The 55,466-nt window shown below is 64.3% G+C and carries 58 protein-coding genes, 1 rRNA gene and 1 riboswitch (1 of these 60 running past the window's edge); of the genes, 30 read left to right on the top strand and 29 right to left on the bottom strand.

Annotated elements, in window-relative coordinates:
- Positions 1-94: the 3' portion of a CAP domain-containing protein gene (locus B5G43_RS18105; RefSeq protein WP_343214404.1), read on the top strand. 860 nt of this gene lie to the left of the window's left edge; 94 of the gene's 954 nt are visible here — the last part of the coding sequence; its start codon lies beyond the left edge, outside the window; it ends in the stop codon at positions 92-94.
- Between the two features lie 39 nt (positions 95-133).
- On the opposite strand, the gene B5G43_RS07500 is transcribed toward B5G43_RS18105, so the two are convergent.
- A complete protein-coding gene (locus tag B5G43_RS07500; RefSeq protein ID WP_087259873.1) occupies positions 134-727 on the bottom strand; it encodes a TetR/AcrR family transcriptional regulator in 594 nt (197 codons plus the stop codon).
- Positions 728-835: 108 nt separating this feature from the next.
- On the opposite strand from B5G43_RS07500, the gene B5G43_RS07495 reads away from it, so the two are divergent.
- A complete protein-coding gene (locus B5G43_RS07495; protein WP_242960495.1) occupies positions 836-1,735 on the top strand; it encodes a DegV family protein in 900 nt (299 codons plus the stop codon).
- Between the two features lie 48 nt (positions 1,736-1,783).
- Here B5G43_RS07495 and B5G43_RS07490 read toward each other — a convergent pair whose 3' ends face one another.
- The 6 genes from B5G43_RS07490 to B5G43_RS07465 all read right to left on the bottom strand — a co-directional run bounded on the left by B5G43_RS07490 (position 1,784) and on the right by B5G43_RS07465 (position 7,489).
- On the bottom strand, positions 1,784-2,812 hold the full coding sequence (locus B5G43_RS07490) for a glycosyltransferase family 2 protein (protein ID WP_087259872.1): 1,029 nt from the start codon (positions 2,810-2,812) through the stop codon (positions 1,784-1,786).
- A gap of 5 nt (positions 2,813-2,817) precedes the next feature.
- Positions 2,818-3,984: a UDP-galactopyranose mutase gene (gene glf / locus B5G43_RS07485; protein ID WP_087259870.1), complete on the bottom strand. Its 1,167-nt coding sequence runs from the start codon at positions 3,982-3,984 to the stop codon at positions 2,818-2,820.
- Positions 3,985-4,161: 177 nt separating this feature from the next.
- A complete protein-coding gene (locus tag B5G43_RS07480) occupies positions 4,162-5,610 on the bottom strand; it encodes a nicotinate phosphoribosyltransferase (protein WP_206405010.1) in 1,449 nt (482 codons plus the stop codon).
- Positions 5,611-5,640: 30 nt separating this feature from the next.
- On the bottom strand, positions 5,641-6,168 hold the full coding sequence (locus B5G43_RS07475; protein ID WP_087259868.1) for an isochorismatase family cysteine hydrolase: 528 nt from the start codon (positions 6,166-6,168) through the stop codon (positions 5,641-5,643).
- Positions 6,169-6,175: 7 nt separating this feature from the next.
- Positions 6,176-6,685 (bottom strand): GNAT family N-acetyltransferase, encoded by a 510-nt coding sequence (locus B5G43_RS07470; protein WP_087259866.1) that lies wholly within the window; start codon positions 6,683-6,685, stop codon positions 6,176-6,178.
- 15 nt (positions 6,686-6,700) lie between these two features.
- A complete protein-coding gene (locus B5G43_RS07465; RefSeq protein ID WP_087259864.1) occupies positions 6,701-7,489 on the bottom strand; it encodes a TIGR04255 family protein in 789 nt (262 codons plus the stop codon).
- A gap of 181 nt (positions 7,490-7,670) precedes the next feature.
- Here B5G43_RS07465 and dpsA point away from each other — a divergent pair, with 181 nt between their 5' ends.
- From dpsA to B5G43_RS07415, 10 genes are all read left to right on the top strand, one after another.
- Complete coding sequence (gene dpsA, locus B5G43_RS07460; RefSeq protein WP_087259862.1) at positions 7,671-8,546, top strand: dipicolinate synthase subunit DpsA; 876 nt, start codon at positions 7,671-7,673, stop codon at positions 8,544-8,546.
- A gap of 2 nt (positions 8,547-8,548) precedes the next feature.
- The gene (locus tag B5G43_RS07455; RefSeq protein WP_087259860.1) at positions 8,549-9,127 is read left to right on the top strand and encodes a dipicolinate synthase subunit B; all 579 of its coding nucleotides are present in this window, start codon (positions 8,549-8,551) and stop codon (positions 9,125-9,127) included.
- Between the two features lie 87 nt (positions 9,128-9,214).
- A complete protein-coding gene (locus tag B5G43_RS07450) occupies positions 9,215-10,168 on the top strand; it encodes an ABC transporter permease (protein ID WP_087259858.1) in 954 nt (317 codons plus the stop codon).
- Entirely contained in the window at positions 10,152-11,171 is a 1,020-nt protein-coding gene (locus B5G43_RS07445) for an ABC transporter permease (RefSeq protein WP_087259856.1), read from the top strand. Before B5G43_RS07450 ends, B5G43_RS07445 begins: the two co-directional genes overlap by 17 nt.
- A gap of 12 nt (positions 11,172-11,183) precedes the next feature.
- Positions 11,184-12,206: an ABC transporter ATP-binding protein gene (locus B5G43_RS07440; protein WP_087259854.1), complete on the top strand. Its 1,023-nt coding sequence runs from the start codon at positions 11,184-11,186 to the stop codon at positions 12,204-12,206.
- Positions 12,199-13,221 carry an oligopeptide/dipeptide ABC transporter ATP-binding protein gene (locus tag B5G43_RS07435; RefSeq protein ID WP_087259852.1) on the top strand — a complete coding sequence of 341 codons (1,023 nt, stop codon included), beginning with the start codon at positions 12,199-12,201 and terminating at the stop codon, positions 13,219-13,221. Before B5G43_RS07440 ends, B5G43_RS07435 begins: the two co-directional genes overlap by 8 nt.
- A 183-nt stretch (positions 13,222-13,404) precedes the next feature.
- Entirely contained in the window at positions 13,405-15,177 is a 1,773-nt protein-coding gene (locus B5G43_RS07430) for a peptide ABC transporter substrate-binding protein (RefSeq protein WP_087259850.1), read from the top strand.
- Positions 15,178-15,385: 208 nt separating this feature from the next.
- Complete coding sequence (locus B5G43_RS07425) at positions 15,386-16,240, top strand: ABC transporter substrate-binding protein (protein WP_087259848.1); 855 nt, start codon at positions 15,386-15,388, stop codon at positions 16,238-16,240.
- Between the two features lie 148 nt (positions 16,241-16,388).
- Positions 16,389-17,105: an amino acid ABC transporter permease gene (locus B5G43_RS07420; protein ID WP_343214407.1), complete on the top strand. Its 717-nt coding sequence runs from the start codon at positions 16,389-16,391 to the stop codon at positions 17,103-17,105.
- On the top strand, positions 17,092-17,814 hold the full coding sequence (locus B5G43_RS07415; protein ID WP_087259845.1) for an amino acid ABC transporter ATP-binding protein: 723 nt from the start codon (positions 17,092-17,094) through the stop codon (positions 17,812-17,814). Before B5G43_RS07420 ends, B5G43_RS07415 begins: the two co-directional genes overlap by 14 nt.
- 43 nt (positions 17,815-17,857) lie before the next feature.
- Here the strand turns inward: B5G43_RS07415 and B5G43_RS07410 are convergent, their stop codons facing one another.
- From B5G43_RS07410 to B5G43_RS07400, 3 genes are all read right to left on the bottom strand, one after another.
- Positions 17,858-18,394, bottom strand: a complete 537-nt coding sequence (locus B5G43_RS07410; RefSeq protein WP_087259843.1) for an RNA 2'-phosphotransferase — start codon at positions 18,392-18,394, stop codon at positions 17,858-17,860.
- A 71-nt stretch (positions 18,395-18,465) separates the two neighbouring features.
- Positions 18,466-20,142 carry a DAK2 domain-containing protein gene (locus B5G43_RS07405; RefSeq protein WP_087259842.1) on the bottom strand — a complete coding sequence of 559 codons (1,677 nt, stop codon included), beginning with the start codon at positions 20,140-20,142 and terminating at the stop codon, positions 18,466-18,468.
- Positions 20,143-20,172: 30 nt separating this feature from the next.
- Positions 20,173-20,523, bottom strand: a complete 351-nt coding sequence (locus B5G43_RS07400; protein ID WP_087259840.1) for an Asp23/Gls24 family envelope stress response protein — start codon at positions 20,521-20,523, stop codon at positions 20,173-20,175.
- A gap of 187 nt (positions 20,524-20,710) precedes the next feature.
- On the opposite strand from B5G43_RS07400, the gene B5G43_RS07395 reads away from it, so the two are divergent.
- Entirely contained in the window at positions 20,711-20,896 is a 186-nt protein-coding gene (locus B5G43_RS07395) for a hypothetical protein (RefSeq protein ID WP_087259838.1), read from the top strand.
- A gap of 67 nt (positions 20,897-20,963) precedes the next feature.
- Positions 20,964-21,467: a GreA/GreB family elongation factor gene (locus tag B5G43_RS07390; RefSeq protein WP_087259836.1), complete on the top strand. Its 504-nt coding sequence runs from the start codon at positions 20,964-20,966 to the stop codon at positions 21,465-21,467.
- A 46-nt stretch (positions 21,468-21,513) separates the two neighbouring features.
- On the opposite strand, the gene B5G43_RS07385 is transcribed toward B5G43_RS07390, so the two are convergent.
- The 3 genes from B5G43_RS07385 to B5G43_RS07375 all read right to left on the bottom strand — a co-directional run bounded on the left by B5G43_RS07385 (position 21,514) and on the right by B5G43_RS07375 (position 24,828).
- Positions 21,514-22,773: a hemolysin family protein gene (locus B5G43_RS07385; protein WP_087259834.1), complete on the bottom strand. Its 1,260-nt coding sequence runs from the start codon at positions 22,771-22,773 to the stop codon at positions 21,514-21,516.
- Between the two features lie 229 nt (positions 22,774-23,002).
- Positions 23,003-24,355 (bottom strand): DUF4179 domain-containing protein, encoded by a 1,353-nt coding sequence (locus tag B5G43_RS07380; protein WP_087259832.1) that lies wholly within the window; start codon positions 24,353-24,355, stop codon positions 23,003-23,005.
- 2 nt (positions 24,356-24,357) lie between these two features.
- Positions 24,358-24,828, bottom strand: a complete 471-nt coding sequence (locus B5G43_RS07375; RefSeq protein ID WP_087259831.1) for a sigma-70 family RNA polymerase sigma factor — start codon at positions 24,826-24,828, stop codon at positions 24,358-24,360.
- A 130-nt stretch (positions 24,829-24,958) separates the two neighbouring features.
- On the opposite strand from B5G43_RS07375, the gene mutY reads away from it, so the two are divergent.
- The 4 genes from mutY to B5G43_RS07355 all read left to right on the top strand — a co-directional run bounded on the left by mutY (position 24,959) and on the right by B5G43_RS07355 (position 28,933).
- The gene (gene mutY, locus B5G43_RS07370; RefSeq protein WP_087259830.1) at positions 24,959-26,020 is read left to right on the top strand and encodes an A/G-specific adenine glycosylase; all 1,062 of its coding nucleotides are present in this window, start codon (positions 24,959-24,961) and stop codon (positions 26,018-26,020) included.
- Positions 26,011-27,375, top strand: a complete 1,365-nt coding sequence (locus B5G43_RS07365) for an aldehyde dehydrogenase (protein WP_087259829.1) — start codon at positions 26,011-26,013, stop codon at positions 27,373-27,375. The genes mutY and B5G43_RS07365 overlap by 10 nt, the downstream gene beginning before the upstream one ends.
- Positions 27,376-27,394: 19 nt before the next feature.
- The gene (locus B5G43_RS07360) at positions 27,395-27,964 is read left to right on the top strand and encodes a thymidine kinase (RefSeq protein WP_087259828.1); all 570 of its coding nucleotides are present in this window, start codon (positions 27,395-27,397) and stop codon (positions 27,962-27,964) included.
- 93 nt (positions 27,965-28,057) lie between these two features.
- Entirely contained in the window at positions 28,058-28,933 is an 876-nt protein-coding gene (locus B5G43_RS07355) for a 4Fe-4S cluster-binding domain-containing protein (protein ID WP_087259827.1), read from the top strand.
- A 463-nt stretch (positions 28,934-29,396) separates the two neighbouring features.
- Here B5G43_RS07355 and B5G43_RS07350 read toward each other — a convergent pair whose 3' ends face one another.
- From B5G43_RS07350 to yedF, 12 genes are all read right to left on the bottom strand, one after another.
- Positions 29,397-30,416: an ABC transporter substrate-binding protein gene (locus B5G43_RS07350; RefSeq protein WP_087259826.1), complete on the bottom strand. Its 1,020-nt coding sequence runs from the start codon at positions 30,414-30,416 to the stop codon at positions 29,397-29,399.
- Positions 30,417-30,438: 22 nt separating this feature from the next.
- Positions 30,439-31,194 (bottom strand): ABC transporter permease, encoded by a 756-nt coding sequence (locus B5G43_RS07345; RefSeq protein ID WP_087259825.1) that lies wholly within the window; start codon positions 31,192-31,194, stop codon positions 30,439-30,441.
- Positions 31,191-31,967 (bottom strand): ABC transporter ATP-binding protein, encoded by a 777-nt coding sequence (locus B5G43_RS07340; RefSeq protein WP_087259824.1) that lies wholly within the window; start codon positions 31,965-31,967, stop codon positions 31,191-31,193. Before B5G43_RS07340 ends, B5G43_RS07345 begins: the two co-directional genes overlap by 4 nt.
- The gene (gene tenA / locus B5G43_RS07335) at positions 31,949-32,608 is read right to left on the bottom strand and encodes a thiaminase II (RefSeq protein ID WP_087259823.1); all 660 of its coding nucleotides are present in this window, start codon (positions 32,606-32,608) and stop codon (positions 31,949-31,951) included. The genes B5G43_RS07340 and tenA overlap by 19 nt, the downstream gene beginning before the upstream one ends.
- Positions 32,605-33,243, bottom strand: coding sequence for an HAD family phosphatase (locus tag B5G43_RS07330; protein ID WP_087259822.1), 639 nt, complete (start codon positions 33,241-33,243; stop codon positions 32,605-32,607). The genes tenA and B5G43_RS07330 overlap by 4 nt, the downstream gene beginning before the upstream one ends.
- Positions 33,236-33,895: a thiamine phosphate synthase gene (gene thiE / locus B5G43_RS07325; RefSeq protein WP_087259821.1), complete on the bottom strand. Its 660-nt coding sequence runs from the start codon at positions 33,893-33,895 to the stop codon at positions 33,236-33,238. The genes B5G43_RS07330 and thiE overlap by 8 nt, the downstream gene beginning before the upstream one ends.
- Positions 33,876-34,712 carry a hydroxyethylthiazole kinase gene (thiM, locus tag B5G43_RS07320; RefSeq protein ID WP_087259820.1) on the bottom strand — a complete coding sequence of 279 codons (837 nt, stop codon included), beginning with the start codon at positions 34,710-34,712 and terminating at the stop codon, positions 33,876-33,878. The genes thiE and thiM overlap by 20 nt, the downstream gene beginning before the upstream one ends.
- Before the next feature lie 7 nt (positions 34,713-34,719).
- Complete coding sequence (thiW, locus tag B5G43_RS07315; protein ID WP_087259819.1) at positions 34,720-35,256, bottom strand: energy coupling factor transporter S component ThiW; 537 nt, start codon at positions 35,254-35,256, stop codon at positions 34,720-34,722.
- A 29-nt stretch (positions 35,257-35,285) separates the two neighbouring features.
- Positions 35,286-35,582, bottom strand: coding sequence for a thiamine-binding protein (locus tag B5G43_RS07310; protein ID WP_087259818.1), 297 nt, complete (start codon positions 35,580-35,582; stop codon positions 35,286-35,288).
- On the bottom strand, positions 35,579-36,379 hold the full coding sequence (thiD, locus tag B5G43_RS07305) for a bifunctional hydroxymethylpyrimidine kinase/phosphomethylpyrimidine kinase (protein ID WP_087259817.1): 801 nt from the start codon (positions 36,377-36,379) through the stop codon (positions 35,579-35,581). Before thiD ends, B5G43_RS07310 begins: the two co-directional genes overlap by 4 nt.
- Positions 36,380-36,481: 102 nt before the next feature.
- A riboswitch (TPP riboswitch) is annotated at positions 36,482-36,589 on the bottom strand.
- Positions 36,590-37,023: 434 nt separating this feature from the next.
- Entirely contained in the window at positions 37,024-37,284 is a 261-nt protein-coding gene (locus B5G43_RS07300; protein ID WP_087259816.1) for a DUF3343 domain-containing protein, read from the bottom strand.
- 4 nt (positions 37,285-37,288) lie between these two features.
- The gene (gene yedF / locus B5G43_RS07295; RefSeq protein ID WP_087259815.1) at positions 37,289-37,882 is read right to left on the bottom strand and encodes a sulfurtransferase-like selenium metabolism protein YedF; all 594 of its coding nucleotides are present in this window, start codon (positions 37,880-37,882) and stop codon (positions 37,289-37,291) included.
- A gap of 469 nt (positions 37,883-38,351) precedes the next feature.
- Here yedF and rny point away from each other — a divergent pair, with 469 nt between their 5' ends.
- The 11 genes from rny to B5G43_RS07240 all read left to right on the top strand — a co-directional run bounded on the left by rny (position 38,352) and on the right by B5G43_RS07240 (position 49,693).
- Positions 38,352-39,896, top strand: a complete 1,545-nt coding sequence (gene rny / locus B5G43_RS07290; protein ID WP_087259814.1) for a ribonuclease Y — start codon at positions 38,352-38,354, stop codon at positions 39,894-39,896.
- Between the two features lie 83 nt (positions 39,897-39,979).
- Positions 39,980-40,531: a signal peptidase I gene (lepB, locus tag B5G43_RS07285; protein WP_087259813.1), complete on the top strand. Its 552-nt coding sequence runs from the start codon at positions 39,980-39,982 to the stop codon at positions 40,529-40,531.
- A 42-nt stretch (positions 40,532-40,573) separates the two neighbouring features.
- Positions 40,574-43,210 (top strand): response regulator, encoded by a 2,637-nt coding sequence (locus B5G43_RS07280; RefSeq protein ID WP_242960497.1) that lies wholly within the window; start codon positions 40,574-40,576, stop codon positions 43,208-43,210.
- 99 nt (positions 43,211-43,309) lie between these two features.
- A complete protein-coding gene (locus B5G43_RS07275; RefSeq protein WP_087259812.1) occupies positions 43,310-43,702 on the top strand; it encodes a zinc ribbon domain-containing protein in 393 nt (130 codons plus the stop codon).
- 76 nt (positions 43,703-43,778) lie between these two features.
- Entirely contained in the window at positions 43,779-44,603 is an 825-nt protein-coding gene (locus tag B5G43_RS07270; RefSeq protein WP_087259811.1) for a purine-nucleoside phosphorylase, read from the top strand.
- A 12-nt stretch (positions 44,604-44,615) separates the two neighbouring features.
- The gene (locus tag B5G43_RS07265) at positions 44,616-45,917 is read left to right on the top strand and encodes an amidohydrolase (protein WP_087259810.1); all 1,302 of its coding nucleotides are present in this window, start codon (positions 44,616-44,618) and stop codon (positions 45,915-45,917) included.
- A gap of 12 nt (positions 45,918-45,929) precedes the next feature.
- Positions 45,930-47,729 (top strand): oligosaccharide flippase family protein, encoded by a 1,800-nt coding sequence (locus B5G43_RS07260; RefSeq protein WP_087259809.1) that lies wholly within the window; start codon positions 45,930-45,932, stop codon positions 47,727-47,729.
- A 38-nt stretch (positions 47,730-47,767) separates the two neighbouring features.
- Positions 47,768-48,556, top strand: a complete 789-nt coding sequence (mazG, locus tag B5G43_RS07255) for a nucleoside triphosphate pyrophosphohydrolase (RefSeq protein ID WP_087259808.1) — start codon at positions 47,768-47,770, stop codon at positions 48,554-48,556.
- A gap of 48 nt (positions 48,557-48,604) precedes the next feature.
- Positions 48,605-48,883: an HU family DNA-binding protein gene (locus B5G43_RS07250; RefSeq protein ID WP_087259807.1), complete on the top strand. Its 279-nt coding sequence runs from the start codon at positions 48,605-48,607 to the stop codon at positions 48,881-48,883.
- Between the two features lie 68 nt (positions 48,884-48,951).
- Positions 48,952-49,194: an RNA-binding S4 domain-containing protein gene (locus B5G43_RS07245; RefSeq protein WP_087259806.1), complete on the top strand. Its 243-nt coding sequence runs from the start codon at positions 48,952-48,954 to the stop codon at positions 49,192-49,194.
- Between the two features lie 55 nt (positions 49,195-49,249).
- Complete coding sequence (locus B5G43_RS07240; RefSeq protein ID WP_087260009.1) at positions 49,250-49,693, top strand: SpoVA/SpoVAEb family sporulation membrane protein; 444 nt, start codon at positions 49,250-49,252, stop codon at positions 49,691-49,693.
- 649 nt (positions 49,694-50,342) lie between these two features.
- Here the strand turns inward: B5G43_RS07240 and B5G43_RS07235 are convergent.
- The 4 genes from B5G43_RS07235 to metA form a co-directional block, all read right to left on the bottom strand.
- Positions 50,343-51,206, bottom strand: a complete 864-nt coding sequence (locus B5G43_RS07235) for a M56 family metallopeptidase (protein WP_087259805.1) — start codon at positions 51,204-51,206, stop codon at positions 50,343-50,345.
- An 18-nt stretch (positions 51,207-51,224) separates the two neighbouring features.
- Entirely contained in the window at positions 51,225-53,132 is a 1,908-nt protein-coding gene (locus B5G43_RS07230) for a hypothetical protein (RefSeq protein ID WP_087259804.1), read from the bottom strand.
- Positions 53,129-53,515 carry a BlaI/MecI/CopY family transcriptional regulator gene (locus B5G43_RS07225; protein ID WP_087259803.1) on the bottom strand — a complete coding sequence of 129 codons (387 nt, stop codon included), beginning with the start codon at positions 53,513-53,515 and terminating at the stop codon, positions 53,129-53,131. Before B5G43_RS07225 ends, B5G43_RS07230 begins: the two co-directional genes overlap by 4 nt.
- A 126-nt stretch (positions 53,516-53,641) precedes the next feature.
- Positions 53,642-54,559, bottom strand: a complete 918-nt coding sequence (gene metA / locus B5G43_RS07220; RefSeq protein WP_087259802.1) for a homoserine O-succinyltransferase — start codon at positions 54,557-54,559, stop codon at positions 53,642-53,644.
- Positions 54,560-55,260: 701 nt separating this feature from the next.
- Here metA and B5G43_RS07215 point away from each other — a divergent pair.
- Positions 55,261-55,466 (top strand): 16S ribosomal RNA (locus B5G43_RS07215); the annotation flags it as partial.

The raw sequence follows: 55,466 nt of genomic DNA, 5'->3' as shown, positions 1-55,466 counted from the left end.
GGGCCACCGGGCCAACATCCTGAACGGGAACTTCACCCACATCGGCGTCGGCTATCAGGACGGCGCCTGGGTCCAGCTCTTCATCGGAAAATAAGCGCAGCGAGCCCGCACCAAAAGGTGCGGGCTCGTTTGTTTATGCCTTTTGAAAAATGTGGGAGAATAGAATGTAATCCTGCTCCAGCTTGGAGAGAAGTGGATAGCTCCCCTGGTGGACGATCCAGTCAATGACCACGCCGCGGAAGTGGCGGAAGAGGAAGTCAGCCATCCACTCCGGGGAGTACCCGGCGGGGAGCCGCCCCTGGTCCTCACACTGGCGGAGGCACTCCACCATGGAGCGGTAGGTGAAGCGGTGGGGGTCGATGGAGTGGGAGGGGGGCGTGCCCAGCCGCTGCTGGTAGTAGCGGGTCACCAGCTCCCAGCCCAGGGACTCCATGAAGTTGGCATAAGTGGTCAGCAGGAGCCAGAGGCGCTCCAGCGGCGGGTCGCTCTCGTGGCCGGCCAGGGCCTCCTCCATGTACCGGTCCAGGGGGGCGAAGCCCCGCAGCAGCATCTCGTCCTTGGACTTGAAGTGATGGTAGAACGCGCCGGTGGTGATCCCGGCTTTCTGGCAGATGTCCCGTACCGAGACCTTGTCAAAGGCTTTCTGCCGGGAGAGGTCCATGGCCGCCTGTAAAATGGCCTGCTCGGTCTGGCGGGCCTGCTCCTTCCGGCGCTGCTGGTATTCCACGTGCGGCGCCTCCTTTCTCTTGACATGGGGGGCTCAGGATGAGTATAATAGTCACATAACGTTGTTATGCGAAGGTATGGCCAACGGCCAATCAAATGATAGAATGGGATGATGAACTTGTCAAGCCAGTGGAGCGCCAACGGGGGGAACCCGGAGAAGATCGCCCTTCTGACCGATTCCTGCGCAGACCTGAGCGGGGTGCTGCGGGCGGACAAGCCGATTTTCGTGCTGCCGCTGAAGATCCGCTGCAAGGACGGGGAGTACTCCGACGGAGTGGACCTGTTTGCCAGCGACGTGTACGCCCGGCTGGCGGCGGGAGAGCTGCCCAAGACCTCCCTCCCCGACGGCGGCACGGTGAAGGACACCCTGGAGCGCATCGCCGCGGCGGGCTATGAGAAGGTCATCGCCATCCACCTGTCCTCCGGCCTCTCGGGGACGTACAACATGGTGCGCCTCCAGGCCGAGACCCGGGAGGACCTGGAGATCGCCGCCTTTGACTCCCTCAGCGGGAGCCTGGGTATGGGCATGATGATCCTCCAGGTGTGGGAGGACATCCAGGCAGGCATGAGCTTTGCCGAGCTCCGGGACCGCCGGGTGCCCCAGCTCATTGAAAATACCTTCCCCTTCTTCTCGGTGGACACCCTGGAGTACCTCCAGAAGGGCGGGCGCATCGGCAAGATCACCGCTCTGGCGGGGACGGTGCTGAACATCAAGCCTCTGTGCGGCTTTGCTGCCGACGGCCAGCTCTCCAGCGTGGCCAAGGTGCGGGGCCGCAAGGCGGTGCAGGGCAAGCTCCTGGAGCTGCTGGAGAGCCATCTGGAGCCCGGAAAGCGGTACAATCTGGCGGTGGCCAACGGCGGCGCCCCCGTCGAGATGAACGAGCTGGCGGGCAAGCTGCGGGAGCGCTTCCCCCAGTACGAGCACCTTTGGCCCGGCGAGATGGACGCCACCCTCAGCGTCTACATCGGCTCGGGTGTGCTGGGAGCCGCCATTCAGATCCTGGATTGAACAAAAACGCGGGTGCGTCCCAAGGGCGCGCCCGCGTTTTTTGCTTGCTCAGTTGAACTTGTAGATCTTCCGGGCCAGCCGGTAGAGGCCCACCGACAGCTTCCGGCCCTGATAGCCGGGGATGTTGGAGACCGCCGACACGGCGCGGTACTTCATCTTGTGATAGATGTGCCGGTCCACCGTGCGCAGGTACTCCCACAGCTGGGTGCGCTTGCCCAGCGCCTCGGGGGAGCCGTCGATGATGAGGAAGATGGAGGAAATGGTCATCATCATGGCCAGATAGTTGAACATGTACCGGCTCAGCTTGGGCATGGCGGCGTGGACGCGGTTCAGGTCGTGGGCGTCGATCATCAGTCGGGTGACCCGCAGCTGCTGATCCACCCGGGTGACCATGACCTTCTCGTTGACGCTCTGGTCGGCGCGGCCGATGAAGTAGCGGTACAGGTCCACATCCATGTAGTACATGGTCTTGACGTAAGGCAGGGGCTGATAGACAAAGATGTTGTCCACATAGAAGGTGTGCTTGGGCAGCTCCAGATTGCACTTGCGCAGCAGCTCCGTGCGGTAGATCACCGAGTGCATCAGCAGGTACTGGGAGGGGCGGAAGCGGCCGATCTGGGACCAGTTGAAGATACGGTCCTGGGGGAACACGTTGGTGTAGCGCATGACCTTCTGGGTCTGGTCCTCCACGTGCTCGTAGACGTAGTTGGCGATCATCATGTCCACCGGGCGCTTCATCTTGGCAAACTGGCGCAGCTTGTCCAGCACCTTTTTCAGCGCGTCCGCGTCCAGCCAGTCGTCGGAGTCCACCACCTTGTAGTAGAGGCCCGAGGCGTTGCGGATGCCCTGGTTGACGCCCTCGCCGTGGCCGCCGTTGGGCTGGTGGATGGCCCGGACGATGCCGGGGTACTGCTCGGCATAGCGGTCGCAGATGGCGGGGGTGTCGTCCTTGGTGGAGCCGTCGTCCACCAGAATGATCTCGATGTCCTTTCCGCCGGTGAGAAGGGTCTCCACACAGTGGTCCATGTAGGCCGCGGAATTGTAGCAGGGGACGGCGAAGGTGATCAGCTTCTCCACAGGGGTCACTCCTTCCGTTGCAGGAGGTCATCGCACAGCGACAGGGCGCGGGCCACGATGGCGTCCATGTTGTAGTATTTGTACTCGGCCAGACGGCCCAGCAGGTAGAACTGCCCCAGGTTGGAGCACAGCGTGCGGTACTGGGCGTAGAGGGCGTTGTTGGCGGGGTTGATGATAGCGTAGTAGGGAGTCTCACCCTCGGCGCCGGTGTAGGCGTGGGAGATCTCCTTGGCGATGGTGGTGCGGTCGGGGAGCTCCTGGCCGGTGAGGTACTTGAACTCGGTGATGCGGGTCCAGGGCTCGCTCACCGTGTAGTTCACAGTGCCGTGGGACTGATACCACTCCACCGGATGGGTCTCAAAGCGGAACTCCAGGGTGCGGTAGGGCAGGCGGCCGTAGCGGCAGCCAAAGAGCTCGTCCACCGCGCCGGTGTAGATGACGATGCCGGGGAAGGGCACGCCGTCCAGCTCCACGCCGCCCTCGTGCAGGGTCAGGCGGGTGCGGGCGTCCACGCCCAGCTCCACGGTGATGTTGGGGTGGTCCAGGAGGTTGCGGAACAGGGCGGTGTACCCGTCCAGGGGCATGCCCTGCCAGGGGTCCTGGAAGTAGCGGTCATCCCGGGAGAGGAACACCGGCACCCGGGCGGTGGTGTTGGGGTCGATCTCCTCCGGGGACTGGTCCCACTGCTTCATGGTGTAGTGGAGGAACACGTTTTCGTACACATAGTCGGCCAGCGCGGAAATTTCCGGGTCCTCGTTCTTGCGCAGGTCCAGAATGGTGACCTTCTCCTCCGCGCCGTACTGGGCGATGAGCTTCTCCTCCAGACGCTGGGCCTTCTCCTTGCCGAAGGCCAGCTCCAGGCTGGTCAGGTTGAAGGGGACGGGCATCTCCACACCGTGGACGTTGGCCACCACCCGGTGCTGGTAGTCGCGCCAGCGGGTGAAGCGGGAGAGATAGTCGTACACCCGGCGGTCCCGGGTGTGGAAGATATGGGGCCCGTACTGGTGGATGACCACGCCGGCCTCGTCGGGCAGGTCGTAGGCGTTGCCGGCGATGTGGTTCCGGCGCTCCAGCACCAGGACACGCTTTCCACCGCGCTCCGCCAGTTCCCGGGCGGCCACCGCGCCGGCAAAGCCCGCGCCGATGACCAGACAATCATAGCTTTGAGTCATGTTTGACACCTCTGCATTGGTTCGTTCACACACGGTTAGTCTCATTTTATCACAGCATTGCCGTAAAAGGAACGGCAAAAAGCATTAAAATTTCTTTAACTAGTACCGGAGCTGCCGGTAGAAGCGGAGAAAAAAGACCCGCCGCGGCACAAAAACCGCGGCGGGCGTGGAGGCGGATCAGCGGCCGCCCCGCTGTTTGAGCAGGTCCTGTTTGATGTCCCACAGGGTCTGGCTCAGGTCCACATAGTAGGTGTGGGGGTTCTCGAAGCGCTTGACCTCGTCCCACAGCAGCTCCACCTGGGAGGCGCAGTAGGAGCGCATCTCGGTGATGGAGGGGGAGGTATACACCTGCTTGCCGTTCTGGAAGATGGGCACCAGCAGCTCCTTGGCGGTGAAGTCGGTGACGGTGCTGCGCTTCCAGGTGGCGTCGGGGTCGAAGAGCTCCAGCGGGGCGCTCTCGTCCACGCTCTCGTTCCAGAGGGTGATGAGGTCGGCAAAGGCCTTTCCGGACTCGTTGTCGAAGAGGCGGTAGACCTTCTTGAAGTGGGGGTTGGTGATCTTGTCGGGGTTGGCGCTGATCTTGATCTTGGGGATGATGTTGCCATCCTTGTCCTCGATGGCGGCCAGCTTGTACACGCCGCCGAACACCGGCTCGCTCTTGGAGGTGATGAGCCGCTCGCCCACGCCGAAGGAGTCGATGGCCGCTCCCTGGAGGAGGAGGTCCCGGATGATATACTCGTCCAGGGCGTTGGAGGCCACGATCTTGCACTGGGTGAGGCCCGCCGCGTCCAGCATGGCCCGGGCCTTTTTGGACAGGTAGGTGAGGTCGCCGGAGTCCAGGCGGATGGCGCAGTTGGTGATGCCCTGGGGCAGGAGGACTTCTTTAAAGGCCTTGATGGCGTTGGGCACGCCGGACTTCAGCACATTGTAGGTGTCCACCAGCAGGGTGGCCGAGTGGGGGTAGAGCTCACAGTAGGTCTTGAAGGCGGTGTACTCGTCGGGGAACATCTGCACCCAGGAGTGGGCCATGGTGCCGCCGGCGGGGGAGCCGTAGAGCTCATCGGCCAGGGTGCAGGCGGTGCCGGCGCACCCGGCGATATAGGACGCCCGGGCGCCCAGCAGGGCGCCGTCGGACCCCTGGGCCCGGCGGGAGCCGAACTCGCTGACCGGACGGCCGGAGGCAGCCCGGACGATGCGGTTGGACTTGGTGGCGATGAGGGACTGGTGATTCAGGCACAGCAGGAGATAGGTCTCGATGAACTGGGCCTGGATGGCGGGGGCCCGGACGGTGAGGATGGGCTCCCGGGGGAAGATGGGGGTGCCCTCCGGCACGGCCCAGATGTCCCCGGTGAAGCGGAAGGTGCGCAGATACTCCAGGAACGCCTCGGAGAAGCCGCCCTTCCCGCGCAGGTATTCAATGTCCTCCTCGTCAAAGCGCAGGTCGTTGATATAGTCGATGATCTGCTCCAGGCCCGCGGCGATGGCGAAGCCGCCTCCGTCGGGCACATTGCGGAAGAACACGTCAAAGTAGCAGATCTGATCGGCCATGCCGGTCTGGAAGTAGCCGTTGGCCATGGTCAGCTCATAGAAGTCGCAGAGCATGGTGTAGTTCATATGCTGTTTCATACGGAAAACCTCGATTTCCTTTCCGCCGCCTCAGCGGTGGAGCACGGTGATTTGAAGGCCCTCCAGCACGTCCAGGGCCTTTTCGTGGAGGACGGGGTCATAGCTGGCGGTGAGGGCGGCGTCCACCACGATCTCCGTCTCGGGGAGGGCGGCCTTCACCATCACGGCGTTGGACAGGACGCAGATGTGGGACACCAGGCCGCACAGCTCCACCTGCTGGTAGGCGCGGCCCTTCAGCCACTCGGCCAGCTCCAGGGAGGGGAAGGTGGGCTTGCGGAAGCGCAGGTCGTCGGGGGAGGCAACCTTGCCGGTCTCCCCGTAGAGCTCCCACCCGGCGCTGCCCGCGATGCAGTGGGCCACGGGGAGCTTGCGCCCCTCCTGGGTGGCGGCGTAGTTGGCGCCGTGGGTGTCGTAGGTGAACACCACGTCGTTCCCGGCGGCGCGGTACTCGGCGATCTTGGCCGCGATGGGCCCGTCCAGACGCTCCGCCCCGGCAAAGCCCAGGGCGCCGTCCACAAAGTCCACCTGATAATCCACAACGATCAGTAATTTTTTCATGAAAAAATCACTCCATGAGCAGCTTTTCAAAGCAGGGATAGCGGAGCGGACGGCCGTGGAGGGAGATGTCCCCCCGCTGGACGTAGCCCCGCTTGCGGAAGAGGGCCTGCATCCGGTCATTTTTGGCGTAGGTGTCCACATGGAGGGCCTTCACGCCCCGGCTGCGGGCCAGGCCCTCGGCGTGGGCGATGAGGGCGGTGGCCACGCCCTGCCGCTGGACGGCCGGGTCCACCGCCAGACGGTGGACCGACAGCACAGGCCCGGTGTAGGCCCAGGCCACCTCGGCGTACTCGGGGGACTCGTCCCCGTTGATGCAGGCGCAGCCCAGTACCCGGCCCTCTTCATTGACCGCCACATAGAACTCCCCGGCTTCCAGGTCCCGCTCATAGTGGGCCCGGGTGGGGTAGTCCGCCCCCCACTGGGGGTTGCCGATGGCGTTCATGTGGGACACCGCCCGCTCCACCAGGGCCCACAGGGGCTCCAGATCGGCGGGGACGGCGGCGCGGACCGTGGTCATGCCAACCCCTCCTTCTCAGTCCAGAGGCAGGGGGCCCATGGCCTGGCGCAGCTCGTCGGTGATGGCGGCCTGGAAGAGACCGTCGGCGTACTGGTGGAGCCGGTCCAGCTTGGCGGGGATCTGCTCGGCGGTGATCTTGCCGGAGGAGGACAGGTCCTGATCCAGGATGAACTTGGGCTCCGGGTCCTTCTTGCCGGCGGCGCTCAGCAGGCCGGGGCCGGCGTGGACCTTCAGGCGGCAGTCACCGGCCAGCTTGCTCTCGATATCGATGCTGCACTTGCCCACTTCGGTCTCGTCCACGTCGGGCTCACCCAGGATACCAAGGTAGGGGGTCTGGATGAGGTCGTCCCACAGCAGGTCGGTGAGACCCAGGCGCTGGCGGGAGACGGCGTTGATATACCGCAGGCCGATGCGGTCGAAGAAGTCGGGCTTATAGAGGTCGATGAAGGAGGCCAGAGGCTTGTCCAGCCGGCGGGCGAACTCCTCCCACTGGGGATAGGCCACGGTGGACAGGGAGATGAAGTTCTGGGTCAGGTTCAGCTTCCAGCGCCCGTCCTCCGAGATGAAGTGGTAGTTGGTGATGGGGGGCTGGGGCTGCACGGTGGGCTTGGGGCCGGGCACCACCTTGGGAGGCAGCTGCTCCTGCTTGGCGGCGTAGCGGGGGAAGTCGTGGCGGATCAGCTCCTGGAACTGGGCCGGCTCCTGGGTCCCGATGGACAGGATGGTGGGGAAACGAAGCTGGCAGATGACCTCCACCAGAGGAGCGCGGGCATAGCGACAGCGGTCGAATTGTGCAAAGAGCATTGGTTTTACCTTCCTTCTGCAATAAAGTGCATATATTCTTACCTATTATAATGCCCCGCGCCCAAACTCACAAGAGGAAAGGGGCAGAAATCAGGTAAACGGTCCGGTTTTGGGACCCATTGTCACCCCCGTGCCCCGGCGGAATAGGATGGTACAGCCGGCGAGAACGGAGGAGTGCGCCATGAGACATGAGCTGGATTTTTGGGTCGTGGGGGGCGATCAGCGGCAGGCCTGCCTGGCCGGGCTGCTGGCCGCCGACGGCCACACGGTACATACCTATGCCCTGGAGGGGGCGGGGGACCTGACAGGGGAGGCCCTGGCGGCAGAGGGTCTGAGCGGCCTGGATCTGGCCGACTGCATCGTGCTGCCCCTCCCCATGCAGGGCGAGGGGGGGACGGTGAACGCCCCCATGGCTAAGCGCCCGGTGGCGCTGGAGGAGGTGCTGGCCGCCGCCCGGCCGGGCCAGATCCTGTGCGCCGGGCGGGTGGAGGAGGCGGCCCGGGCGGCCATCCAGCGCCGGGAGCTGGTGCTGCGGGACTACTTCGCCCGGGAGGAGCTGGCGGTGGCCAACGCGGTGCCCACCGCTGAGGGGGCCATCCAGATCGCGCTGGAGGAGCTGCCCATCACCCTTCACGGCTGCCGCGCCCTGGTCCTGGGCTACGGACGGCTGGGGCGGGCGCTGGCGCCCCGCCTTTCCGCCCTGGGGGCCCGGGTCAGCGTGGCCGCCCGGAAGTGGTCGGACCTGGCCTGGATCGAGGAGCGGGGCTTTCACGCCGAGCACAGCGGCGAGCTGCGGGGCTGGCTGTGTGCCTTTGACCTCATCGTCAACACGGTCCCCAGCCGCCTGCTGGGGGCGGAGGCCCTCGCCGAGCTCAAACCCGGGTGTCTGGTCATCGACCTGGCCTCCAAGCCCGGCGGGGTGGACCTGGCGGCGGCCCGCCGTCTGGGCGTGCAGGCGGTGTGGGCCCTGTCCCTGCCCGGCAAGGTGGCCCCGGTGACCGCCGGAAAGAGCATCCGGAGCACCATCTACAATATCCTCAATGAATTGGGAGTGTGAGCATGGAACAACAGCGCGTTGGATTTGCATTCTGCGGGTCCTTCTGCACCCACGCCAGAGCCGTGGAGGCCCTGGAGCAGGTGAAGGCCCGGTATGAGACGGTGGTGCCCATCGTCTCCGAGCGGTGCGCGGCCACCGACACCCGCTTCGGCACCGCCCACGACCTGATGCGGGAGGTGGAGCGTATCTGTGACCGCCGGGTCATCGACACGGTGGAGAAGGCGGAGCCCATCGGCCCCAAGAAGCTGCTGGATGTGCTGGTCATCTGCCCCTGTACGGGCAACACCCTGGCCAAACTGGCGGCGGGGGCCACCGACTCCTCGGTGACCATGGCCGCCAAGGCCCACCTGCGCAACGGCCGCCCGGTGGTCATCGCTCTAGCCACCAACGACGGCCTCTCCGCCTCGGCCAAGAACATCGGGGCCCTGCTGGATAAGCGCAACATCTATTTTGTCCCCTTCGGCCAGGACGACCCGGTGGGGAAGCCCACCTCCCTGGTGGCCGACTTCTCCAAAGTTCCCGAGGCCGTGGCGGCCGCCCTGGCCGGGCAGCAGCTCCAGCCGGTGCTGGTGGGCCGTTAGGGCGAATTTCTTGCCAATCCGGAGGGAACATGGTAGGATAGGGGCGACTACATACACCGCCCCTGGGCGGAGGGGGAGGGGAATGCCATGGTCCGATACATCGCCCAGCGCCTGGGGACGGCGGTCCTCGCCCTGCTGGCGGTGGCCTGTCTGGCCGTGGTCCTCACCCGCTCCGCGCCGGGGGACCCCTGGCTGGATGTGAAGCACAACTCCGGGCAGCGGGAGGCGGTGCTGGACGCCCGCTACGGGCTGGACCGGCCCCTCCCGGCCCAGGTGGGGAGCTATCTGTGGGACCTTCTGCACCTGGACCTGGGGGTGTCCCTCAAGCTGCGGCAGGGTACGGCGGTGAATACCCTCATCGCCGAGTCCTTCCCCGTCTCCGCCCGGCTGGGGCTTTTCGCCCTGGGCTGGGCGGTGCTGGCGGGGGTGCCCCTGGGGTGCCTGGCCGCCTGCCGCCGGGGGCGGGCCTTCGATAAAGGGTTCCGGGCGGTGTGCGCCCTGGGCGGGTGCCTGCCCAGCTTCGCCGTGGCTGCCCTGCTGCTGTGCGCCCTGTGCGGGGGCATACTGAAGGTGTTCCCCGCCGCCTTCGACGGCAGCGCCAAAAGCTATGTGCTGCCCTGCTTTGCCCTGGGGCTCTACCCCATGTGTACCCTGGCCCGGCAGACCCGGGCCGCAGTGCTGGAGAACCTCCAGACCGATTTTCTCCGCTCGGCCCGGGCCCGGGGGCTCTCCCGCCGCCGTCTGGTGTTCGGACATGCCCTGCGCTGCGCCCTGCCGCCGCTGCTGGCGCTGCTGGCACCCATGCTGGCCTTCGCCCTGTGCGGGAGCTTTGTGGTGGAGCAGGTCTTTTCCATCCCCGGGCTGGGCTCAGTGCTGGTGCGGGCGGTGGAGAGCCGGGACTACCCGGTCATCACCGGCGTCACCGTCTTTCTGGCGGCGCTGGTCATCGGGTGCAACCTGGCGGGGGACCTGCTCAGCCGCGCTGCCGACCCACGGGTCCGGCTGGGAGAGGAGGGACAGGCCCATGGCGGAGCCCTTTGATTTCACCCCCGTGCCGCCGGAGGGGCGGGGCGCGGCCCAGACCCTTCGGACCGCCCCGGACGGGCCCTGGCGGCGGCTGCGGCGGGACAAGTCCGCCCGGTTGGCCCTGGGGCTGCTGGCGGCCCTCTTCCTCTTTGCCTTTCTGGGGCCCCTGGTGGTGCCCTACGGATATGATGCGTTCCTCCGGGGGGCGGAAAACCTGCCGCCCCTGGGCTTTGGGGCGGAGGAGGAGGCCCTCCGGGCGGCGGGGGAGTTCGTCTTTCCCCACCTGCTGGGCACCGACCGCTTCGGCCGGGACGCCCTGGCCCGGCTGATGGCGGGCACCCGGGTGTCCCTGTGCGTGGCTCTGGCCGCGGGGGCGCTGGTGCTGACGGTGGGCACAACCTACGGCGCGGTGTCGGGCTGGCGGGGCGGCAAGACCGACCTGGTATTGCAGCGCGTGGCCGAGGTGGTGGCCTCGGTGCCGGAGGTGCTGGTCATCCTGCTGGCCTCCACCGCCCTGGGGGACCTCTTTCAGAGCTTCGCCCAGGCACATCCGGAGTCGGAGCTGGCCCGGGCCCTCCTGCGGGTGGGGCCCAACCTGTGCGCCATGCTCCTCACCTTTGCCGGGCTCTACTGGGTGAGTTTGAGCCGGGTGGTGCGGGGCGAAGTGCTGCGGCTCAAGGAGACGGAGTACGTCACCGCCGCCCGGGCCCTGGGCGCCTCGGGGCGGCGCATCGTGCTGCGCCATCTGCTGCCCAACTGCGCCGGACAGATCGCCGTCACGGTCTGCCTTCAGATCCCCACGGCCATCTTCCTGGAGTCCTTCCTGTCTTTTCTGGGGGTGGGCGTCACTGCCCCCATGACCAGCCTGGGCGCCCTCATCCAGGAGGCGCTGGGCGCACTTTATACCTACCCCTACCGCCTGATCTTTCCCACGGCGGTGCTGGGGCTTCTGATTTTGTCTTTCCAGGTGCTGGGGGACCGGCTGCGGGATGCGCTGGACCCCAGGACCGCTATTTGAGAGGAGGCCGCTATGGCGGAACATCAACGAGCACTGCTGGAGGTGCGGGACCTCCGGGTGTCCTTCTTCACCCCCGTCGGACAGGTCCGGGCGGTAAACGGCATCTCCTACACCGTGGAGCGGGGCGGGGTCATGGGTATCGTGGGCGAGTCCGGCTCCGGCAAGAGCGTGGAGGCCTACTCCGTGCTGGGCTTGCTGCCCCCCACCGGGCGGGTGGTGGGCGGATCCATCTCCTTCGAGGGGCGGGACGTGCTCTCCCTCAGCGAGGGGGAGCTGACCCGCTTCCGGGGCAATGAGGTGGCCATGATCTTCCAGAACCCCATGACCTGCCTCAATCCGGTGTACACCGTGGGCTTCCAGCTCACCGAGGCCCTGCGGGCCCACGACCGGACCGTGAAGCGGGATGAGGCCAACGCCCGGGCGGTGGAGATGCTGGAGCTGGTGGGCATCAACAACCCCCAGAAGCGCATGAAGCAGTACCCCCACCAGCTCTCCGGCGGCCAGCGCCAGCGGGTGATGATCGCCATGGCCCTCATCTGCAAGCCCAAGCTCCTCATCGCGGACGAGCCCACCACCGCCCTGGACGTGACCATCCAGGCCCAGATCCTGGACCTGATGAAGGAGATCCAGCAAAAGACCGGCATGGGCATCCTCTTCATCACCCACAATTTGGGAGTGGTGGCCGAGATCTGCGACAATGTGTCAGTGATGTACGCCGGGCGCATTGTGGAGCAGGGGGGCGTGGAGGACATTTTCTATCGCCCCGGCCACCCCTATACCCTGGGGCTGCTGCGGTCCATGCCCCGGGTGGATGTAGGGAGCCGGGAGCGGCTCATCCCCATCCCGGGAACGCCGGTGGACATGCTGGACCCGCCGCCGGGGTGCCCCTTCGCCCCCCGGTGTGAGAGCTGCATGCAGGTGTGTCTGGAGAAGGCGCCCCCCGACGTGACGCTGGGGGAGGGCCACCGGGCGGCCTGCTGGCTGCGGGTACGGGAACAGCTGCAAGCGCGGCGGGAAGGAGCCTACCATGAGTGAAGCCAATGTACTGCTGGAGGTGCAGAACCTGCGGAAATACTTCCCCGTCAAGGGAGTGAAGGGCCCCGGCGTCCAGGCGGTGCAGGATGTGTCCTTCTCCATCCGCCGGGGGGAGACCCTGGGTCTGGTGGGGGAGAGCGGCTGTGGCAAGACCACCCTGGGCCGGACGGTGCTGCAGCTCTATGAGCCCACCGGCGGGCGTATCATTTATAATGGGACCACCCTCTTCGCCCGGGACCTGGGGGAGGACGGAAAGCCCCTGGGAAAGACCACCGCGGTGGACATGCTCCCCTACCGGCGGAAGATGCAGATCATCTTCCAGGACCCCGCCGCCTCCCTGGACCCCCGGATGACGGTGGGGGAGATCATCGGCGAGGCCATCGACATCCACCATCTGGCCCGCACCCGGGCCCAGCGGACCGAGCGCATCGAGGCCCTCCTGGAGCAGGTGGGCCTGCGGCCGGAACACGCGGGTCGCTACCCCCACGAGTTCTCCGGCGGCCAGCAGCAGCGGGTGGTCATCGCCCGGGCTCTGGCGGTGGACCCGGAGTTCATCGTCTGCGACGAGCCCATCTCCGCCCTGGACGTGTCCATCCAGTCCCAGGTGGTGAATATGCTGGAGGATATGCAGAAGGAGCTGGGGCTCACCTACCTCTTTATCGCCCACGATCTGAGCGTGGTGCGGCACATCTCCAACCGCATCGGAGTCATGTACCTGGGCTCCCTGGTGGAGCTGGCGGGGAGCGACGAGCTGAGCGTCCACCCCCTTCACCCCTACACCCAGACCTTGCTCTCCGCCGTGCCGGTGCCCGATCCCCGGGCCAGCCGCAGCCGGAAGCGCATCCTCCTCCAGGGGGAGATCCCGTCCCCCATGCGCCCGCCCACGGGCTGCCCCTTCCACCCCCGGTGCCCCTACGCCACCGAGGAATGCGCCCGCAAGCGCCCTCCGCTGCGGGAGGTGTCCCCCGGACACTGGACGGCCTGCCATCAGGTGTGTGGCGCGGACCAGAACTGAATCGACGGAAAGCGGATAAAGGCGATCTTTATCCGCTTTTTTCATAAATATACGAAAATCTTAATTTTTATGTTGTGCTCGGGAAAACATGTGATATAATGAGAATTACATTTTGAGGAGAAATCATTTCGGGCACAAAAAATTTGTAACAGAGATGGGAAAAGTTACAGTGGAGGGATTGCGATGAAGAAGATCCGAGCGGCCGCCGGGCTGCTTGCGGCGGCACTCCTGGCCGGACTGCTGGGGGGCTGCGGCGGCCCTGAGGCGGAAGAGAGCGCCCAACCCGGCGGGACGGAGGCCTTTGACCTGGCGGTGAGCTTTACCTCGGAGCCCCAGACCATCGACCCCACCCTCAACTCCGCCCTGGACGGCGGTATCCTGCTCCATCACCTCTTTGAGGGGCTGATGAAGTGGGAGGACAGCGGCGAGGTCCAGGAGGAGGGCGCGCCCATCACCGGTGCCCGCCTCACCACCGGCCAGGCCGCGGACTATGAAAAGACGGTCAACGCCGACGGCACGGTGCGCTATACCTTCACCCTGCGGGAGGACGCCCGCTGGTGGGATGGCCAGGCCGTGACGGCGGAGGACTTCGCCTATTCCTGGAAGCGGCTGTGCGACCCGGAGACGGCGGCGGGGTACATCGGCCTTCTGGCCATGGTGACCAATTACGACGCCGTGGTCTACGGGCGGGACCCGGAGAGCGGCGCCGTTCTCACCGCCGCCCAGGCCGAGGACTACGCCGCCCAAGGGGTGGAGGTCCCCCGGGACAGCCTGGACACCCTTGGTATCACCGCGGCGGATGCGGATACCTTCGTGGTGGACCTGAGCTACGACTGCCCCTACTTCCTGGAGCTGTGCGCCTTCCCCAACCTAATGCCCCTGCGCGCCGATGTGGTGGAGGGGAACGACCAGTGGACCCAGAGCCCCGAGACCTATCTGTGCAACGGGCCCTACAAGCTCCAGAGCTGGACCCACTCCTCCTCCATTGTCCTGGAGCAGAACCCGGAGTACTATGACCGGGACGCCCTGGGTCCCGACACCATTACCTTCCGGCTCATGGGCGACGTGAACGCCCGGTATACCGCCTATCAGGCCGGGGACCTGGACTTCATCAATCAAGTCCCCACTGACCGGGTCTCCACCCTGCTGGAGAGTGGGGAGCTCCACCTGCTGGACTACCTGGGCACCTCCTATGTAACCTATCAGAACACCCGCGCCCCCTTTGACGACTGGCGGGTGCGCAAGGCCTTCACCCTGGCCATCGACTCGGCCTACCTCACCGAGCAGGTGGTCCAGGGCGGACAGGTCCCCGCCGACGGCTTCGTGCCCAACGGGGTCTCCGACGCCGGGGAGGGCTCCGACTTCCGCACCGAAGGCGGCTCCTACTGGACCGCCCCCACCACCGAGGCCCTCTATCAGGAGAACCTGGCCGAGGCCAACCGCCTGCTGGATGAGGCGGGCTACACCGACCGGAGCACCTTCCCGGCGGTGGAATACCTCTACAACAGCGACGAGAGCAACGAGAATGTGGCGGTGGCCCTCCAGTCCATGTGGCAGGAGGGGCTGGGCGTCCAGGTCACCCTGAAGAGCCAGGAGTGGGGCGCCTTCCTCCAGAGCTACCTCCAGGGGGACTACCAGCTCTCCCGCATGGGCTGGACCTCCGACTACACCGACCCCATGTCCTTCCTGGGCATGTGGGTCACCGGAAGCGGCACCAACACCGCCTTCTACTCCAGCGCCGACTACGACGACGCCATCCTCCGGGCCAGCCAGACCAGCGATCCTGAGGCACGGATGGAGGCCCTCCACGAGGCCGAGGACCTCCTCATCGGCCGGGACTGGGCGGTGGGACCCATCTACTTCTACACCGAACAGTACCTGCTCTCCGACGACATCCAGGGGGTGTATTACTCCCCGCTGGGCTATTACTTCTTCCAGTACGCGCAGCGCAAGTAAACACATATTCATACGCCGGGGGAACAGCCCATTTTGGGGTTGTCCCCCGGTTCCTTTTCGGAATGCGTGGCAGTTTAGCGGAATCATGGGAAAAATAGAGGGAAGTTTGTGCAGTTTGACGGATGGATATGGATTGCATAGGAACGGGAACGGGTGTATAATCATACGCGACAACCGGGGAGACATCCCCACTGAGGAGAGAATGAATATGAAATGGAATAAGATCCTTGCTCTGAGCATGGCGGCCGCCCTGTCCCTGGGCCTGCTGGCCGGCTGCGGCGGCGGCACCGCCTCCCAGCCCTCCACCCAGCCCTCCGAGGCTCAGGAGAGCACCACCCCCGACGACAGCAACACCGAGGCTACCCTGACCACCGTGGAAGAGGGTAAGCTCATCATGAGCACCAATGCTCAGTTCCCGCCCTACGAGATGGTGGCCGATGACGGCTCCTTCGAGGGCATCGACGTGGAGGTGGCCCAGGCCATCGCCGACAAGCTGGGCCTGGAGCTGGAGATCGACGACATGGACTTTGACGCCGCCCTCCTGGCCGCCCAGAACGGCAAGAGCGACATGGTCATGGCCGGCGTCACCGTCAACGAGGAGCGCCTGCAGGTCATGGACTTCTCCGACAGCTACGCCAACGGCGTGCAGGTGGTCATCGTGACGGAGGACTCCGACATCGCCACCGTGGACGACCTGGCCAACGCCGACAAGATCGGCACCCAGCGCGGCACCACCGGCTACATCTACTGCTCCGACACCCCCGAGAACGGCGGCTACGGCGAGGACCACGTCACCGCTTATGACGACGGCGCCACCGCTGTGCAGGCTCTGCTCAACGGCCAGGTGGACGCGGTGGTCATCGACAACGCTCCCGCTCAGGAGTATGTGAAGGCCAACCCCGGTCTGAAGATCCTGGACACCGAGTTCGCCAATGAGGAGTACGCCATCGGCGTGGCCAAGGGCAACGAGTCCCTGCTGAACGCCATCAACGGCGCTCTGGCCGAGCTGGAGGCCGACGGCACCCTCCAGTCCATCATCGACAAGTACATCCCCGCCGAGTAAAAACTGTTGCCTCTAAGTGGGCGGCCCATGGCCGCCCGCTTTGGCGTCTTTTCCCACCTTACAGAAACATATTCAAGAGAGGAGAATGTCCGTGAACTGGGCACAGCTCTATGCTGACCTGAGCGCGCAGCTGGCCGACCGGGTGGATCTGCCCTGGTGGCAGGATCTGTTTGTCGGCGTCTACAAGGCCTTTGTGGACGGAGGCCGTTGGAAGCTCTACCTGTCCGGCGTGCTGACCACTCTGGAGGTCACGGTGCTGGCCCTGCTGATGGGCGTGGTGCTGGGCGTCCTGGTGGCCGTGGTGCGCACCGCCCACGATCAGCAGCGCCCCGGCCGCCGCAATTTCGTCCTGGGGATCCTGAATGCGGTGTGTAAGGTCTACACCACTGTCATCCGCGGCACCCCCATGATCGTGCAGATGCTCATTATGGGCAGCGTCATCTTCGCCAGCAGCCGTGACTTCACCGTCATCGGCACCATCGCCCTGGGTATCAACTCGGGCGCCTACGTGGCGGAGATCGTCCGCGGCGGCCTGATGAGTGTGGACGGCGGCCAGAACGAGGCCGGCCGCTCCCTGGGCCTCAACTATGTGGACACCATGCGCTTCATCATCATCCCTCAGGCCTTTAAGAACATCCTGCCCGCGCTGGGCAACGAGTTCATCACCCTGTTCAAGGACACCGCTCTCATCACCACCATCGGCGGCAAGGAGCTGCTCTACGCCGCTCAGGCGGTGGGCGCCAAGACCTACAGCGTCATGTTCCCCTATCTGGGCGTGGCCGCCATCTATCTGGTGCTGGTCATGATCTTCACCTGGCTCCAGGGTAAGCTGGAAAGGAGGCTGCGTCAAAGTGATCGACGTTAAGAACCTGAGCAAGTCCTTCGGGGACCATCTGGTGCTGGATAACATCTCCGAGCACATCCATCCCGGCGAGAAGGTCGTCGTGATCGGGCCCTCCGGCTCGGGTAAGTCCACCTTCCTGCGCTGCCTCAACCTGCTGGAGACCCCCACCGCGGGCACCATCACCTTTGACGGCCAGGAGGTCACCGACCCCAAGGCCAACATCGACAAGATCCGCCAGCAGATGGGCATGGTGTTCCAGCACTTCAACCTCTTCCCCAACATGACCATCCGGAAGAACATCACCCTGGCCCCTGTGCGCACCAAGCTGATGAGCCAGGCCGAGGCCGACGACACCGCCACCGCCCTCCTCAAGCGGGTGGGCCTGGAGGAGAAGGCTGACGCCTATCCCGCCCAGCTCTCCGGCGGCCAGAAGCAGCGTATCGCCATCGTCCGCGCCCTGGCCATGAAGCCCAAGCTGATGCTCTTCGACGAGCCCACGTCCGCCCTGGACCCTGAGATGGTGGGCGAGGTGCTGGAGGTCATGAAGCAGCTGGCCGACGAGGGCATGACCATGGTGGTGGTCACCCACGAGATGGGCTTTGCCCGGGAGGTGGGCAGCCGGGTCCTCTTCATGGACGGCGGCCACATCCTGGAGCAGAACGAGCCCCACGCCTTCTTCGCCAACCCCAAGGAGCCCCGCACCATCGAGTTCCTCTCCAAGGTGCTGTAAGAGATCAAAACGGCCCGCATCCTTTTGGATGCGGGCCGTTTTTTCAGGCCAGGGGCGTCAGGAAGCAGGGCGGGACCGTCTTGGTGAGCCACACGCCGTTTTCCGAGCGGTAAAAGACATAACCCTCCCGGGCCATGGCGGCGGCGTCCACCCGAAGTACCACCGGCTTTCCGCGGCGGGCGCCCACCGCGTGGGCGGTGTCAAAGTCGGCGGAGAGGTGGCAGTAGAGCCGGGTCATGGGCAGCAGCCCCTCCCGGAAGATGCGGTCCAGGAAGCGGGTGGCGGTGCCGTGATAGAGCACCTCCGGGGGAGTGAGCTCCTCCAGCTCCACATCCACCGGCACCGAGTGGCCCTGGTTGGCCCGGATGCGGCGGTGGTCCGCGTCAAAGGAGTAGCGCCCCTTGGAATCGGTGCGGACGATCTCCTCCAGATCCTCCTGGGAGAAGGAGGGGCAGCGCTCCCCCAGGGCGGCCAGAACGTCCTCCACCTTGGCCCAGCCGTGGTGGTCGATGTACTGCGTGCTGTGGCGCAGGAGATAGGAGAGCCGCCGGCTCAGGCGGGTCATCTGATTGGGCTGCATGGTCAACACCTCCAGAAAATGGTATAAAAATGCCGCTCTGTATTTACAGAGCGGCATTTTTCAACACAGGATTACTCCGCGGAGATCAGATAATAGTACACAGGCTGTCCGCCGGAGAGCAGGGTGATCTCGGCGTTGGGGCAGGCGGCCTGGAAGATGCCCAGTGCGGTCTGGGCGCTCTCCTCGTCCACATCCTCTCCGTAGAAGATGGTGATGAATTCGGCGCTCTGCTGAGCCTCGGCCCGGGCCAGGCGGTCCAGCAGGGCGGACAGATCCTGATCGGTGCCGAAGAGCTGGTGCTCCGCCAGGGCCAGGTAGTCGCCCTGCTTGATGGCAAAGCCGTCAAAGTCAGAGTCCCGGGCGGCGTAGGTGATCTCGCTGGTGGCCACGCGGCTGATGGCCTCGGTCATGGCGGCCACGTTGTCCTCCTCGGAGCCGTCCAGATCCAGCACCATCAGGGCGGAGATGCCCTGGGGCACGGTCTTGGTGGGGAGGACCACCACCTTTTTCCCCTCGGCCAGAGGGATGCACTGCTGGGCGGCCATGATGATGTTGCCGTTGTTGGGCAGGACGAACACCACCTCGGCGGGGGTGCGGTCGATCTCGGCCATGATGTCGGCGGTGGAGGGGTTCATGGTCTGGCCGCCGGAGATGATCCCGTCGGCGCCCAGGTCGCGGAACACATCGGCCAGACCGTCGCCGGCGCAGACAGCCACCACGCCGTACTTCTTCTCCGGCGCGGCGGGACCGGCGGGCTGGGGCGCGCTGTCGCAGGCGGCCTCCTCCATGTCCAGGTCGTCGGTGCTCTGGGGCTTCTTGCCGGCGGCCATGTCCTCATACTGAGTGCGCATGTTCTCGATCTTGGCCAGCTCCAGGGTGCCGTACTTCTGGGCCTCGGTGAGGGCGGCGCCGGGGATGTCGGTATGGACGTGGACCTTGAAGGCCTCGTCGTCCTCGCCGATGACCAGGCTGTCGCCGATGCTGTTCAGGTAGGTGCGGAAGGCCTCCAGCGGGCGGTTCACCGTCTTGCGCACGATGAACACGGTGTCGAAGGTGAAGGTGATCTCCTCGTCGCTGAGGGAGGCGAAGTTGGCCTTCTCCTGCACGCCCTCGTCGCCGTCCTCCGGCATGGGCAGGCCCCGTAGCTCATCCAGCATCCCCTGGAGGATGACCAGGAAGCCCTTGCCGCCGGCGTCCACCACACCGGCCTTCTTGAGGACCGGGTTCTGGTTCACGGTGTCGGCCAGGGCCACATGGCCCTCCTGGATGGCGGCCTCCAGCACGGCCTCAATGGCGGGATTCTCCCGGGCGGCGGCCGCGGCCTGGGCGGCGGCCAGGCGGGAGACGGTGAGGATGGTGCCCTCGGCGGGCTTCATGACCGCCTTGTAGGCGGCGGCCACGCCGTAGTCCAGGGCAATGGCCAGATCCCGGCCGTCGATCTCGTCCTTGTCCTTCACGGCCTTGGCAAAGCCGCGGAAGAGGAGGGAGAGGATGACCCCGGAGTTGCCCCGGGCCCCCCGCAGCAGGGCGGAGGCGTTGGTGTTGGCCGCCTCGCCCACGGAGGAGCTGGGCTTCTTGCGAAGCTCGGTGGCTGCGGTGGAAATGGTCATGCCCATATTGGTACCGGTATCGCCGTCGGGCACCGGGAATACGTTGAGTTCATTGATCTGCTGCTTCTGGCTGTTGATGGCAGCGGAGGCGTGGACGATCATCTTGGCAAAAAGCGCCCCGTCGATGCGTTCTCTCATGTCCCTGTTCCTTTCTGTCGGTGATGGGCCTTAGCCGATGACCATGGAGTCAATGCAGACGTCCACGCTCTTGACTTCCACGCCGGTGGTGCGGCTGACGATGTAGCGCACCTCGCTCATGATGGAGCGGCTGACGGCCATGAGGTTGACCCCGTTGTCCACGATGATGTGGAGCTGGATGGAGACGGTGTCATCGTCGTTGTAGATGACCTTGACGCCCTTGGACATGGATTCCCGGCGCAGCAGGTGGACCAGGCCGTCGGTCTTGGACCGGATGGCCATGCCCTTGACACCGTAACAATTGGTGGCCGCGGCGCCGGTGATATAGGTGAATACCTCGCTGCTGATGCGGATCTCACCCTTGTCGGTCTGCAGCTTCATAAAAGGACCCTTCCTTTCTGTCCTCAAAGTTGTGTGTTCCAGGCGCATATGCGCGTACTGATATTCATTTTAATATTATATTCTATTTGCGGGTAAACTACAAGGGAAAAACTTTCAGATAATGATTGTATTTTGGACGGAAACCGTGTAAACTAGAGGTATCATTTTGGTAAGGAGGCGACGGGATATGAAAATCGCCCGTTTCGTGCTGAAAATCGTGGCCCTTTCCCTGACGGTTGCCGCCGGCGTCTGCTGTATCATCGCTTACTGGGACAAGATCGCGGCCTTTTTCCACTGCGCGAAGGAGAAGCTCCCCGGTGGGGGCTGCTGCTGCCACTCGGAGTACGACGACTACGCCGACTGGGATGACTGAGGACGCGCCGCCGCCTGCTGACCGGCAGGCGGCGCGTTTTTGCGTTTTGCGGAAATGAGGAGATACCATGCACAACGAGCTGACGCGCAAGGACATACAGATGATGCGGGAGGAGCTGGACTACCGCCGCACCCAGCTGCGGCCCAAGCTCCTGGATGCGGTGAAGGAGGCCCGGGGCTTCGGCGACCTGAGCGAGAACTTTGAGTACAAGGCCGCCAAGCAGGAGAAGAACCGCAACGAGAGCCGCATCCGCTTTTTGGAGAATATGATCCGCACCGCCGTGGTCATCTCGGACCAGGGCGCGGCGGACGCGGTGAACCTCTACGACAAGGTGACCGTCTATGTGGAGGAGGACGACGAGGAGGAGACCTACCAGATCGTCACCACCATGCGGCAGGACGCCCTCCACGGCCTCATCAGCAAGGAGTCCCCGGTGGGCCGGGCCGTGCTGGGGAAGAAGGTGGGCGAGAAGGTCCACATCCAGGTCAGCGACGACTACGGCTATGACGTGGTCATCCGCGCCATCGAGAAGGCCGCCGACGACGGCTCCATCCCCCTCAACGCCTTTTGAGGACCAAAACAAAGCGGGCCGCCCCATTCGGGGCGGCCCGCTTCTGTTATTTTTCGGAAGGCTCCTCCTCGGGGAGCACCACCACCCGGATCTCCATGACCCGGCGGTGGTCCACCTTGGTGACGGTGACGTCCAGCCCGTCGGACTGGAAGTGATCCCCCTCCTCGGGGACCCGGCCCACCTGCTCCATGACCCAGCCGGACACCGTGTTGGCGTCGCAGTCGCCCTTGATGGCGAAGAGGTCGAAGAGGTCGGTGAGGTCGGCGTTGCAGGAGATGAGGTAGCTGCCGTCCTCCTGCTTCTGGAACTCCTCGATGACCTCGTCGTGTTCATCCCAGATCTCGCCCACCAGCTCCTCCACGATGTCCTCCAGGGTCACCAGACCCTCGGTGCCGCCGTACTCATCCACCACGATGACCATGTGGGCCTTCTCCTTCTGGAGCACCCGCAGCAGGTCGGAGATCTTGGTGTTGCCGGTGGTGTAGAGGACGCTGCCGGTGATGGCGGACACGTCGTCCAGGCCGTGGTAGCGGGCGGCGTGGAAGTCCTTCTCGTGGATGATGCCCACCACGTCGTCGATGTCCCCGTGGTACACCGGCAGGCGGGAGTAGCCGCTCTCGGCGAAGGTCTTGGAGATCTCCTCCATGGTGGCGGTGTCGGGCACGGCCACGATGTCCACCCGGGGGGTGAGGATCTCATCCACCTCCAGGTCGTTGAACTCGATGGCCGAGCGGATCAGCTCGCTCTCGTGCTGGTCCAGGCCGCCCTCGGTCTCGGCCTGGTCCACCATGGTGACCAGCTCTTCTTCGGTGATGCCGTCGCTGTCGGCGCTGTGGAACACCTTGGACAGGAGCTTCTTCCACACCGAGAAGATGAAGTTGGCCGGGGTGAGGATCACCATGAAAAAGCGCAGCAGGGGCGCGGAGAACATGGCGAAGGTCTCCGGAGACTCCTTGGCCAGACTCTTGGGGGAGATCTCGCCAAAGACCAGGATCACAATGGTCAGCACCACGGTGGACACGGCGGGGCCCTTCTCGGCGCCCAGCAGGTCCACGAAGAACAGGGTGGCCACGGTGGTGGCGGTGATGTTCACGATGTTGTTGCCGATGAGGATGGTGGAGAGCAGCTTGTCGTAGCTCTCGGCCAGCTCCAGCGTGCGGGCGGCCCGGCGGTCGCCGCTCTCGGCGCGGCTCTTCATTCGGATGCGGTTGAGGGATGTAAAGGCGGTCTCGGTGGCGGAGAAGTAGGCCGACATGGCCACCAGGATGATGATTGCCACGAGCATTCCAATACTGTCACTGCCCATAGGGGTCGGATCACTCCATTTTCTTCAAATTTCATTTGGTATTTGGGCGCGAAAGGGCAGCCCTAACCCCGCCGGGGGATAAGGCTGCCCACTGAATACGGAAGATTCACTTGACACAAGGGCGGTTCATCCACTTGGGATCACCAGGTCCTTTCCGATCAAAGCTGCGGCTTCGCGCCGGCTATACTGGGGAAAAGTATAGCATACTCCCTATCAAAAAGCAAGGGCCTCAGTTTAAGGAAAGGGCCAGGGCGGGATCGTGGTCAAAGGTCCGGGAGTGGTGAAGGCCCAGCTCCACCGTGTCCCAGCCCGCCGGATCGAGGGTGAAAGTCTCCACATAGGAGTCCTCCGGGAGGTCCACCCAGTTCCCGCTCCAGTCCCGGACCGGCCCGGCGGTGTGGACGCCATGGCGGTTGATGGTGTGCTCCTGCCCGTCGGGGGTGCGGTACTGCATGGAGGAGATCTGGGCGTAGACCTTGTGATTGGATTCCTCCTGCTCCGGCAGAGGGGCCACCAGGGAGACCTCCACCAGGTCCCCGGTGGGGAAGAGGTAGCACTTCACGCCCTCGGGCAGGGGGTCCAGCGCTTCGCCGGAGGTGAGGTCTAAGGTGACCCACGCGCCGCCGTGGTCCAGCCACTGGGTTTGGGCGATGTGGAGGGTGAGGTGCTCCGGCATCTGGTAGAAGGGGGTCTCGCACCAGTAGGTGGTGCCCAGGGCGGAGAGGCCGCCGGAGGGGGCCTGGTCATAGCGGCGGCCGTCCTGGTCCTCCAGCCAGAATTTCAGGTCGGAGAGGGACGCCGTGTTCTCCTCGCTCTCCTCCACCACCAGCCGGGCGTGGCTGGGGTAGCACTCCAGGCGGACGAAGTGGAGGGACTGGCCGTCTACCTCCACCCAGCGGTCCAGCTCCAGCACCCGGCGCTGGTTGAGAGCGGCGGTGTTCAGCGGGATAGAAAAGACGAAGCTGTCCGGGAGGTCCACCGGGTTTTCCGGCATGGGCTCCAGCTCCAGGGTGATGCGCTCGGGGTAGGGGAAGGGGGTGCCGTCGGGGGTGACCGCCGAGCCCAGGTCCACCAGACTGCCGTCGGGATTCGCCGCGTGGCCGGTGGTCACCAGGGGGAGCTTTTCACCATTCTCATCCAGAAGGTTGGGGTGGAGGTGGATGAGCTCGTCCTCCATGTCCTCTTTTTCCGCCTCCATGCGGACCAGGAAGTGGAGCTGACCCTGGTCCAGGACCAGGTATTCCAGGGTGATTGTGATGCCGCTCTGTGTTTGAGACTCGCCAATATACTGAAAGTAGTCATGTTCTACCGCTTCCTTCAGGCCCTCGGACAGGGCCACTGCCCGCATCAGCTCCCGCAGGGCGGGAACCGTGGAGCAGGCCGAGGCGAAGGACATGGAGCAGTTCACCAGCACCACGAAGGCGGCGAAGAGCCCTACGAAACCTGCCGCCGGGATGCCCAGCACCCGGCGCAGGGTGCGGCGGCGGCGCCGGGCTTTGGCCCGCTGCACGGTGTATTCCAGCCGGGCCGGGGTGGGCTCCAGCTCGTGGAGCAGAGCCTCATATTCCTGCATACGGTCCATGGTCACACCTCCTCAGAGTCGGAAAGCTCCAGACGGAGCAGGGCAAGGGCCTTGCGCTGCCGGGTGGAGACGGTGCCCGGGGGCAGGTCCAGAGCCCGGGCGGTCTCGGCCAGGGTGTACCCGGCGAAAAAGCGCAGGACGATCACGGCGCGCAGCGGGGGCGGCAGGGCCTCCACCGCGCAGCGCAGGGGAAGGGAGTCGAAGGCCTCCTGGGCCGTCTCCGGTAAAACCTCCACGGGGTGCTCCTTCTTGCGGCGGCGCAGCTCGTCGTTGCAGACGTTGATGAGGATGCGGGTCATCCAGGTGTCGAAAAAGTCCGGCTCCCGCAGCTTTTTACAGCCGGTGAGCCCCCGGTACACGGCCTCGTCCACCGCGTCCAGGGCCGCCGCCTCGCCGCCCAGGTAGAGCAGCGCTGTGCGGTAGAGCCTGGCTTTCAAGGGCTCCAGGCGGGCCACAAAGTCGGATTCGGTCATGGTGTCGTTCCCCTCCTTTCACCCATTAGACGGACGGGGCGGGTCCTTTCATTTCCAGAAGAGAAAAAAAGATGTTCAGCTGCGCCCCGCTGTGGTAGAATACAAGGACGAACCAGAACAGGAGGTACTCGTGAACGAATTGACGCAACTGCCCATCCCGCTGCTGGAGTGGTTCCGGGACAACGCCCGGGTGCTGCCCTGGCGCAGCGACCCCACGCCCTACCATGTGTGGCTGTCGGAGATCATGCTCCAGCAGACCCGGGTGGCGGCGGTGATGGACTATTATACCCGCTTCCTGGCCGAGCTCCCCACCGTGGCCGATCTGGCCGCCGTGGAGGAGGACAAGCTGATGAAGCTCTGGCAGGGTCTGGGCTACTACAACCGGGCCCGCAACCTGCAAAAGGCCGCCCGGCAGATCATGGACGAATTTCAGGGGGAATTCCCCGCCGACTATACCGCCCTCCGCTCCCTGGCCGGGGTGGGAGACTACACCGCCGGGGCGGTGGCCTCCATCGCCTTCCAGATCCCGGTGCCGGCGGTGGACGGGAACGTGCTGCGGGTGGTGACCCGCATCACCGGGGACACCGGGGACATCACGAAGCCCCAGACCAAGGAGCGCATCCGCGCCGCTCTCCAGGACGTGATGCCGGTGGACTTCCCGGGCGATTTCAACCAGGCCCTCATGGAACTGGGGGCCACGGTGTGCCTCCCCAACGGCGCGCCCCTGTGCGAGAAGTGCCCGGCGGCCTCCTTCTGCATCGCCTATCAGGAGGGGCGAACCGGGGAAATTCCAGTGAAAGCCCCCAAAAAGCCGCGGCGTGTGGAAAAGCGCACCGTGTTCCTCATTTTCCGGGGAGAAAAGGTGGCCCTCCGCCGCCGGGGGAAGCGGGGGCTGCTGGCCGGGCTGTGGGAGTATCCCAACGAGGTGGAGGGGGACCTCTCCACTCTGGAGAGCTGGGGCATCCGGCCTGAGACCACCGGCCACGGCGGCACCGGCAAGCATATTTTCAGCCACATCGAATGGCACATGACCGCCCTCACCGTGGAGACGGCCTTGGAAACCCTGCCCGAGGGCTGGGTGTGGGCCGGAGCCGAGGAGCTGGAACAGGACTACGCCGTGCCCAACGCCTTCCAGGCTTTTGCCGGAACGGTGGCGGAGCGGCTGGGACAGAAGGAGTATCCATGGATTTGACCAAGCTGGTACAGGACCAGAAGCACTATTTTTCCACCGGAGCCACCCGGAATGTGGACAATCGCAAGAGAGCCCTGCGCACCCTGCTGGATGGGCTGGAGCGGCACGAGAACGCTCTGCTCGCCGCTCTGGAGGCCGACCTGGGCAAGGGACATTTCGAGGGCTACATGACCGAGGTGGGCATGGTCCGGGCGGAGATCCGCCACGCCCTGAAGCACGTGGCCAAGTGGAGCCGCCCCCGGAAGGTGCGGGGCCCCATCACCCAGTTCCCCTCCCGGGGCGAGATTCTGCGGGAGCCCTACGGCACCGCCCTCATCATCGCGCCGTGGAATTACCCGGTGCAGCTCAATCTGGTGCCCCTCATCTCGGCGCTGGCTGCCGGGTGTACCGCGGTGGTGAAGCCCTCGGCCTACGCGCCCGCCACGTCCCACGCTCTGGCCGAGCTGCTGGGCGACTGCTTTCCGCCGGAGTATGTGGCGGTGGTGGAGGGCGGCCGGGCGGAGAACACCGCGCTGCTGGAGGAGCCCTTTGACCGCATTTTCTTCACCGGCAGCCCCGCCGTGGGCCGCACTGTTATGGCCGCGGCAGCCAGGCACCTGACCCCGGTCACGTTGGAGCTGGGGGGCAAGTCCCCGGTCATTCTCACCGAGGACGCGGACCTCTCCCTGGCGGCCCGCCGCCTGGTGTGGGGAAAATTCCTCAATGCCGGGCAGACCTGCGTGGCCCCCGACCATGTGTGGTTGCCGAACAAGCTGCGGGACCCCTTCGTGGAGGCGGTGCGGGGAGAGATTGCCCGGCAGTACGGCCCGGACCCCCTCCACAGCCCGGATCTGGGCTGCATCATCAACGAGAAGCATTTCCGGCGGCTCTTAAAGCTCCTGCCCTCCGGGCGCACCGCCTGCGGCGGGACCTGGGAGGAAGAAACCCGCAAGATCGCCCCCACCGTGCTGGTGGACGTGACCGAGGAGGACCCTGTCATGGGGGAGGAGATCTTCGGGCCCATCCTGCCGGTGCTCACCTATGACGATCTGGACGAGCTGCTGGCCCATCTGGCACAAAAACCCCACCCGCTGGCGCTGTATGTCTTTACCCGCAGCTCCGAGCGGGCTCAGCGGGTGCTCACCGCCTTCCCCTTCGGCGGCGGGTGTGTCAACGACGCGGTGGTCCACCTGACCTGCTCCGGCCTGCCCTTCGGCGGCGTGGGGGAGAGCGGCATGGGCCGCTGCCACGGGCAGTACGGCTTCGAGACCTTTACCCACGAGAAGGGTATTTTGTGGCGGGGGAACCTGGAAATGTCCCTGCGCTATCCGCCCCACAAGGGCAAAACGATGGAAACATTGAAAAAATTCATGTAGAGAAAGAGAGGGCCTTGGGATGGCAAAGCTGTATTTTCGCTATGGCGTGATGGGCTCCAGCAAGACGGCCAACGCCCTGATGGTGCGTTACAACTACGAGGAGCGGGGACAGGAGGCCTTATTGGTGAAGCCTGAGCTGGACCAGCGGGACGGGGCCCGGTTCGTGGCCTCCCGGGCGGGGCTGAGCCACCCGTGCATCTACTTCACCGACTTGATGGCCATGAGCCGGGAGGAGCTGTCCACCTACGCCTGCATCATTGTGGACGAGGCTCAGTTCCTCACCCGGGAGGAGGTGCGCTACCTCACCGACCTGGTGGACGAGTGGAACATCCCCGTCATCTGCTACGGCCTGCGCACCGACTTCAAGGGGGATTTGTTCCCCGGCTCCCAGGAGCTGCTCTCCTGCGCCGACATCATCGAGGAGGTCAAGACCATCTGCTGGTGCGGCAAGAAGGCCACCTGCAACGCCCGCTTCGACGAGAACGGGAAGGTCCTCAAGGAGGGAGAGCAGGTGGTGCTGGGGGCCAATGACCGGTACATCGGCCTGTGCCGCAAGCACTGGAAAGAGGGCAATTTGGGGCCGAAGTAACTCCCCAAGGGTGATTTTGACACACCGGAACGGGTGCGTCAAGGAGGCGGTATCGGTCCGCATCACGCCGGAAGATTTGGAAGGAAGAAAAACATGATTTGTGATCTGTGTCCCCGCCGGTGCCACGCTCTGCGCACCCCCCAGCGGGGGGAGGGCCGCTGCCAGATGCCCGAGACACCGGTGGTGGCCCGGGCCGCCCTCCACATGTGGGAGGAGCCACCCCTCTCCGGTACCCGGGGAGCGGGCACGGTGTTCTTCTCGGGCTGTTCCCTGGGCTGTGTTTTTTGCCAGAATGAGTCCATCAGCCACGAGAATTTCGGCAGGCCCATCACCGTGGAGCGCCTGCGGGAAATTTTTCATGAGCTCATCGGTCAGGGTGCCCACAACATCGACCTAGTGAACCCCACCCACTTCGCCCATGTGGTGCGTGCGGCGCTGGCCGAGCCCCTCCCCGTACCGGTGGTGTGGAACTCCGGCGGGTACGACCGTGTGGAGACCCTCCTGGCCATGGAGGGGAAGGTGGACATCTACCTGCCCGATTTGAAGTACACCCGCAGCGAGACGGCGGCGCGGTACTCCGACGCCCCCGACTATCCGGAGGTGGCCAAAGCCGCCATTTTGGAGATGTTCCGCCAGACTGGGCCCTGCGTATACGATGAGGAAGGCCTTTTGAAGAAAGGGGTCATCATCCGGCACCTGATTTTGCCCGGGCGGCTCAGCGAGGCCAAGGAGGTCATGGACTGGGTGGCGGAGACCTTCCCCAAGGGGGCGGTGCTGTTTTCCCTCATGAGCCAGTATACCCCCTGGGGCCGGGCGGGGGAGTTTTCCGAGATCAACCGCACCCTCCGCGCCTCCGAGCGGCGGAACGCCCAGGCGTACATGGCCGCGCTGGAGCTGGACGGGTTTGCCCAGGACAGTGAGTCGGTGGGGAGCGGGTTTATCCCGGCCTTTGATCTCACCGGAGTTTAATATTCGAAAAAATAAGAGCCGTTGCGGAAGAAAGTCTTCTGCAACGGTTCTTGTTGTTCCCGGGGCCGGGAGGTGTGTCCTCGCCGGACGGGCGTCCTGCGCGGACAGCGCCCGGTTTCTTTTCTCGAAAAGAAACCGGGGAAAGAAAAGAAGGAGAGGGGAACTTCTCGTTCCCCTCTCCACTCCCCTCCAAAAGGGCGGCCTTTTTGGGGGCCGCCCCATATTGGCAGGGTACAACGCTTTCCGGATAGGCAGAAAGTCCGGAATTGGCCACGCCGCACTTTGGAAATACTGCCGCAGCAGAATGAAAGCCGGGATGCGTTTTGGGGGAGTCCAGAGGGGGGTATCCCCCCTCTGGGCTTTCTTTCCCACCGCTTTCTTTGCAAAGAAAGCGGTGCCCTGTCCGGGCAGGACGCCCGCGCGGCGAGCGCATCCCCTCCGGACTTCCCGGAGATTAAAAAGTTTATTCCTCGTACAGGGTGACGTACAGATCCTCCAGCGCCGGGGCCTCCTGAATGAGTCCCTCGCTGAGGAGCCAGTCTACATTCTCCTGCCAGCATGCCTCACTCTGGGAGAGGAAATAGGCGTCCTCCGTCTCCATCATGGGCAGGAGGGTTTCCATGCTCTTCTGCTCCACGGTCTGGGAGAGGGGGAAGTTCTCCTCGTTCTGGTTGTCCAGCAGGATCTGGAGCACCCCGTCCGGGTCGGCCTGCATGTCGTCAAAGCCCTTGGCGCAGGCCCGCAGGAAGCCTTCCAGCACCTCCGGCTCATTGGCGATCATCTCATCGCTGGCCAGGAACACGCCCTCGTAGTAAGTGGGCACGCCGTAGTCGTCCAGGTCGAAGTAGTTGACCTCAAAACCCTCCTCCTCCATCTGGGGGACCTCGTGGTTGACGAGACAGCCAATGGTGGCGTCCACATTGCCCGTGGTCATGGAGCTCATCAGGTCAAAGCCCACATCGATGAGGGTGACGTCGGAGCTGTCCGCCCCCACGTTGGCCATGATGGAGTGGACCAGGGCTTCCGACAGCTCGGTGCCCGCGTAGCCCACCGTCTTGCCCACCAGGTCGCTGGGGGAGGTGATGTTCTTCTCCTTCAGGGAGAGGATGATGTTCAGCGGGCCCTGGACCACCGCGCCGATGGACTTGATGGGCACGTCCTGATTGGCCCGGGCGATGATCACGTCCTGCTGGTAATAGAGGCCGATCTCCGCCTTTCCGGCGGCCACCAGGGACATGGCGTCGTTGGCGTTAGAGGGGAACTGGATGTTGACCTTCAGGCCCTCCTCCTCAAAATAGCCCTTCTCGATGGCGTCGTACAGGAAGGCGTGGAGGGCGTTGGGGTACCAGTCCAGCACCACGCTGATCTCCCGCAAATTTTCGCCGTCCCCGGCGGCGGGGGAGGCGGAGGGATTGGACGTGCTGCCGGAGCAGCCGGAGAGGAGCAGCGCCCCGGTGAGGGCGAGAGCCGCGATTCGTTTCATAGCGTAAAATTCCTTTCTCAGATCAGGATTCACCCCGCCAGCGGACAAAGCGCCGCTCCAGCAGGGCCACCACGCCCACGGCGGCCATAGCCACAACCGAGAGCAGCACGATGGGGGCGAATACCCCCGCGCCGTCCAGCTGGGTCATCATGCGGCGGGAGAAGTAGCCCAGACCGCTCTGGGCCCCCAGCCACTCACCGATGGCCGCGCCGATGACGCTCATGGGGATAGCCATTTTCAGGGCGGAGAAGAAGTAGGGCAGGGCGCAGGGGACTTTGATTTTGAGGAAAATAGCCCGCCGGGTGGCCCCGTAGGTGGTCAGCAGTTCCACCATCTCGGTCTTGGCCGAGCGCAGGCCGTCGTACACCGTGATGGTGATGGGGAAAAAGGTGATGAGCACCGTCACCAGCACCTTGCTCCAGATGCCGTAGCCGAACCACAGCACGAAGAGGGGGGCGATGGCGGTGGTGGGGATGGTCTGGGAGACCACCACCAGGGGATAGAGCATCCGGCGGACCAGGTCGCTCAGGTCCATGGCTACCGCCAGCCCCAGCCCCAGCACCAGAGAGATCACCAGGCCGATGGCGGTGACTGTCATGGTAGCGGGGAGGTGCACCGTGAAGAGGGGCCCCCGCAGCTCCCAGAGTTTTTGCAGAATTTGCGTGGGAGAGGGGAGAATGTAGGCCGCGTCCATGCCGTTGGCTCCCGCCTGCCACAGGATGAGCAGGGCGAAGAGGAACACCAGAGCGGGGAGATTGGCCTTGCAGGCTTGTTTCATGCCTCCACCTGCTTTCTCAGGAGGGTGATGAGCCGCTCTTTCAGCTCCACCATGGCCGGGTCCTTCAGGCAGGACCGGTCCCGGGGCACCGGTGCGGGCACCGGTACGTCGGAGAGAACGTGGATGGGGGTGGACTCCACCACCAGCACGCTCTGGGAGAGGAAGAGGGCCTCCTCCACATCGTGGGTAATAAAGAGGATGGTCTTTTTGTGCTTCTGCCATTGGTCGAGGAGCCACTCCTGCATGGAGAGGCGGGTCAAGAAGTCCAGGGCGGAGAAGGGCTCGTCCAGCAGCAGCAGGTCGCTGCCGGTGAGCATGGTGCGGGCAAAGGCCGCCCGCTGCCGCATGCCGCCGGAGAGCTCGTGGGGCATCTTGTCCCCGCAGCCCGCGAGGCCCACGTCTTCCAGGGCTGCCAGGGCCGCCTCCCGGCGCTGAGCCTTGGAGAGGCCGCCCTTCACCTCCAGGGGGAGGGCCACATTTTCCCACACGGGACGCCAGGGGAAGAGCAGATCCTTCTGGGGCATGTAGCCGCAGTAGCCCTTCCGGCCCTCCACCGGCTGGCCGCCCACCTGGATGATCCCTCGCTTGGGCTTCAAGAGGCCGTTGGTCATGCGGAAGATGGTGCTCTTGCCGCAGCCGCTCACCCCCACGATGCAGTGGAAAGAGCCAGGGGCCACCCGGAAGGAGAGGTCGTCCACGATGTCGAAGTCCTCCACCGGGTACTGGTAGGACACCCCCTCAAATTCCAGCGCGCTTACCGTTCCAGTGTCCATGCCATCTCCCAAAAGCCCAGTTCGTAGCGGCTGCAATTCACGAAAATTTCCTCCAGGCGGGCGTACTGCTCCTCGGTGCAGCCCGCCGCCAGCTCGTCCATCAGAGCCACCAGGGCGTCGTTGGTCTTGTGGTACTCCTCGCCGGCGTAGCCCTGGACCCACTCGCCGTAGAAGGGGTGGTCCAGCGCGCCGGGCACCTTGGCCAGCGACCCGCCGATCTCGGCATAGCTCCAGGAGCAGGCCAGGATGGCGGCGATGATCTCCGCCGGGCCCCCGGCGGCGGCCACCGCCAGCATGTAGTGGGTGTAGGAGGTGTTGGAGAGGGCGGGCTTCACCTGGAGCACCTGCTCCTCGGTGATGCCCAGCCGGGCCATGTAGGAGCGGTGGATCTTCATCTCGCCCCCCAGAATGGCGTCCACATTGGCGGAGAAGGTGCGCATGAGCCCGGCGTCCCGGGCCTTGATGACGCCCCAGGCGAACACCCGGGCGTAGTCGAAGAGATAGAGATAGTCCTGGAGCAGGAACCACTGGAATTTTTCTTTGTCCAGAGTGCCGTCCCCGATGCCCCTCACAAAGGGGTGCTCGTGGCACTGCTGCCACACGGGGCGGGCGGCCTCATAGAGGCGCTGAGTGACCGTCATAGGGCGTTCCTCCAATCGGTGATGGTCTCGTCGGCCAGAGCGGCCAGCTCCGGCCAGCCGGCGGCGTAGGTGGGCTCGGCCACCGCCACGGTATAGAAGCCGGCTGCTTTGGCGGTGCGGGCGGCGTAGGGGGCGTCCTCAAAGACGGCGATCTCCGCCGGCTGAGCCCCCAGGCGGCGGGCCGCCTCCAGGTAGATGTCGGGGCTGGTCTTGCCCACCCCGATGGTCTCACAGCTCAGGAGGAACTCGAAGAGGTCATCCACCCCCAGCCGGGTGAGACAGGTGTGGGACAGGGGCTCGGCAGTGGCGGTGGCGATGCAAAGCCGGACGCCCCGGGCCTTTAAGGCTTCCAGATACTCCTTCATACCTGGCTTCAGCGGCACGTCCGAGCGGTAGTGGTCCTCCATGACGGCCTCCATCTCGGCCACAATGCGCTCCGGCGGGCCGGGGATGTGGAAGAGGTCCATGAAGTAGGCGGCGGCCTCCAGCATGGTCATGGGGCCGATGGGAGCCAGCTGTTCCGCCGTGGGGGTGATGCCCAGAGCGTTCAGGTAATCCTTGCCCAAGGCGCTCCAAAAGGGCATGGAGTCCACCAGGGTGCCGTCCATGTCGAAAATACAGAAGCGCTTATCCATGGGAGGCCACCAGTTCCTCCGCCAGGCCACGCAGGTGGGCGGTGGCCGCGCCGGGGTCTTTCTGGGCGAAGATGGCGGACACCACCGCCACGCCGTCCACGCCGCTGCCCTGGAGCTGGAGGAGATTTTCGGCGCTGATGCCGCCGATGGCCACCACCGGGATGGTCACCGCCTCGCAGATGGCCCGCAGGGCCTCCACGGTGAGGCTCTTGGCGTCCTTCTTGGTGGTGGTGCCGAACACGGCGCCCACGCCGATGTAGTCGGCCCCGGCTTTCTCGGCGGCCACGGCGGTCTCCACCGTGTTGGCCGAGATGCCCAGGATCTTGTCCGGGCCGATGAGAGCGCGGACGTCCTTCCCCACGATGTCGCTCTGGCCCACATGGACGCCGTCGGCGTCGCACTCCAGCGCCACCTCGATGGAGTCGTTGACCACGAAGGGGACGTGGTAACGGGCGGCCTGCTCCTTCAGCACTTCGGCCTCGGCCAGAAAGGCGTCGTGGTCCATGCCCTTCTCCCGGACCTGGAGGAAGGTGGCCCCGTTTTTCAGGACTTCCTCGGTGACTTCGGGGAGGGTGCGGCCGCCCAGCCAGGCGCGGTCGGTGACGGCGTAGAGCAGCATGGCGCTGCGGATCTCATCCCTGGTAAATTTCATAGTGTACTCCTTGTGACAATTCTTCTTCGGTGAGGTTGAACATGGCGTCGATGAGGTCGGTGCGGAAGGTGGCGTTGCCGGTGCCCTTCTGAAGGCGGAGGGCCTCCGCACGTTCCCCGGCCAGGTCCATGGCGGCCACGGCGGCCGCGGCGGCGGGGAGGGGGCGCTCCGGATTGGCCCCGCAGAAGGCACCGAGCAGAGCGGTGAGCATACAGCCGCTGCCGGTGATGCGGCTCATGGTGGCGCAGCCGTTGCGCAGGAGGACGGTTTCCGTTCCGTCGGTGAGGATGTCCACCGCGCCGGAGAGGGCCACCACCGCGCCGGTTTTGTTTGCCAGCGTGCGGCAGAGTTCCACCGCGGCGGGGAGGGTGTCCTCGGTGACGGCGTCCCCGGCGGCCACGTCCACGCCGCTGCCCCCGGCCTCATGGAGGGCCAGGGCGCGGATCTCCGAGGCGTTGCCCCGGATGACGGTGAAGCGGACCTCCTTCAAGAGGGAGGCGCAGGCCTCCCGCCGCAGGGTGGTGACCCCGGCGGCCACCGGGTCCAGAATGACCGGGATACCCAGCTCGTTGGCCTTCTTCCCGGACAGGAGCATGGCCTCCACATCGCCGATGGCGCCCAGGTTGCACACCAGGGCGCGCACCCCGGCCACCGTCTCCTCCACCTCCCGGAGGTCGTGGGCCATGGTGGGGGAGCCGCCCACGGCCAGGAGGATGTTGGCGCAGTCGTTGACGGTGACGAAATTGGTGATGCACTGCACCAGCGGGGGCCCCTCCCGCACGGCGCGGAGGCAGGAGGCGAAATCAGCTCGTTCCATGGCTACCTCAGCGCTTGAGCTGGTCCAGCATCCGGTCCAGAGCCCCGGAGCGCTTGAGCAGCAGGATCACCGCGCAGCCCATCAGGCCGCCCACGGCAGAGGAGGGCAGATAGGCGGGGATGTAGAAGAAGGGGGACTGGGCGTCCAGGCCGTAGAACTGCTTCATGAGGGGATAGGCCACCATGGCGCTGATGAAGCCGGTGCCCACCACTTCGCCCAGATAGCCCAGCCAAAGCTTCTTGGTCTTCTGGTACAGAAGGCCGGACAGGAACGCGCCGAAGATGGCGCCCACCACCGCCTGGATGGTGCGGCCGGTGAGCATCCGCAGCAGGCCGGTGAGCAGAGCGGCGGCAAAGCCGTACCAGGGCCCCAGGAACACCGCGCCGATGATGTTGCAGAAGTGCTGGAAGGGGGCCATGGAGGGGAAGTAGACGAAGGTGGACAGCACGAAGCCCAGTCCGGCCAGCATGGCGGTGAGCACCATCTTGCGCACCGAGATGCTGTTGGCCCGGGTCATGGCGGGGGTATGGGTGACCGATTTCATGATATACGCTCCTCTCTCTTACCGAAACATCAGGAATTCTGGTACTTGCCCGTCTTGTCGTCGATGGTCCAGACGCCGTCGGGCTTGTAGCTGATCTTCACATAGCTCATCACGCTGGGGGCGCCCGCGTTGGTGCAGATGCGGCAGCACTCCTTCACGATGTCCAGGAGTTCGTCCAGATCGCCCTCCAGCGTGGTCTCAAAGGGGCCCACCACATAGTGCAGGCCGGTGGAGGCGAGGTAAGCGATGACCTCGTCCACGATGCGCCGGGTCTCCTCCTGCTCCAACACCTTGGGCAGGACCTGAATGGCAACACTTGCGTTCATTGAATATTTCCTCCTTCCGGAATGGCGTAGTTGTGCTTGAGGGGGCCGCTGCCCTGCCCCAGGTCCAGCTGGGCCTCCATGGCGGCGGTGATGTAGACCTTGGCCTTCCGCACGGCCTCGGGGAGCTCATTCCCCAGGGCCAGGAAGGAGGCGATGGCGGAGGAGAGGGTGCAGCCCGAGCCGTGGTTGTTGGGGTTGTCCACCCGGGGGGCGCGGAGCCAGTGGGCCTCGCCCTTCCACCAGAGGAGGTCGTCGGCGGTGTCGGTGCGGTGGCCGCCCTTGATGAGCACGCCCCCGGACATGGTGGCGCCGATGCTCTGGGCCGCCCGGAGCATGTCGGCGTCGTTCTCGATGGCAAAGCCGCACAGCCGCTGGGCCTCGGGGATATTGGGTGTGATGACGGCGGCCAGGGGGAAGAGCTCCTCCATGAGGGCGGTGAGGGCGCTGTCCTGCATGAGACTGGAGCCGCTGGTGGCCACCATCACCGGGTCCACCACGATGTTTTCGGCCTTGTACTCCCGCAGCTTGGCGGCGATGGCACGGATGATGGGGGCGGAGGACACCATGCCGATCTTCACTGCGTCGGGGCGGATGTCCTCAAAGACGCAGTCCAGCTGCTCGGCCACAAACTCGGGCGTGGCCTCCAGCACATCCCGCACGCCGGTGGTGTTCTGGGCGGTGAGAGCGGTGATGGCGCTCATGCCGAACACGCCCAGGCAGGTCATGGTTTTTAAATCCGCCTGGATTCCGGCGCCGCCGCTGGAGTCGCTGCCGGCGATGGTCAATACTCGTTTCATAATCCTTCATCCTTTCCGCGTGGGGAGCAAAAAAGGCGGGATGTCCCAACTGGGACATCCCGCCTGAATACGGCAAAACAGGACCCGTCCGTCCGGACCGGTCGCTTCTGCGGCGGTGCATCCCTACGTTGGCATTACCCAAATCAGGTCAGGTCGAGGGGCAAAACCCTCCTCTCAGCCTTCTCAGCGAAAGCTCCCTTGCACTTGCGTTTTATGATAGGCCGTTTTGGGCCGTTTGTCAATTCCCAAAGAAAAAGAGAATGTGTGCTCGCCGCGCGGGCGTCCTGCGCGGACAGCGCCCGATTTCTTTTCGCAGAAAAGAAACCGGGGAAAGAAAAGAAGGAGAGGGGAACTTCTCGTTCCCCTCTCCACTCCCCTCCAAAAGGGCGGCCTTTTCGGGGGCCGCCCCGAGCAGCAGGGTACAACGCTTTCCGGATAGGCAGAAAGCTTGGAATTGGCCACGCAAGGCCGAGGAAATACCACCGCAGCGGAATGAAAGCCGGGATGCGTTTTGGGGGAGTCCAGAGGGGGGTATCCCCCCTCTGGGCTTTCTTTCCCACCGCTTTCTTTGCAAAGAAAGCGGTGCCCCCGCCGGGCAGGCGGCCCGTCCGGCGAGGACACCACGATGCGCGCTGGGTGCGCTTTTAAGACAAAGGTTCTGCCCGCAGATTGGGGCTGTGGCCGGTGATGCCGTAGAAGGCATACTCCTCCGGTGCCAGGTCGGAATCGGCGAGAATGTTCCGCACCTGCTCCAGGGCGGGAGGGTCGAAGCGCACCGAGATGCCGCAGCCCTTGGAGATCTCCCGCAGCACCGGCATGATCTGGAAGGGGACCTCCCCCTTCAGATACCGCTGGGCCTGGATGGCGCCGTTGGTGGAGGCAAAGGTGATGACGCAGTAATCCATAAAATTAAACCGTGATGACCTTGGCGGCCTCCTGCATCTTGGAGACGATGTCGTACATGTTGCTCACGGTGCCCACGGCCAGCTTGTCGGTGATGCCATAGAAGTTGAGGCAGGTGCCGCAGACGTGGATCTCCACGCCCTTGTCGGCCAGGACCTTCAGGTGCTCCTCCACCTGCTCGTCCCCGGCGGGCAGCTTCACGCCGGCATTCATAAAGAGGATGGAGGCGGGCAGGTCATCGGACTGGGCCAGGGTGTAGAAGAACATCCGCATCAGGTTGGTGCCCAGCTCCCGGTCGCCGGAGCCGATGATGTCCCGGCCCACGAACACGGCATAGCCGGCGCCGCAGGGAGCGGCGGCCACAGGGGCCTGGGGCACGGGGGCCTCCCCGTTGCGGGAGAAGGCCAGAGAGTAGACGCCGTCGGCCTCGCTGACGGAGACGTCGAAGCCCTGGTTGCCGGCCAGGCGCTGGAGGTTGCCCACGGCGGTGGTGTTGTCCACCAGAACGGTGAAGGCATTCTCACCGGCGGTAATGGCTTCCTTGGCCATGAGGACGGGCTTGGGACAGGCCTGACCCTTGGCATCGATGATACGAGACATAGTCATGCGCTCCTTTATCTGAACATATTTGTCCATAAAATGAGGGGGGAACACCCCCGACGATTTCTGACTTTGATTATAGAATTTGCGACTTTGCCTGTCAACGCGGGAAAGCGGCAAAAGAGGGCCATGTGCGGGGCAAAACTCCCTGTTTTTGTCCTAATTCCATGCAAAATGCGGAGGGAATCCGAAAATCCGGGTGGATGGGATACTTTATTGTAGTATTCAATATTGACGATACACTTTATAGAAAAACGCCGCATCGGAGCAGGGAGGCGTGAAAACTATTTCCGTCCGTACGAAATTCCTTGACACCGGGGCGCTCTGGCTCTAAAATAGACTCGGTGTAATATTTTGAAAAGCGAGAGGGGAAGTTTTTCAAATTTTTGTGCAGAAGGACCGAAAGGAACCTCTGCCGGACATCGTATTTTGGCTAAAATTGTAGAAATGGAGGTGTGTTCAAACCTTGATGCAGACAGTCATTGCCTGCGTGATCACAGCCGTGGTCATGCTTGCCATAGGTTTCCCCGCCGGTATCCAGTGGCGGAAGAAGGTGGCGGAGAAGGAGATCTCCAGCGCCGAGGAGGAAGCCAAGCGGATCATCAACGAGGCCATCAAGGGCGCCGAGTCCAAGAAGCGTGAGGCGCTGGTGGAGGCCAAGGAGGAGATCCTGCAGGCCCGCAACGAGTACGAGCGGGAAGTCAAGGAGCGCCGTGCCGACCTGCAGAAGCAGGAGCGCCGGCTCCAGCAGAAGGAAGAGAACCTGGACCGCAAGACGGAAAACATTGAGAAGAAGGAAGAGACCCTTCAGAACAAGCTGGGCGAGCTGGAAGCCGCCCGGGAGGAAGTCGCCACCGTCAAGAAGACCCAGATGGAGGTGCTGGAGCGCCTGTCCGGCTTCACCGCCGAAGAGGCCAAGGCCTACCTCATCAACCAGATCGAGGCCGACGTCACCCACGAGGCCGCCATGAAGGTCAAGGAGATCGAGACCCGTTACAAGGAGGAGGCCGACACCAAGGCCCGTGAGATCCTGTCCCTGGCCATCCAGCGCTGCGCTGCCGACCACGTCGCGGAAGCCACCGTGTCCGTGGTCCCCCTGCCCAATGACGAAATGAAGGGCCGCATCATCGGCCGTGAGGGCCGCAACATCCGCACGCTGGAGACGCTCACCGGAGTGGATCTCATCATCGACGACACCCCCGAGGCCATTACGGTCTCCTGCTTCGACCCCGTGCGCCGGGAGATCGCCCGCATCGCCCTGGAGAAGCTCATCCAGGACGGCCGCATCCACCCCGCCCGCATCGAGGAGATGGTGGAGAAGGCCAAGCGGGAAGTGGACGCCACCATCAAGGCCGAGGGCGAGCGCGCCGTGTTCGAGACCAATGTCCACGGCCTGCACCCCGAGCTCATCAAGCTCCTGGGCCGCATGAAGTACCGCACCAGCTACGGCCAGAACGTGCTGAACCACTCCATCGAGGTGGCTCACCTGTCCGGCCTGCTGGCCGCCGAGATCGGCGCCAACATCGCCGAGGCCAAGCGCGCCGGCCTGCTGCATGACCTGGGCAAGTCCATCGACCACGAGGTGGAGGGCTCCCACGTCCAGATCGGCGTGGAGCTGGCCCGGAAGTACCGGGAGAACGAGAACGTGGTCCACGCCATCGAGGCCCACCACAACGACGTGGAGCCCCGGACCATCATCGCCTGCCTGGTCCAGGCCGCCGACGCCATCTCCGCCGCCCGCCCCGGGGCCCGGAGAGAGAACCTGGAGAACTACATCAAGCGCCTGGAGAAGCTGGAGGAGGTCACCTCTTCCTTCCCCGGCGTGGAGAAATCCTTCGCCATCCAGGCCGGCCGCGAGGTCCGCATCATGGTCAAGCCCGAGCAGGTCAGCGAGGACGAGATGGTCCTGCTGGCCCGGGACATCGCCAAGAAGATCGAGGACGAGCTGGAATATCCCGGCCAGATCAAGGTCAACATGATCCGGGAGACCAAAGTCGTGGCCTACGCCAAGTAAAGACACGGCGAAACGAAAATCTGTTGCATCGACGGCGGACGCCCTGGCTTTTGCCGGGGCGTCCGTTTCCACAGGAGGAACTTATGGCTGCAAAACCCGAAAAGAAACCGCAGGAAGAGCCGGCGTCCGCCGGACAGATGCTCTATGGCTGGCTCCAGGCCATCGTGCCCGTGGTGGTGGGCGTGGTGCTGGTGTTCACCTTCCTGGGCCGCATCACCATCGTGGACGGAGGCTCCATGCTCCCCACCCTGGAGCACGGCGACCGGATGCTGGTGTGGAGCCTGGGTTATGAGCCGAAGCAGGGGGACATCGTGGTCCTCACCAAGGAGTTCGAGGAGGTCACCGGCCCCATCGTCAAGCGGGTCATCGCCGTGGGCGGCCAGACCGTGGACATCGACTACGCCGCCGGCACGGTCAGCGTGGATGGACAGGTCCTGGCGGAGGACTATATCCTGGAGCCCATGGAGCAGCAGTTCTGGCAGGAGATCGACCACATCACCGTGCCCGAGGGGCAGATTTTCGTGATGGGCGACAACCGCAACATCTCCAACGACAGCCGGAATCCCGCCCTGGGCGCGGTGGATACCCGCTATGTGCTGGGCAAGACCTGCGCGGTGATCTGGCCGCTGGGGTAAGTCCCGCGCAAGAAACGCACACAAGAAGGAGGCCGATTGGCCGTGAGGAAAGTGGGCAAGCAGTCCCAGAGGACCCGGAAACCCCGGAGCCGGGCGGCATTGGTGGCGGGCGCTTCGCTGCTGATCCTGCTGCTGGTGTTTCTGGGGGCCACCCTGTTCAACACCGGGCGGCTCATGGAGCAGCTCCGTATGATCTCCGAGCACCCCTTTGTGGTGGTGGACGCCGCCGGTACCGCCCAGAGCTACCTGGACCACAGCCGCATCGCCACCGAGCGCCTGCGCGATGAGAACGGCGTGGACACGGCGAAGGTGGTCCGCCAGGAGCTGGAGGACTACTACGACATGCTGGAGACCCCGATGAGCCGCATCCGGGAGCACTATCTGGGCTCCCGGGAGGACCTGGAGGTCCTGGAGGAGGCGCTGGCCAACTACAAGGCCGCCAACGAGACTCTGCTGGACTACGCCGCGGCCGGCAACCGCAGCGAGGAGGAGATCGACGCCTTCTGCGAGGAGACGGTGGACCAGTGGTACAATAGCGCCAACAGCTGCCTGGAGCTCATCATGGAGACGGCCCGGGGCAAGTTCGACTACTACATGGACTCCGCCTCCCGCATCCGCTTCCAGACCACCCTCTTCTCGGTGCTCATCACCGCGGCCACCGTGGTGGTGCTGGTGGTCTACCGCACCCAGCTGGCCCGCCAACAGCGGGAGATCCTCCAGCAGAGCCGGAGGCTGGACGTGCTGGCCCGCACCATCCAAAACGTCTTTCTCATCCAGAATGCCGGGGAGAGCAGCTGCGACTATGTCTCCGAAAACGCCGGGCGCATTCTGGGTCTGGACGCCGAGACGGTCCGCAGCCAGCCCCAGTGCATCAAGGACCATATGGCCCCCGAAGAGCGGGCCATGCTGGAGGAGGTCTTTCAGGAGCGGGAGCGGACCTACTGGAGTCTCACCTGCCGCTACCAGCACCCCCAGCGGGAGGAGGAGCGCATCCTTCTCCTGCAGACCTACCGCATCCCCGCCGACCAGGACAGCGGTATGAAGGAGCAGTATATCACCGTCTTTACCGACGAGACCGAGCTCATGGAGACCCAGCGGAAGCTGGAGGAGGCCACTGTCCGGGCCGAGCGGGCCAACCGGGCCAAGAGCGAATTCCTCTCCCGCATGTCCCACGAGATCCGCACCCCCATGAACGGCGTCATCGGCATGACCCTCATCGCCCTGCAGAACGCCGGGAACGAGGCCAAGGTGGTGGAGTGCCTCAAGAAGATCAGCCTCTCCTCCAAGCACCTGCTGGTCCTCATCAACGACGTGCTGGACATGTCCAAGATCGAGAGCGGCAAGCTGGAGCTCAAGCGGGAGGTCTTTGACTTCCGTACCTTTGTGGAGAGCGTCAGCAACGGCATCTACGGCCAGGCTGCCGCCAAGGGCATCCAGTTCGAGGTGGTCCTCACCGGCGACATCGACGAGCGCCTCAACGGCGACTCCCTGCGGGTGAACCAGATTTTGATGAACCTCCTCTCCAACGCCCTCAAATTTACCCCCCGGGAGGGAAGGGTCACCCTGCGCATCGGCTGCCTCTCCAGCGATGCGGAGAAGCAGTGGCTCCGCTTTGAGGTCACCGACACCGGCTGCGGCATCGCCGAGGAGAACTATGACAAGATCTTCGAGGCTTTCGAGCAGGAGAGCGCCCAGGTCAGCCACGTCTATGGCGGCACCGGGCTGGGCCTCTCTATCTGCAAGCGCTTTGCCGAGATGATGGGCGGCTCCATCACCGTCTCCAGCGAGCTGGGCAAGGGCAGCACCTTCCGGGTGGCCCTGCCCTTCGGGCGGGTGGCCCAGGAGCCCCGGGCCGACCGGGACAAATTCCGCCACCTGCGGGCCCTGGTGGCCGACGACGAGCCGGAGGTCTGCCAGCACATCGCCCTGCTGCTGGGCAAGCTGGGGGTGCGCTGCGACTGGACCGACAACGGCTACGAGGCCCTGGCCAAGGCCGAGCGGGCCCAGGACGAGAGTGACCCCTATGCCCTGTGCCTGGTGGACTGGAAGATGCCCTTCCTGGACGGGGTGGAGACCACCCGCCGCCTGCGGGAGGTTGCCCCCGGCGCCGCTGTGGTGCTGATGAGCGGGTACGACATGACCGATGTGGAGGAGAAGGCGAAAGAGGTGGGCGCAAGGGCGGTGCTCACCAAGCCCCTCTTCGAGTCCACCCTGGCCGACCTCCTGGAGGAGCTTTGGGCCGGGGAGCAGGGGACTGCCCCGGCCGAGAGCGGCCTGCTGGGCGGCGGCGTGGAGGGCCGGCGTATCCTGGTGGTGGAGGACAACGACCTCAACCTGGAGATCGCCGTGGAGCTTCTGAGCGCCTCCGGCGCCCGGGTGGAGAGCGCCCGGGACGGGCAGGAGGCGGTGGAGAAATTCCAGGCCTCGGCCAGCGGCTATTTCGAGCTCATCCTCATGGACGTGCAGATGCCGGTCATGGACGGCTACGCCGCCACCCGCGCCATCCGCGCCCTGGACCGCCCCGACGCGGCCACCGTGCCCATCCTGGCCATGACCGCCAACGCCTTCGCCGAGGACGTGGCCCGGAGTGAGGCGTGCGGCATGAACGGCCACATCAGCAAGCCCATCGACCTGGACGAGATGGGGCGGAAGCTCCATGATGTGCTGCGGGGGCGCTGAGAGCCTTCTTTCAATTGATTTTTGCCCTGCCATAGTGTAAAATAATACCTGCCTCGGAGCCAGAGCGCTCCGGGAGCCGACAAACCGGGAGGTGTTCCAATGGACGAGCGCGTGAAGGAGCTGTTGGAGCGTGTGAAGGCCACTGCGGTGGACCTGGGCGAGGCGGCTGGCACCACGGCCCGCTCCGCCGGCAAGTACGCCGGACAGATGGTGGACGTGGCCAAGCTGAATGTGAAGATCTTTGATCTGAAAAACGACGTGAACGACCTGCTGCGCGAAGTGGGGCAGATGGTCTACGATACCCACCACGGGAAAGAGCCCTCCGAGGGCGGTATGGACGAGCTGCTGCAGCAGCTGGACGAGAAGAATGCCGCCATCGACGAGGTGAAAGAGCGCATTGCTGTGCTGCGCAACGCCAAGGAGTGCCCCTCCTGCGGCAATATGTGCGGCCGGGACGACCGCTTCTGCAAGGAGTGCGGCGCACAACTTTAAGTCAACATCCAACCGCGAGGGGCGCCGGACGGAATTTTTGTCCGGCGCCCCGTTCCAATCAATAAGGAGGTTTCCGATGAATTTTACCTTTCAGCAGTATCAGGAGAGCGCCGACTATCTGCGCGGACGCATCGGCGATTTCAAGCCCCAGGTGGCCATGGTGCTGGGCTCCGGCCTGGGCTTCCTCGGCGACGTGGTAGAGAACGCCGTGGCGGTGCCCTATGGGGAGATCCCCCACTTCAAGGCCTCCACCGCCCCCGGCCACAAGGGCCGCCTGGTGTTCGGCACCCTGGAGGGCCGGAAGGTGGCCGTCATGCAGGGCCGCATGCACCACTATGAGGGCTACTCCTACGAGGAGGTGTCCTACGCCGTGCGGGTGCTCCGTCTGCTGGGCTGCGAGAGCCTGGTGGTCACCAACGCCGCCGGATGCGTCAACACCAACTGGAAGGCCGGCGACCTGATGCTCATCACCGACCAGATCAAGATCTTCATGGAGTCCCCCCTCCGGGGCGAGAACCTCCCCGAGTTCGGCGTGCGCTTCCCCGACGCCTCCCACCTGTACACCCCCGCCCTGCGGCAGGTGGCCCGGGACTGCGCCAAGGAGCTGGGCATCGACCTCAAGGAGGGCGTCTACATGTACTTCCCCGGTCCCCAGTACGAGACCCCCGCGGAGGTGCGCTTCGCCCGCATGGCCGGGGCTGACGCCGTGGGCATGTCCACCGCGCCCGAGGTCATCACCGCCGGACACTGCGGCATGAACGTGCTGGGCTTCACCCTCCTGTCCAACATGGCCGCCGGCATCCTGGACCAGCCCCTCTCCGAGGAGGAAGTGCTGGAGGCCGCGGAGGCCTGCAAGGACAAGTTCTCACGCCTGGTCCTGGCCTGCCTGAAGAAGATGTAAGGAGGGCGCCGGATGAAAACCCTCATTTCCAACGTGCGGGCTGTCCTCATGGACGGCACCGGCACCGTGCTCTCCGACGCCTTTGTGGCGGTGGAGGGGGACAAGATCACCTCTGTGGGTCAGGAGCGCCCCCAGGGCACCTTCGACCGGGAGATCGACGGCAAGGGCAATGTGCTCATGCCCGGCTTCGTCAACGCCCACACCCACGTCCCCATGACCGCCATGCGGGGCTACGGCGACGGCAATAACCTGCAGGACTGGCTGCACAACTTCATCTTCCCCACCGAGGCCAAGTGGGATGACCGGGCCGTGGCCTGCTGTACCGACCTGGGCCTGGCCGAGATGATCGCCTCCGGTGTCACCACCATCGCCGACATGTATATGCGCACCAATGTGATCGCCGGCCGGGTGGCCGCGTGCGGCATCAACGCCAACCTCTCCTGCGGCGGCGTGTTCTTCGGCACCGACTTCGACCCGGAGACCGTCCACGACTGCGCCGCCCAGCGGGAGCTGACCGAGCAGTGGCACGGCTACAACAACGGCCAGATCCTGGTGGACGCCTCCATCCACGGCGAGTACACCTCCAGCGCCCCCCTGTGGGAGTGGATGGCCAACTACGCCAGGGAGAAGGGCCTGGGCATGCACGTCCACATCTCCGAGACCCGCACCGAGCACGAGGAGTGCAAGGCCCGCCACGGCGGCCTCACCCCCATCCAGGTGCTGGACCGCCACGGCGTGTGGGACGGCCGGGCCATTGCCGCCCACTGCGTGTGGACCACCCCCGAGGACTGGGCCATCATGGCCGAGAAGGGGATCTCCGCCATCCACAACCCCATGTCCAACCTGAAGCTGGGCTCCGGCATCGCGCCGGTGGCCGCCCTGCGGAAGGCCGGGGTCAACGTGGCCCTGGGTACCGACGGCGTGTCCTCCAACAACTGCACCGACCTCTTCGGCGACCTGAAGATCGCCGCCATCCTCCAGAACGGCGCCAACTGCGACCCCCTGGCCCTGCTGCCCGGCGAGGCCCTGGAGATGGCCACCGCCAACGGCGGCAAGGCCCTGGGCCGCAAGACCGGAAGCATCCAGGCCGGGTATGACGCCGACCTCATCCTGGTGGACTTCAACGCCCTGAACCTGACCCCCTGCCACGACGTGATCTCCAACCTGGTCTATGCCGCCCACGGGTCCAATGTGACCATGAATATGGCCCGGGGCAAGGTCATATATGAAAACGGTGAGTTCCTCACCATCGACATCGACCGGGTCAAGCGGGAAGTGCAGGAGTACGCCCTGCCCCTGCTCTTCCGGGAATAAGGGGGACCAGCGTTGTCCAGTCAGCAGAAAAAGAATACCTTCTTCGGCGGCGTGGCCATCCTGATGGTGAGCACCATCATCATCAAGATCATCGGCGCCATCTACAAGATCCCCCTGGGGATCATCCTCTCCGACGAGGCCTATGGCGACTTCGGAGCGGCCTATAATATTTATAGCTTCTTCCTCACCATCTCCACCGCAGGCCTCCCCGTGGCCCTGTCCAAGACCGTGTCCGAGGCCAACGCCCTGGGCCGGTACAACCAGGTGCAGAAGGTCTTTAAAGTCGCCTTCTTCGCCTTCCTGGCCATGGGCACCTTCAGCTTCATCTGCATGTCGGTGTTCGCCCAGCCGGTGGCCACCTACGCCCTCCAGAACGAGAAGGCGGTGTGGTGCGTCATGGCCCTCTCCCCGGCGGTGCTGTGCACCTGCTGCTGCTCCGCCTTCCGGGGCTACGCCCAGGGCCACATGAACATGATCCCCACCGCCATCTCCCAGGTCATGGAGAACGCCTCCAAGCTCATTGTGGGCATGGCGCTGGCCCTCTTCATCGGCTCCCTGGCCCTCCAGCCGGAGGACTTCGGCGACCGGATGATGGCCGTGGGCGCCATCTTCGGCGTGTCGGTGGGCAGCATCCTGTCGGTGATCTTCCTCAGCGTCAACCACCGGCGCACCCGGCGGCTCAACCCCGGCCCCTTCACCGACCGGGCCGACTCCTCCCGGGACATCCTGGTGCGCCTGCTGAAGCTGGCCATCCCCATCACCATCAGCTCCTCCACCAGCGCCATCGTCACCCTCATCGACACCAACCTGGTCAACGGCCAGCTGCAGAACGTGTTCCAGTCCATCCTGGACAGCGGCGCCACCGTCACCAGCCAGACCCAGGGCCTCTTCGACATCGGCAACAAGGCGGTCACCATCCTCCAGGAGAACATCCAGGCCGCCGCCACCGACCACAGCGTGGTGCCGGTGCTGGACTCCGCCCGCGGTCTCTACGGCGCCTATCAGAAGTGCATGAGCATCTACAACCTGCCCTTCAACCTGATGGTGCCCCTCACCGCCAGCATCATCCCGGCGGTGTCCGCCGCCCGTGCCCGGCACAATGACCTGGAGGCCCGGCAGGTCTCCGAGTCCGCCCTCCGCTTCGGCGCACTGCTGGCGCTGCCCTGCGGCATGGGCCTCTTCGCCCTGGGCGAGCCCATCATGTGGCTCCTCACCGGCGGCAGCACCGACCACACCATCGCCGGCCCGCTGCTCTCCATCCTGGGCCTGGCGTCCATGTTTGTGTGCATCCAGCTCATCGCCACCTCCATCCTCCAGGCCAACGGCATCGTCACCCTGCCCATCGTGACGGTGGTCATCGGCGGCGTGGTGAAGATCATCGTCAACTACACCCTGGTGGGCAACCCCAACATCATGATCTACGGCGCGCCGGTGGGTACCCTGTGCTGCTTCGCCATCGCCGCGGTGCTCAACCTCCTCATCATCAAGGGGAGAGTACCCAGCGCGCCCAGCTATACCAAGGCCTTCCTGAAACCCCTCATCGCCGCCGTCATCATGGGCGGCGCGGCCTGGGCCTCCTATGGCGCGGCCGCCCGGGTGCTGAGCGGGATGTCCGCCTTCCAGAAGGTGGATGCGGCCACCGGCGCCGCCTCCCTGTCTTTCCTGGGCAACGCCGTCTCCACCGCCGCCGCCATCGGCGTGGGCGTGATCGTCTACTTCGCCCTGGTGCTGATGCTGCGGGTCATCTCCAAGGAGGACCTGGAGCTGATGCCCAAGGGTGACAAAATTGCCCGGCTGCTGCGTATAAAATAAGGGAAAGTGGAAAAATAGCTTGCAGGAGACAGAGAACTATGGTAGATTTTCAATACAAAGAATCCTATGACGTAAGTGATCTGGAGCGGATCGTCGCCATTCTCCGTGCCCCGGGGGGCTGCCCCTGGGACGCGGAGCAGACCCATGAGTCCATCCGCCGCAATTTCCTGGAGGAGGCCTACGAGGCCGTGGAGGCCATCGACGAGAAGAGCTCCGAGCACCTCCGGGAGGAGCTGGGCGACGTGATGCTCCAGGTGGTCCTCCACGCCCGCATGGAGCAGGAGGAGGGCCATTTCGACCTGAACGGCGTGGCCGACGGCATCTGCAAAAAGCTCATCTACCGCCACCCCCATGTCTTTGGAGAGGTGGAGGTTTCCGGCACCGGCGAGGTCCTGTCCAACTGGGAGGCCCTCAAGCGCAAGGAGAAGGGACAGGCGACCAACACCGACGCCCTCTCCGCTGTGGCCCGCTCCCTCCCCGCCCTGTGGCGGGCCGAGAAGGTCCAGAAGAAGGCCCGCAAGGCTGGCTTCGACTGGCCCGACGTGTCCGGCGCGCTGGACAAGATGGGAGAGGAGCTGGACGAGCTGCGCCAGGCCGTGGACCAGGAGAGCAACATCGAGGAGGAGCTGGGCGACCTGCTCTTCGCGGCGGTGAACGTCTCCCGCTTCGTCCACGTGGACCCCGAGACCGCCCTCACCCGCGCCACCGACAAGTTCATTGCCCGCTTCGCCAAGGTCGAGGCGCTGGCCAAGGCCCAGGGAAAGCCCATGGAGGAGATGACCCTGGCCGAGCTGGACGCCCTCTGGGACAAGGCCAAGCAGGGCTGAGCCCGAAGCCCCCGAGAAGGGGCACCCATCACACACAGGAGGAATATCATGAATAAGACGGAACTGATCGCCGCGGCCGCCCAGCAGGCCGGCCTGTCCAAGAAAGACATGGAGAACGCCCTGAACGCCGCGCTGGACGTCATCACCGCCGCCCTGGCTGACGGCGAGAAGGTGCAGCTGGTGGGCTTCGGCGCCTTTGAGGTCCGGGAGCGGGCCGCCCGCACCGGCCGCAACCCCCGGGACCCCGAAAAGACCATCGACATCCCCGCGGCCAAGGTGCCCATGTTCAAGCCCGGCCGTCCCCTGAAGGACGCGGTGGCCAAGTAAACAAAAAACCATCCTACGGCCCCGGGTCTCCCGGGGCCGTTCGGCATATCAGGAAAGGAGTATTACAGATGCGTTTGGATAAATGGCTGAAAGTCTCCCGCCTCATCAAGCGGCGTACTGTGGCCAATGAGGCCTGCGACAACCAGCGGGTCACCGCCAACGGCCGCCCCGTGAAGGCCTCTTATGACGTGAAGGAGGGGGACGTGCTGGAGCTGCGCTTCGGCGAGCGGAGCGTGAAGGTCCAGGTCCTCAACGTCAGTGAGCACGTGGGCAAGGCCGACGCCCCGGCTATGTACCAGGAGCTGAGCTGAGCGCATAACCCCGCCCCCGTCCGGGCATCCTAGGGGAGAAAGGATGGGATGCGCCGTGGATATGAGCGAGCAGGAATATCAGGCCTATGTACAGAAAAAATCCAGGCCCTCCCCGCTGTGGAAGGACCTGGTCTGGGCCTTTCTGGTGGGCGGGTCCATCTGCGCCCTGGGCCAGGGACTGCGGGAGTGGTACCTCTCCCTGGGGCTGGAGGAGGACGTAGCCGCCGGCGCGGTGTCGGTGAGCCTCATTTTCCTCTCCGCCCTGACCACCGGGCTGGGGGTCTTTGACCGCCTGGCCAAGCACGCCGGCGCCGGCACCCTGGTGCCCATCACCGGCTTTGCCAACGCCGTGGCCGCCCCCGCGCTGGAGTTCCGCAGCGAGGGCTTCACCACCGGCACCTGCGTCAAAATGTTCACCATTGCCGGGCCGGTGCTGGTGTACGGCATCACCGCCAGCGTACTCTACGGGCTGATCCTGGTGCTCCTGGGCGGCGGGTGACGCCCTGCGGCCCCGCTCCCTGATGGGAGCGGGGCTTTGCTTATTTTCTTATGAGAATTTCCTAAAAAGGGCTTGACAAAACCGGGTTCTGATAGTACAATATAGCCAGAAAGAAAGGAGAGAGTCCAATGTACTAAGAGGACGCGACCCCCACTTTCACAGATGACCCGGAGCTTGGAGATTTTCATATAGATCGCATGACCTAGAAGAAATCCATCCAAGAAATCCACAAAAAATTTGTTCTCCTAAAAGAGCAAAAGGGCATCTGTATCAGCGCCAAACGAAATCTGGAAACAAGCAAAAACCCAAGCGCAAAGGACCAAGGGTCCAGAGCAAACCAAAGATTCCAAAACGCGACAGGTTCCAAACTCATTCGCATGTGCGAAAATGGCGTGCCAAAGCCCCCGAAACGAAGTATCGTAAAAGGATGACTTAGCACCAAATCGAGATTCACGGAAATGTAGGTTTATGGATTCTTGGAAACCGGATTTCAAACAAGCGCAAATCTGTAGAAAGCATGAGGTTGAGACATGGTAGAGATTCAGAATCAGAAGTAACCCCCCAGTCGCGCTGGACGGCTGGGGGGTTGTGCTATGTCTGGACCTGTTTGAAAAGCGCCCGCACGGTGATTGCCGTGCGGGCGTTTCATTTAGCTGCCCCGGCGGGCGGCGGCCAGGATGGCGGAGGCGTAGGGATCCCGGGCCTCCGGCGGCAGGGCGCGGAGCACGTCGGCGTCGCAGGCGCGCTCCAGGTCGCCCTCCGCCGCGCGGAGCATCAACCACACCAGGGGATTGAACCAGTGGACCGCTGCCGCCAGGAGCAGGAGGGTTTTGTACCAGATGTCCCGGCGGCGGAAGTGGGTGAGCTCGTGGAGAAGGACGAAGGAGAGGACCTCTCCCTCCGGCGGCGGGTCGGGGAGGAGCACCGTGGGCCGGAAGAGCCCCGTCATCATGGGGCCTGACAGCCCCGGACAGCGGAGGAGCCGCACCGTGAGCGGGGACAGCTCCGCTGCCCGGGCGGCGGCCTCCAGGGATGGCTCCGGGACGGCCCAGCGTTTGATCCACCGGCGGAAGCGCAGCCAGCCCACCAGATTCCAGAGGACCACTCCCAGCGCACCCGCCATCCACACCCAGGGCAGGATCTGGGAGAGGGAGAGGAGCGGAGCAGATTCGTCAACATTCGGAGCCACAGGCGGGACCGGATTCGGCCGGGGCGTGAGGACCGGACGGGGCGAGGATGGGACAGGGGGGCTCAGGGCCGCGGTGGAAGGAGTGGGCGCGGTGCCGGGGGTCACGACCGGGGTGGTGGTGAACTCCGGAGGCGTCAGCTCCACCAGAGGCTCCGGCAGGGAGAAGTTCACAGGGAGCAGCAGCCGCACTGCCACCACTAGCCAGGCCCAGTAGCGCCAGCGTGGGACGTACCGCTTTTCCAGCAGCGGGCCCAGCAGGAGCAGTAGCAGGATCACCGGCGCGGTGGAGAGGCTCACCTCCAACAGAGTGGGGAGATCAAACATGAAGCGAAAATCCCTCCCTCAGTCGTAGAAGTTGAGGAGCCGGATGGCAGCCACCCGGCCGTTCTCCATCTGGAAGCCCAGATAGAAGCCGGGGATGGTGTCGGGGCCCACCCAGAGGTTCTTGCCGGCCGTTTCGTCCCAATCCCAGGGGGAGCCGCTGGAGGCGGCGGGGTAGAGGGCCAGGACCTCCTCCCGGGACATGCCCACATGGGCACCCCGGCGGGTGAAGAGGTCGGGCCGGGTGGTCTCCAGGCGGTAGAGCCAGGAGGTGCCGTCGGCGTGTACCAGACATTCCAGAGAGAGACCCTCCCAGCTCCGGCGCTCCCAATGGCTGCCGGGCTGGTCCGCCTCATAGGGCAGCGCCTCCACCGTGGGGGCACCGCCCAGAAGTTCATCCAGCTCCGCCGGTCCGGTCAGGCCGTACCAGGTCGACTGCGTTTCATCGGTCAAGGCGTATTCTGGGTCTGTAAGCCCCCAGCGGACTGCCAGGGCGGTCTCCTCCAGCGCCTCGGGCGCGGAGGTGCGGACGTCCAGCAGGGTCTCCTGCCCGTCAAAAAAGGCATACCAGGGGGTGTCGGCGCTGGACATGGATTGCCAGGCGTCATTGGCGTACATTTCCCAGACCACCTGATAGACTTCCAGGCCGGAGAAGGTCCCCGTCGGGGTAATGGCGGTCAGGCGGATGGGACCGGAGGCCAAAGCGTCCTGGATGGCGGCGCGGACGGCGGGGGAGACCTGCAGGTCCCGGCTGTACAGCGCGCCCTCCCGCAGAAGGGCCAGCTCTTCATTGGAAACAGTGGTCAGCAGTTCCCCGGTGGAAGAGCCGTTTTCGTCGGTGGCGTAGAGGGAGAAGCCGTCGTCGCCCAGCTCAGCGGTGCGCCCCTCCCAGTAGGAGAGGTACCACTCGTTCCCCACGTCGGGCCAGATGCGCTGCCACACGCTGCCGTCCCACAGCAGCACCCCCGCTTGGGGATAGAGGATACCCTGGTACATCTGCCAGGCGGTGTAGCGGACCTCCGCCCAGCCGTCGCCGGAGCGGAGCTGGTACTGAAACTCATCCGCGCCTACATAGAAGAGCGGCGCGGTCAGGGTGCCGGTGGTGTTGTCCACCGTTCCCACCTCCAGTGCGCCCAGGCCGTGGACGTGGGGGCCCTCCGAGCGGACCACGGCCAGCGTCTGGCCGTCCAGTGGAAGGCGCTCCGCCACGGTGTCCGTGAGCTCCTGGGCCTCCTCGCCCTCGCCGGTGCGGAAGGCGGCGAGGACCGTCTCCTCCGACAAAACGCCCCGGACATCTTCCGCCGAGAAGCACGCCGAGAAGTGCCACACGCCGTCGGACTGTTCCAGGGCAAAATAGTTGGGCACCGGCTGGCCCGCCGTGGCGCTGCAGTCCATGGTAAAGACGATGCGGTCCCCCTCCTGGGACAGGACCTGGAGGGTGTCCAGGTCGGCGGTGTCCTCACTCAGCCAGGGGGAGACATCGTAGAGGGAGAGTACCGCGCACCAGAGGCCGTTCTCCCGGTCCTGAAAGCAACCCTCCAGGTTGGAGAAGGCCTGCAAATAGCCGTCGGTAAAGACTTCGCCCAGGGCATTCCAGAGTTCTTCCTGCGAGGCGTAGTGGGTGCAGTGGTACCAGGTCTGGCCGTCTGCATCCTGGAAGGTGTCGCCGGTGTGGTCGGGGTGGTCCCCGCTGACCAAGTGGCGTGTGACGGCCAGGGCGGCCTCAAATCGCTCCCGGCAGAGGCGCTCCGTCTGCGTGGCGGTCTGGCAGGCCACCAGTCCGCCGCTCAGCGCCACCACCAGCGCCAGTAGGAGCAGCAGCACCCGCCCTCTCCGCACGCCCGGGTGGAAGAGCACCGCGAAGCGGCGGCGCAGGGACCTTGCGTCTCCCCGCAGGGAGGTGGAGAACCAGGTGCGGGGGGCTTTCATGGGTCATTGCCTCCTTTCTTCTGTTCGTCCAGATAGGCCTGGAGTTCTCGGGCCTCCTCGTCGCTCAGGCCGTCGGGGCCGGCCAGGGCGGCGAGAAAGGTTTTCACCGAGCTGCCGAAGAGCTTGTGCAGCACGCTCCGGCTCTCAAAGGCCTGATACTCCGCCAGGGACACCACAGGCGTGTAGTAGTTGGTCTTGCCCCGGCGCTCCACGGTGAGAAATCCCTTTTCTCCCAGACGGGAGAGGTAGGTGTTCACCGTGCTGGCCGTCCAGTTGTGTCCCGAGAAGCGTTCTTCCAGCCAGGAGCGGGGCACCGGCTCGCTGGCCGACCACAGGGCCTGCATCACCTCCAGCTCCGCGTCGGGCAGTCTGCGCAGCTTCATGGTCATCCCTCCAATTTGCGTCATTTGTCGTAGTTCAATTATATGCTACACTTGTCGCAAATGAAAAGCTAGTTACAAATGGATACAAAAAGGCCGCGGAACTCGATGGGTTCCGCGGCCTTTGGATCAGTTCAGCTTGGCCAGATCGTAGGGAGTGGTCTGGTACACGTAGTAATTGAGCCAGTTGGTATAGAGGAGCTGCCCCGCGCTGCGCCAGCGCACCACCGGCACCCGGTTGGGATCGTTGTCCGGGAAGTAGTGGGCGGGCACGGCGATCTCCAGGCCCTTGTTCACATCCCGCCAGTACTCCCGGGACAGGGTGTCCGGGTCGTACTCCGGGTGGCCCATGATAAAGAACTGTCGGCTATCCTCCGTCTTAACCGCATACACGCCCGCCTCGGAAGAGGTGGCAATGAGCTCCAGACCGGGGGTGGCCCGGATGTCCTGCTCCAGTACCTCGGTATAGCGGGAGTGGGGGGCGTAGAATACATCGTCAAAGCCCCGGAAGAGGGGGGAGCTGGGCTTGAGCACCCGGTGCTCGTACACGCCGAAGAGTTTCTTGGGCAGAGTATGCTTGGCGATGCCGTGGTGGAAGTAGAGCCCCGCCTGGGCCCCCCAGCAGATGTGCAGGGTGGAGTGGACGTGGGTTTTGGACCAGGTCATGATCTCGCACAGCTCTTCCCAATAGTCCACCTGATCAAAGTCCATGTTCTCCACCGGCGCGCCGGTGATGATGAGACCATCAAAATTACGGTCCTTCACTTTATCAAATGTGGTATAGAAGGAGTCCAGATGGTGCTCGTCGGTGTGGCGGGAGACATAGCTGCTGGTCTGGAGCAGCTCGACCTGGATCTGCAGGGGGGTATTGGACAGTTTACGCAGGATCTGCGTCTCGGTGACGATCTTGGTGGGCATCAGGTTGAGGATCAGCACATTCAGAGGACGGATGTCCTGGTGCATGGCCCGGTATTCCGTCATGACAAAGATGTTCTCGCTCTCAAGGACTGCCCGGGCGGGCAGAGAATCCGGAATCCGTATGGGCATGGGCCGCATCTCCCTTTTCATTGGTAATTTGATAGAGTAAGAGTAACACATTTCAGGGGGAGGCGCAACGGGCTTTTCCACCCCTGAGAGACACCCACGAAAAAAGTCAGAAGAAACTGAAAAAAGGTGTTGACAAATGGGGAGTCGGGTGGTATTCTATCTGAGCGCCTTGCGAGAGGGCACTGAAAAACAACCGAAACGAGTGAGGAGACCGGGCGGAAGCCGGACGGACCTGATTCAGAAAGTTGAAAAAAGTGCTTGACAAACGTGAGAGCGTGTGGTAGAATAAATGAGTTCGCGTGAGTAGCGAGAACGTGTTTGGGAAAGAACGAAAACGAGTGGTTTGAGGTTGAAAACCTTGAAAATCCTCGAAAAAAGTTCTTGACAAGCTCGAAAGAGCGTGGTAAACTAAACGAGTTCTGCGAGAGCCGAACAGCTTGAATGAAAGTTCTGAACTTCAAAGAAATTTGAAAAAAGGGCTTGACAAGCGAAAAAGAAAGTGCTAAAATAAAGCACTGTCAGCCGAAAGGCTGAAGCGTGTACCTTGTAAATTAAACAACGTGATCAAACACGAAGCACCAGAAGGACAAGTTGTCCTTCGCAAGCGCAAGTTTGTGAAGGGGCGACTGATTAATTTCTTTGAAGCTATGAATTAGGCTTCAATAAGATGATTTGAAGAGCGAAAGCTCTTTAGATACCATTTTATTGAGAGTTTGATCCTGGCTCAGGATGAACGCTGGCGGCGTGCTTAACACATGCAAGTCGAACGGAGTGCTCATGACAGAGGTTTCGGCCAATGGATTGAGTTACTTAGTGGCGGACGGGTGAGTAACGCGTGAGGAACCTGCCTTGGAGTGGGGAATAACAGTTGGAAACAGCTGCTAATACCGCATAATGCAGTTGGGTC

It is taken from the genome of Flavonifractor sp. An92 (assembly GCF_002159175.1).
Lineage (GTDB): Bacteria > Bacillota > Clostridia > Oscillospirales > Oscillospiraceae > Pseudoflavonifractor_A.
This window is presented reverse-complemented; position numbering and strand designations above follow the sequence as displayed.

Bases quoted from the DNA above. Each gene is read 5' to 3' on its own strand.
- B5G43_RS07495 (WP_242960495.1), top strand. From the start codon at position 836: ATGATGAACTTGTCAAGCCAGTGGAGCGCCAACGGGGGGAACCCGGAG.
- glf (WP_087259870.1), bottom strand. From the start codon at position 3,984: ATGACTCAAAGCTATGATTGTCTGGTCATCGGCGCGGGCTTTGCCGGC.
- B5G43_RS07480 (WP_206405010.1), bottom strand. From the start codon at position 5,610: ATGAAACAGCATATGAACTACACCATGCTCTGCGACTTCTATGAGCTG.
- B5G43_RS07475 (WP_087259868.1), bottom strand. From the start codon at position 6,168: ATGAAAAAATTACTGATCGTTGTGGATTATCAGGTGGACTTTGTGGAC.
- B5G43_RS07470 (WP_087259866.1), bottom strand. From the start codon at position 6,685: ATGACCACGGTCCGCGCCGCCGTCCCCGCCGATCTGGAGCCCCTGTGG.
- B5G43_RS07465 (WP_087259864.1), bottom strand. From the start codon at position 7,489: ATGCTCTTTGCACAATTCGACCGCTGTCGCTATGCCCGCGCTCCTCTG.
- dpsA (WP_087259862.1), top strand. From the start codon at position 7,671: ATGAGACATGAGCTGGATTTTTGGGTCGTGGGGGGCGATCAGCGGCAG.
- B5G43_RS07455 (WP_087259860.1), top strand. From the start codon at position 8,549: ATGGAACAACAGCGCGTTGGATTTGCATTCTGCGGGTCCTTCTGCACC.
- B5G43_RS07450 (WP_087259858.1), top strand. From the start codon at position 9,215: ATGGTCCGATACATCGCCCAGCGCCTGGGGACGGCGGTCCTCGCCCTG.
- B5G43_RS07445 (WP_087259856.1), top strand. From the start codon at position 10,152: ATGGCGGAGCCCTTTGATTTCACCCCCGTGCCGCCGGAGGGGCGGGGC.
- B5G43_RS07440 (WP_087259854.1), top strand. From the start codon at position 11,184: ATGGCGGAACATCAACGAGCACTGCTGGAGGTGCGGGACCTCCGGGTG.
- B5G43_RS07435 (WP_087259852.1), top strand. From the start codon at position 12,199: ATGAGTGAAGCCAATGTACTGCTGGAGGTGCAGAACCTGCGGAAATAC.
- B5G43_RS07430 (WP_087259850.1), top strand. From the start codon at position 13,405: ATGAAGAAGATCCGAGCGGCCGCCGGGCTGCTTGCGGCGGCACTCCTG.
- B5G43_RS07425 (WP_087259848.1), top strand. From the start codon at position 15,386: ATGAAATGGAATAAGATCCTTGCTCTGAGCATGGCGGCCGCCCTGTCC.
- B5G43_RS07410 (WP_087259843.1), bottom strand. From the start codon at position 18,394: ATGCAGCCCAATCAGATGACCCGCCTGAGCCGGCGGCTCTCCTATCTC.
- B5G43_RS07405 (WP_087259842.1), bottom strand. From the start codon at position 20,142: ATGAGAGAACGCATCGACGGGGCGCTTTTTGCCAAGATGATCGTCCAC.
- B5G43_RS07400 (WP_087259840.1), bottom strand. From the start codon at position 20,523: ATGAAGCTGCAGACCGACAAGGGTGAGATCCGCATCAGCAGCGAGGTA.
- B5G43_RS07395 (WP_087259838.1), top strand. From the start codon at position 20,711: ATGAAAATCGCCCGTTTCGTGCTGAAAATCGTGGCCCTTTCCCTGACG.
- B5G43_RS07390 (WP_087259836.1), top strand. From the start codon at position 20,964: ATGCACAACGAGCTGACGCGCAAGGACATACAGATGATGCGGGAGGAG.
- B5G43_RS07385 (WP_087259834.1), bottom strand. From the start codon at position 22,773: ATGGGCAGTGACAGTATTGGAATGCTCGTGGCAATCATCATCCTGGTG.
- B5G43_RS07380 (WP_087259832.1), bottom strand. From the start codon at position 24,355: ATGGACCGTATGCAGGAATATGAGGCTCTGCTCCACGAGCTGGAGCCC.
- B5G43_RS07375 (WP_087259831.1), bottom strand. From the start codon at position 24,828: ATGACCGAATCCGACTTTGTGGCCCGCCTGGAGCCCTTGAAAGCCAGG.
- B5G43_RS07365 (WP_087259829.1), top strand. From the start codon at position 26,011: ATGGATTTGACCAAGCTGGTACAGGACCAGAAGCACTATTTTTCCACC.
- B5G43_RS07360 (WP_087259828.1), top strand. From the start codon at position 27,395: ATGGCAAAGCTGTATTTTCGCTATGGCGTGATGGGCTCCAGCAAGACG.
- B5G43_RS07355 (WP_087259827.1), top strand. From the start codon at position 28,058: ATGATTTGTGATCTGTGTCCCCGCCGGTGCCACGCTCTGCGCACCCCC.
- B5G43_RS07350 (WP_087259826.1), bottom strand. From the start codon at position 30,416: ATGAAACGAATCGCGGCTCTCGCCCTCACCGGGGCGCTGCTCCTCTCC.
- B5G43_RS07345 (WP_087259825.1), bottom strand. From the start codon at position 31,194: ATGAAACAAGCCTGCAAGGCCAATCTCCCCGCTCTGGTGTTCCTCTTC.
- B5G43_RS07340 (WP_087259824.1), bottom strand. From the start codon at position 31,967: ATGGACACTGGAACGGTAAGCGCGCTGGAATTTGAGGGGGTGTCCTAC.
- tenA (WP_087259823.1), bottom strand. From the start codon at position 32,608: ATGACGGTCACTCAGCGCCTCTATGAGGCCGCCCGCCCCGTGTGGCAG.
- B5G43_RS07330 (WP_087259822.1), bottom strand. From the start codon at position 33,243: ATGGATAAGCGCTTCTGTATTTTCGACATGGACGGCACCCTGGTGGAC.
- thiE (WP_087259821.1), bottom strand. From the start codon at position 33,895: ATGAAATTTACCAGGGATGAGATCCGCAGCGCCATGCTGCTCTACGCC.
- thiM (WP_087259820.1), bottom strand. From the start codon at position 34,712: ATGGAACGAGCTGATTTCGCCTCCTGCCTCCGCGCCGTGCGGGAGGGG.
- thiW (WP_087259819.1), bottom strand. From the start codon at position 35,256: ATGAAATCGGTCACCCATACCCCCGCCATGACCCGGGCCAACAGCATC.
- B5G43_RS07310 (WP_087259818.1), bottom strand. From the start codon at position 35,582: ATGAACGCAAGTGTTGCCATTCAGGTCCTGCCCAAGGTGTTGGAGCAG.
- thiD (WP_087259817.1), bottom strand. From the start codon at position 36,379: ATGAAACGAGTATTGACCATCGCCGGCAGCGACTCCAGCGGCGGCGCC.
- B5G43_RS07300 (WP_087259816.1), bottom strand. From the start codon at position 37,284: ATGGATTACTGCGTCATCACCTTTGCCTCCACCAACGGCGCCATCCAG.
- yedF (WP_087259815.1), bottom strand. From the start codon at position 37,882: ATGTCTCGTATCATCGATGCCAAGGGTCAGGCCTGTCCCAAGCCCGTC.
- rny (WP_087259814.1), top strand. From the start codon at position 38,352: ATGCAGACAGTCATTGCCTGCGTGATCACAGCCGTGGTCATGCTTGCC.
- lepB (WP_087259813.1), top strand. From the start codon at position 39,980: ATGGCTGCAAAACCCGAAAAGAAACCGCAGGAAGAGCCGGCGTCCGCC.
- B5G43_RS07275 (WP_087259812.1), top strand. From the start codon at position 43,310: ATGGACGAGCGCGTGAAGGAGCTGTTGGAGCGTGTGAAGGCCACTGCG.
- B5G43_RS07270 (WP_087259811.1), top strand. From the start codon at position 43,779: ATGAATTTTACCTTTCAGCAGTATCAGGAGAGCGCCGACTATCTGCGC.
- B5G43_RS07265 (WP_087259810.1), top strand. From the start codon at position 44,616: ATGAAAACCCTCATTTCCAACGTGCGGGCTGTCCTCATGGACGGCACC.
- mazG (WP_087259808.1), top strand. From the start codon at position 47,768: ATGGTAGATTTTCAATACAAAGAATCCTATGACGTAAGTGATCTGGAG.
- B5G43_RS07250 (WP_087259807.1), top strand. From the start codon at position 48,605: ATGAATAAGACGGAACTGATCGCCGCGGCCGCCCAGCAGGCCGGCCTG.
- B5G43_RS07245 (WP_087259806.1), top strand. From the start codon at position 48,952: ATGCGTTTGGATAAATGGCTGAAAGTCTCCCGCCTCATCAAGCGGCGT.
- B5G43_RS07235 (WP_087259805.1), bottom strand. From the start codon at position 51,206: ATGTTTGATCTCCCCACTCTGTTGGAGGTGAGCCTCTCCACCGCGCCG.
- B5G43_RS07230 (WP_087259804.1), bottom strand. From the start codon at position 53,132: ATGAAAGCCCCCCGCACCTGGTTCTCCACCTCCCTGCGGGGAGACGCA.
- B5G43_RS07225 (WP_087259803.1), bottom strand. From the start codon at position 53,515: ATGAAGCTGCGCAGACTGCCCGACGCGGAGCTGGAGGTGATGCAGGCC.
- metA (WP_087259802.1), bottom strand. From the start codon at position 54,559: ATGCCCATACGGATTCCGGATTCTCTGCCCGCCCGGGCAGTCCTTGAG.